This is a genomic window from Streptomyces sp. NPDC023541, assembly GCF_055559995.1.
This window is the reverse complement of sequence record NZ_JBVHJO010000025.1, coordinates 1-57,671: the sequence shown is the minus strand read 5'-3', so window position 1 is coordinate 57,671 and position 57,671 is coordinate 1. Positions and strand designations below refer to the sequence as shown.

Sequence of the window (57,671 nt, the reverse complement as noted above, 5' to 3'; positions counted from 1 at the left end):
CTGGGCGCCGCCTACGGTGAGGAGGCCGCCGAACCCGGCGCCGCGGCGCAGGAGACGGCGGCCGAACTCGTCACCTATGAGGACGCCGTCCGGCGGCAACTCGCCGCCGAGGAACGAGCGGAGACGTCCGCCGCGGCCGCGTACTGGGCGGACCGGCTGCGCACGCTGCACACCCACGCCCCGGCACCCCGCCCCGCACGAGCGCCCGAGGGCGCGCCGCACAGCGGCGCCGCGCACGCCCTGCTGCCCGCACCCGACGGCGGCGGCTCCTTCCCCGGCCTCCTCGACGCCTGCCGTTCCGCGGCCCGCGAGCTGTACGGCCCGGACCGCACGGTCCCGCTCGGCTACCCGTGGGGCGGCCGTCCCGCGGGCGCGGAGCCGGTCATCGGCTGCTTCCTCAACACGCTCGTCTTCCCGGCCGACACCGGCCGCGGACCCGGCTCGCGGGCCACCGCCGACGCGTGGTGGGACGACCTCGACCGGGCCGACGTACCGTTCGACGCGGTCGTGACCGCCGTACGGTCCACCGGCTCGGGCTGGACCGGAGGCCTCGACGGACTCCTCACCGTGGACGACGACAGCCGCCGCCCGCCCCTCACCCTGGCCGGCGTCGAAGGACGGGAGGTCCACGTCGACGGCAGACCCGTCCGAGGTCCCTTCGCCGTCTCCGTCACCCAGGGAGCGGAGCTCCGCCTGCGGATGGTGTGGGACCGGGCGGTGGTCGACGACGAGACCGCGAACCGGGCGTTCGACGCGCTCACCGACGCCCTGCGCCCCTAGGACGTGCCTTCCGGATCTTGCCGGGCCCGCGCGGCCCGGCACCGCGCCCCGCCGCGTTGTCGGGACTCCCCGGTACGTCCGGTACGCGGGAGCGCCTCCGCCCTTGCGAAGCACGGCCCCGGACCACGCGGGCCCGCCGACAAGATCCGAAAGACGCGCCCCAGGTCGTGGCCGCAAAGGAGCGCCGATGCCACCGCGTTCCGCCACGCTGTCCTCGGTCGCCTTGCGATGCTTCCCCTCGGCCCCGCGGGCCCGGGAGGCCCCACGACACCGGCCGCCGCTCCCTCATCCGGCTGATCGGCAAGACATCGCACAGGGGGCCCACACCCCGCCCCGCCGAGCGCCCCGCCGGACGCGGCAACCGCACACCGGCCCTCGCCCGGCCCCGCGCCCCCGCGCTTCCCCCCACAGCATCCCCGCACGTCCGAACGGCACCGCGCGACCCGCGAAGCCGCCCGTACGACCGCCGGACACGACCGTGACCGGCACCGGAAACCGGAAACCGACCCGACAACCTCAGGGATCGCCCATGCTTCCCCTCTCCTCCTCGCAGGAGATCGTCTGGCTGCACGAGCAGATGCAGCCCGGCAGCCGCGCCTACAACTTCACCGCCTCACTCGACCTGTGGGGCACCCTCGACGCCGAAGCCCTGCGCCGCGGGCTCGCCGCCACCCTGGCACGCCATGCCGGCCTGCGGCTCGAACTCGTCGCCCCCAACGGTTCCGTACCGCAGCAGCGGGTCGCGGAGCACTGCTCGCCGAGGCTGCACACCGTCGACCTCAGCACGGCGGACGACCCCGAGGCGGCGTTCGCCCGCCTCCTGCGCACCGAGGCCGAGACACCGCTCGACACCTCCGAGGCACCGCTGATCCGCTGGACGCTCGTCCGGCTGGCCGAGCGCCACCACCGGCTGGTCCACGTCGAGCACCACCTGATCCACGACGGCCACTCCTTCGCGATCCTGCTCGACGACGTCTTCCGCGTCTACCGCGCCCACGTCCTCGGCGAGACCCTGGAGCTCCCGGCCGCCTCCTCGTACGCGGACCACGTCCAGGAACGGGCCCGGGCCGCCTACGCCCCCGAATCGCTCGACTTCTGGCGGGCCGAACTGCGCGACCAGCAGCACGACCTGCCGCTGCCCGGCGTGACGCGCCCCGGCGCCCGCCGCAGGCACCACGGCGGACAGCTGCGCCAGACCATCGGCGCCGACCTCGCCGAACGCCTGCGCGGACACGCCCGTACCCGCGGCCTCACCCCCTTCTCCACGCTCCTCGGGCTCTTCGCGGAGCTCCTGCGCCGGCACAGCGGCCGCTCCCGCATGGTCATCGGCACCGCCGTCGGCAACCGCCCCCTCGGCTACGAGGACGCCGTGGGCATGTTCGTCAACACCATCCCGCTGCCGCTCACCCTGGACGCCGCCGCCCCCGCCCAGGACACCATGGACGAGGTCACCGACACCCTCATCCGTGCCCTTCCGCACCAGGACGTACCGGTCCAGGAACTGACCCGAGCACTCGGCATGCACACCTCCGGCGCCGACAACCCGCTCTTCTCCGTCATGTTCAGCGCCCACGACGCGCCCCTGCCCGAGATCGACGTACCCGGCCTCGACATCACGCTCTTCGAGGGCTTCAACACCGGTACCACCCGCTTCGACCTCGACGTGGTCCTGCTCCCGGACGACCGGCGCGGCGTCACCCCGCGCCACGGCGCGCCCGGCATGACCCTCGTCTGGGACTACGACGCGGACCTCTTCGGCGAGGACGTCGCCCGGCTGCTCTCCGGGCGCTTCCTGGACCTGCTGCGCGCCTACCTCCACAGCCCCGAGACCCCGCTGGCCGATCTCGACCCGGCGGCCACGGAGCCGGCCGCCGAGCCCGTACGCGTCCCGGCCGGCCGCGATCCACTGGATCCCGTGGCCGCACACCACCCGTCGCTGCCGGCCCTGCTGTGCGGCGCCCGCCGTCTGACCTACGGCGAACTCGACGCCCGGGTCGCCTCGCTCGCCGAGCGCCTGAAGGCCGCCGGTGTCACCCCCGGCCGGCCGGTGGCCGTGGTCCTGCCCCGCGGGACCGAATCCGTCGTCGCCCTGCTCGCCTGCCTGCGCACCGGCGCCGTCTACTGCCCGCTGTCCCCGTCCGATCCGCCGGCCCGGCTCGGCCTGCTGCTGGAACGGCTCGCGCCGGCGCTCGTCCTCACCGGCGACGGCACCCCGGCCCTGCCGGACGCACTGCCGACCGCCCGGATCGACGCCCCGGTACTGCCCCCGGCGCGCGACGGCGCCGTACTTGACGGCACCGCGTACGTCATCCACACCTCCGGCTCCACCGGAACCCCCAAGCCGGTCGCCGTCGGCCCCGCCGCCCTGGTGCACCACATGACGGCGGCCGCCGACCGGTTCGGCCTCATCACCTCGGACCGGGTGCTGATGTTCGCCCAGCCGTCCTTCGACGTGGCGCTGGAGGAAGTGCTGCCCACCCTGTACGCAGGCGGCTGCCTGGTCCTGCCCGAGCACGAGGTGCCCACCGGCGCCGAACTCACCGAACTGCTCGCCGCGGCCCGGGTCACCGTCGCCAACCTGCCCACCAGCTACTTCCTCGCCACCCGCGAGGATTTGCGTCCCGCCCTGCGTGACGAGCGCTGGACGCCCCGGCTCCTGGTCCTCGGCGGCGAGCGCCTTCCCGTGGAGGCACTGCGCGGCATCCTCGCCGACACCGACGCCACCGTCCTCAACGCCTACGGCGTCACGGAGGCGGCCATCACCTCGACCGTCCACGAGATCTCCCGCGACGCCCTCGTCGAGGGCGCCGAGATCCCCCTGGGCACCGAGCTCCCGGGCGAGCGGATCCACGTACTCGACGCCCACCACCGCCCGCTGCCGGCCGGCGCGGTCGGCGAACTCGCCGTCGCCGGACCCGGCCTCGCCGAGGGCTACGCGGGCAACGAGGAGGTGACCGCGGCCCGGTTCGTCACTGTCGACGCCCTCGACGGGCAGCGCGTCTACCTCACCGGCGACCTCGGCTACCGCGGTCTGGACGGCCTGCTGTACTTCCTCGGGCGGCGCGACAACCAGATCAAACTGCGCGGTCACCGCATCGAACTGGAGGAAATCGAGGCCGCGGCGTCCGCGGTGCTGGGCGGCCGGTCCTGCGCCGTCGTACTGGACCGGCAAGGCCCCGGCGGCCCGAGGCTCGTCGGCTTCCTCGAAGACGGGGCCGACGGCGAGGACTTCGACGAGAAGGAACTCCACGCCGAGCTGGGCCGCCGCCTGCCCGGCCCCCTCGTGCCCGCCCGCTGGGCCTCGCTCGGGAGCATGCCGACCCTTCCCGGCGGCAAGCCCGACCGTACGGCGCTGTCCCGCCGGGCTGCGGAGCTCGACGCCGGCGATGCGGGTGATGCGGGTGACACCGGCGAGTCCGAGGCCGGAACCGGCTCGGAGGGCTCGCCCGCGGCCACCGCCGCGTCCGACGACCCGATGACGGCGCTGCTCACGCAGGGCTGGAGCAAGGTCCTCGGCCACAGCCGGATAAACGCCCGTTCCCACTTCTTCCACAGCGGAGGCCATTCCCTGCTGGCCGCCGAGCTGGCCGCCTGGCTGGAGCCCCGGCTGGGCGCGCGCCCGCCGCTGCGGGTGCTCTTCCGCAACCCAGTCCTCGCCGACCAGGCCGAAGCCCTCGCCGCCACCGCCCTTTCCACGGAGTCGTGATGACCCAGTCCCCGACCGCTCCTGCCGCACTCCTCGCCACGCCCCCCGACGCCGGCACCGTGCCGAGCGTCGCCCACGGGCCCCGCGCCGAACCGACCGGCGTGCTCGACCGCTTCGACGACTGGGCCCGCCTCGCCCCGCAGGCCCCGGCCGTGATCGACAGCGCCCGCATCTGGACGTACCAGGACCTCGACGAGGCGGCCGAGCAGGTCACCGCCGCCCTGGGCGACCGCGTCCGGCCCGGCGACCTGGTCGGCGTATGCCTCGACCGCTCCGCCGCCCTGGTGGTGACCGCCGTGGCGCTCGCCCGGATCGGCGCCGTCTACCTGCCGCTCGGCCCCCGCCCCGGTGAACGCCGTACCCAGGCCGTCACCGAGGACCTCGACGTCGCCTGCCTCATCGGCGACCCCGGGGTCCTGCCCGAGGGGCACCGCGGCGGGGAGCACCTCCCGCTGCCGCTGCCCACCGCCGGTGTCAACGCCCCCGCCGCCGTCGTCGCGGCCTTCACCCAGTGCGCCCGCGGCACCCGGCGCGCTCCCGAGAACGCCCTGTACGCCGTCCTGACCTCCGGTTCCACCGGCCGCCCCAAGGCGGTCGCCGTTGCCGAGACCTCCCTCTCCGTCGCCCTCGACTGGTACCGGGCCGAGACCGGTCTCGCACCGGGCGACCGCCAGTCCCTCCTGATCGGCGTCGCGTTCGACCCGCACCTGCTGGAACTGTGGGCCGCCCTGACCTCGGGAGCCGCCCTCGTCCCGGCGCCGGACGACACCCGCTGGGACTCGCACGTACTCACCGACTGGTGGCGTGAGCGCGCCCTCACGCACGCCGTCGCGGCCACCCCGACCGTCGAACCGCTCCTGGACCGGCCCTGGCCGCAGGACCTGAAGCTCCGCCACCTCGTCGTCGGCGGCGACCGCATGCGCCGCCGCCCCGGCACCGATGTCACCGCCACGGTCCACAACGCCTACGGCCCCGCGGAAGCCACCGTCGTCACCACCACCCACACCATGCGCAACACCGACCCGGACGCCGGCGAGCAGGCGCCGCCGCCCATCGGCACCGCGCTGCCGGGCGTCACCCTCGTCGTCACGGACGACGACGGGCGCCCCGTCCCCCGTGGTCAGGACGGTGAGCTTCGCGTCGGCGGCCACTGCCTGGCCCTCGGCTACCTCGACCCCGAACTCACCGCGCGCCGGTTCACCGCACCCCCGCAGGAGCCGGAGCTGGCCTCGGTCGACCGCCTCTACCGCACCGGCGACCGGGTACGGATGAACGCCGACGGCAGCCTGGACTTCCTCGGCCGCCTCGACGACCAGGTGAAGATCAGCGGCGTGCGCATCGAACCCGCCGAGGTGGAAGCCGCCTTCGAACACGACCCGCGGGTACGCAGCGCCGTCGTCACCGTGCTGCGCGACAGCTCCGGCCACGGCCGTCTCGTCGCACACCTGCGGCTCGCCGACGGCGCCGAACCGGTCACCGGGGAGCTCCTCGACGCGGTCCGTGCCTGGCTCCCCGAGCAGGCCGTGCCCGGCACCGTACGGATCGTCGACGGCTTCCCGCTCGACGCCAACGGCAAGGTGGACCGGCCCGCCCTGGTGGCCGCCGTACCGGCGCCCGTGGCGCCCGGGACCACCCCCGAGGACGAGCACGCCGACACCGGGGCCACCGCCACCGCCACCGAACGACTCGTGCTGGCGACCGTACGCGACCTCCTGGGCCGCCCCGGCACCGGCCTCGGCGACAACTTCAGCGACGCCGGCGGCACCTCCATCATCGCCGCACGGCTGCTGGCAACCGTCGAACGCGAGACGGGAGTACGCCTGCGCGCTCCCGAGCTGCTGCGCAGCACCGACCTGCGCGCCTTCGCCGCCCTCCTCGACCAGCGCCGGACCCCGCAGCCGGCAGGAGCCTGACATGACACTCACCATCCCGAAGCCCGCCGAGCCGCAGCCTACCGACGCGCAGCCCGCCGGTCCGCAGGCCACCGATCCGGCGAAGGGCACCGCCCTGCCCGCACTCGTCGCACGGCACGCCGCCCGCACCCCCGACGCCCTCGCCGTCGTGGACGGCGACACCACCCTCACCTACGGCCGCCTCCTCCAGGCCGGCCACGCCCTCGCGGCACGACTGCGCCGACACGACGTGACCCGCGGCGACCGGGTGGCGCTGCTGACGGCCCGTTCGTCCCGCACGGTCGTGGCCCAGCTCGGCCTGTGGCTGGCCGGAGCCGTGTGCGTACCGCTCGATCCCGCCCAGCCCCGGCCGCGTACCGAGGCGATGATCGCCGACGCGGAAGTGACGCTCACCGTCGGCGACGCGAAACTGCTGGACGCGGCCGCACTCCCCGGCCGCGTCCTCGTCCTGCCCGAGGAGCCGCTCACGTACGGCCTGCCGGCCGACGAGTCCGACCCGGACGGCCCGGCGTTCATCATGTTCACCTCCGGCTCGACAGGCCGCCCCAAGGGCGTCCTGGTGCCGCACCGTGCCATCGCCGAGCTGGTCACGGCACCCGACTACGTCACCCTCACCGGCCGCGACCGCGTGCTGTTCCACTCGCCCATGACCTTCGACGCCTCGACGTTCGAAGTCTGGGCCGCGCTCGCCAACGGCGCCGCGGTCGTCGTCTGCACCGAGCAGCGGCCCACCCTGGAGGACCTCGCCCGGCACGTCGAGCGGCACGGCGTGACCGTGGCGTTCTTCACCACGGCCCTCTTCCACCAGCTCGCCGCGCGCCGCTCCCGCGTCTTCGCCCAGCTCCGCTCGGTCGTCGTGGGCGGCGAGGCGATGGCCGCCGCGCAGGCCCGCGAGGTCCTCACCGCTTTCCCCTGGCTGGAACTCGTCAACGGCTACGGGCCGACCGAGACGACCACCTTCGCCACCGCCCACCGGGTCACCGAGCAGGACTGCGCGGGGCCGATACCCATCGGCAGGCCCATCTGCGGGGCCACGGCGCACATCTTGGACGCCGACGGCCACCCCGTGGCCGACGGGGACCGGGGCGAGCTGTGGATCGGCGGCAGCAGGCTCGCCCACGGCTACACGGGCCTGCCCGAACTCACCGCCGAACGGTTCGTCGAACACCCCGCCGCCGGCCGGCGGCTCTACCGCACGGGCGACGTCGTCTCCCTGCGCCCCGACGGCGTCCTGCAGTTCCACGGCCGCAACGACGACCAGGTGAAGGTCCGCGGCTTCCGCATCGAACCCGCCGAGGTCGAGCACGTCCTGCGTGAGCAGCCGGACGTCGACGACGCCGCCGTCACCGTCGACGGCGCCGGCACCCCCGAAGCGCGCCTCGTCGCGTTCGTCGTCGCCGCGCCCGGCCCCGTACCTCCCGGCACGGCGCTGCGCGAACGGCTCACCGCGCTCCTGCCCGCCCACCTCGTACCCGACGCGGTCACCGTGCTGGACCGGCTTCCCCTCACCCCGGCCGGCAAGGTCGACCGGCGCGCGCTCACCGCCCGCGCACACGCCGCCGAAAGCCGGCCCACCGGCGAGCCGGCGCCGCGCATGACACCGCTGGAGCAGGCCGTCGCCGAGGTGTGGAGCCGGGCCCTGGGCACCGAGGTGACACACGCCGACGCCGAGTTCCTCCTCATCGGCGGACATTCGCTCCTCGCCCTCGTCGTCACCGAGGACCTGCGCGAGGAACTCGGCGTGGAGATCTCCCTCGCCGACTTCTTCGCCGCGCCGACCGTCGCCGCCCAGGCCGCGCTGGTCGAAAGCGCCCTCCTGGCCGCCCACGCGGACCTCCACCCCGACACCCCGGAGCACAGCGATGCCCACTGACGCCGACTCCGCGTCCCTCGACCGCCGACAGCAACTCCAGCAGGAACTGCTGCGCCGGGCCCGCGCCGGTACCGCCCGTGCCACGACGACCGCCGAACCCGCCACCGGCGCGAGCACCGGCCGGGAAGACCGCGCACCGCAGTCCGAGTGCGTTCCCCTCTCCCGCGCGCAGCGCCGTATGTGGCTGATGGAGCGGCTCGGCGGCACGGGCGACTCGTACCACGTACCGTTCGCCACCCGTGTGCGCGGCCCGTTCGACGTGGCCGCGTTCGCCACCGCCCTCACCTCCCTGGTGGCCCGGCACGCCATCCTGCGCACCCGCTACACCGAGCACGGGGGCGAGCCCTGCCAGGAGGTGCTGCCGACCCCGCGGACGGTCCCCGTGCACGTCGTCGACACCGACGAGGCGCAGGCCCCGGAGCTGCTGCGGCGCGAGACGGCCCGGCCGTTCGACCTCGCGGCCGGCGACGCCGTACGAGCGCTCGTCCTGCGCCACGGACCGACGGACCACACCCTGCTGTTGACGTTCCACCACATCGCCGTTGACGGAGCTTCGTTGGAGACCGTGGCCGCCGAACTCGCCGACCTCTACACGGCGGCCACCGGCGGAACGCCCCGGCACACCCTCACCGCAGCGCCGCAGTACGCCGACCACGCGCGCCGCGAGCACGACGGCCTGTCCGGCTTCGAGGAGGAACTGGAGCGCTGGAGCGAGCTGCTGGCCGACGCCGAACCTCCGCGCCTGCCCCGGCCGGCGGCGCCCGCACCGCACACCACCGGGCGCCCGGCGGCCGTACGCACCGTGCCCCTCACGCCCACCGTGCCCGACGCCCTGCGGACACTGGGCGCACAGCGGCAGGCCACGCTCTTCGCGGTGTCGCTCACCGCGGCCTTCGCCGCCCTGCACCGCCTCACCGGCGACGACGACCTCGTCATCGGCGTGGCGGGCACCCACCGCAGCGGAACGGCCATGCGCGGCCTGGTCGGCCTCTGCGTCAACACCCTGCCCGTACGGGTGGACCTCTCCGGCGCCCCGTCCTTCACCCAGCTGCTGCGCCGCGTGGGCGACGCGCTCCTCGAAGCCCAGCAGCACCGGCACATCCCCTTCGACCTCGTCCTCGAACGCCTCGGCGCCGGGGTCCGCGGCGCCGACGGCACCGCACTGGTCCGCGTCACCTCCGACGTCCTCGGCGAGCCGACGGTGCTGCGGCTGCCGGGTACGTCGGCCGAGTACGTCGACCTCCCCTCCGACGGCGCGAAGTTCAGCCTCTCCTACGGCTTGGACCTGGGCGACCCGGCACAGCCCCGGGCCCTCGTGCAGTACGACGCCCACACCCTGGACGACACCGCGGCGGAGGCGGCCGTACGGGACTACGCGGCCCTGCTCCACGCGGTGGCCGCCGACCCGGAACTCACCCTGGACCCGCTGCCTCCGGCCGGGCCGAACGACACCTCCCCGGCCCAGAGTCCCCCCGCCAGTGACCGTCACCCGGCCGCGGAGGCCCTCCGCGCCCACCCGATGGTCGCCGACGCCACGGTGGTCCAGCCCGAGCAGGGGCCGGCCGTGGCCTACGCCGTCCTGAAGGACAGCGCCGGCCCGTCCGGCCACGAACTCCTCGGTCTGCTGCGCCGCACGCTCGCACCCGAGGCCGTACCCGCGGCGGTCACCCTGCTCGACGCGCTGCCGCGCACGGCCGCCGGGCCGGCGGACCACGCCCGGCTGCCCGGGCGGCCCTCGACGCCCCACGCCCCGTCCGGCGCACGGGCCCAAGCGGTCACGGAGGCGTTCGCCGCAGCGCTCGGCCTCCGCCCGTCGCCGGACGAGGACTTCTTCGCCCTCGGCGGTCACTCCCTCAAGGCCGTACAGCTCGCCGAACGGCTGCGCACGGACCTCGGACTGCCCCTCACGGGCCTCGACGTACTCCAGGCCCGCACCCCGCGGGCGCTGACCGCCCTCCTCGACGAACGGGCGGTACGGCAGAGCGCCGCGAAGACCGCGAGCCGGCCCGCCCCCCGCTCCCGGGACGTCCGCCCCGGCACAGTGCTGGTCACCGGTGCGACGGGCGGCGTCGGCGCGTTCGTGGTGCGTGAACTCGCCGCCCGGGGACGCCCCGTGCTGGCGCTGGCCCGGCCCGAGTCCGCCCACCTGATCGCCACCGACGGCGTCGACGTGATCGAGGGCGACCTCACCGACCTGGCCGGGCTGCGGGACGCCGTCGCGCAGTCGGACGCGGTCGTCCACGCCGCCTGCACCTTCACCCGGCACGACGTGGACCTGGCGGCGATGGAGACGATGGTCGACGCGTGGCGGCGCGGCCCGTTCGTCTTCGTCAGCAGCGTCGACGCCTACGGGCATCCCGCGACGGCCCGGGTCGCCGAGGAGTCGGCGTCCCACGAGCCCGTCAGCCCGTACGGAAAGGCCAAACTCGACTGCGAGGCCATCCTCCTGCGCGCAGCCGGGACCGAAGGGCGCGGCGGCGCCAGCTCCGTACGGTCACCGATCGTCTGGGGCGCCCACGACCGGCTCCGCGAACAGCTGCGCTGGGGCGCCCTCGGCACGCTCTACCAGGCCGCCGAGCAGGGCCGGCCGATCGAACTGCCCCGCCCCGGTACCGGCGGGCACGCCTGGTACGGAGCCGCCTGGGTGCACGCGGCGGCCCTGGCCCGCGCGGTGTCCGAATGCCTGGACCGGCCCGTGCACGGAGTCGCCAACGCGTGCAGCGGCCACGTCTCCTGGCACGACCTCGCCCACGACCTCACGGAACTGCTCGGCACCCGAGCGGACCTCCGCGAGACCGACGCGGTACCGCGGGACCTCGACCACCGCTGGCACTACGACAGCACACGCCTGGCCCGCCCCCTGCGTCCCCGGCCGCACGAGGACCGTCGCACCGTCCTGGCAGAGATGATCACTGCCACGACACCGGCCCACGCCTGACCACCGCCTGCGCCCGGAGCAACCCCAACGCACTCCGGGCGCAGCCGCGGCCGCGGTCGTAAACGGGTGGACGGCTCCCCGGCGGGCCGGGCAGAGTGGCCGCCCGTGACAAGCAGTGAGCTTTGGACCTCCGCGACCGCCGACCGCTACGACGCCGAGGAGAGCGAGATGTCATCGACCGCTGTTCTCGGTCCGACTCTCGCCTTCCTCGCCGAACTTGCCGGAGAAGGCCGGGCATTGGAGTTCGCCATCGGAACCGGAAGAGTGGGCGTCCCGCTCCGGGAACACGGCGTGCCCGTCGTGGGAATCGAACTGTCCGAGCACATGGCAGCGGTCCTACGGCGCAAGACCGACGAGGACGTGCTCCCGGTCGCCATCGGAGACATGGCCACGACCGTCGTCCCCGGCGAGTTCACCCTGGTCTATCTCGTCTACAACACGATCACGAACCTTCTCACGCAGGACGAGCAGGTCGAGTGCTTCCGCAACGCCGCGCGTCACCTGGCGCCCGGCGGCCGGTTCGTCATCGAGCTCGGCGTGCCGCCACTGCGCTTCCTGCCGCCCGGGCAGGTCGCGGTGCCCTTCGACGTCTCCGAAGGGCATCTCGGCTTCGACACCTTCAACCTGGTCGAGCAGATCCTCGTCTCGCACCACCTCACCCGCGACGGCGGCGACGGCCGCTACCGCCGGGACAGCTCCCGGCACCGATACGCATGGCCGGCGGAGCTCGACCTGATGGCGCGGATCGCGGGGCTCGAACTGGAACAGCGCGTCGCGGACTGGGACGGAGCGCCGTTCACCCAGGATTCCGCGAAGCACATCTCCGTGTGGCGCAAGCCGGCCTGAGGCTTCCTCCTGGTCTCCCGCGGGCACGCGAACGGGGCCGGCGGCGCAGCCGTCGGCCCCGTCCCTCAGAGATGGGGATCAGCAGGTGCCGGCCGGGCGTTCCCGGACCACCAGGTCGGTGGAGCCGGTGGTCGCGTCCAGCCAGGCCACCTGGCGGCCCGCGCCGGCCGCCGGGTAGTTCTGCTCACCGCGGTTGCAGGAGACCCGCTCGCGGCGGGAGCCGTCGGTGGTCAGCTGCCACAGCTTCGGCAGCGACTCGTTGCGGTACCGCGTGTCGGGCGTCCGGGCGACCAGGGTCAGCGCGTCCTGCGAGACCGTCAGGTCGGAGGCCATGAAGGCGCCCGGCTTGTGCTCGCTGCTGACGAGGAAGGCGCCGCGGCCGTCCAGGCCGGAACTGACGACCGACACCAGACCGCCGTCGTTCTCGTCGCCGTCCGCCAGCCAGAACACGTTCTTGCCGTTGATGCCGGTCTGGCCCAGGCTCACCGGCTCGTCGAGCTGCTCGGTCATGACCGCCTTGCCGGTGGCCAGGTCGACGACCTCCACGCCCAGCCGGTAGGAGTCGCCCTGCGGGTACAGCTTCGCGTAGGCGATCTTGTCGCCGCTGATGGAGGGGAGGGCGGTCAGGGTGTTCCACTTCTTCCCGTCGGTGAAGACGGGCGCCTTGTCGGTGGGCCGCATGTAGCCGACGTGCCGGCCGCCGAGGATGTCGTACTCCTCGAACACGACCGTGCCCTTCTCCACCCGCAGGCCCGCGACGCCGGTCGTCGAACTGTGGAGCGTCTTGACCGGGCCGCCCGCCACGGGGCGCGACAGGACGTCGACCGAGCTCGGGCCGTACGCCGTCCACACCACGGTCTTTCCGTCCGTCGCCGGGGCGGTGTGGTAGCGGCCGTCGTTGGGGCTGATCACCTTCGGCGCACCCTTGCCGTCCAGCCGGCCGGCGTAGACCGAGTAGGGCTCGGAGCCGTCGTCGTTGGACTTCGAGGCCGTCCACCAGCCGCCGCCCGCGCCGACCCCTGAGTCCGTGGTGTTCAGCGTCCCGATGAGGGTGTCGCTGTCGACGCCGAGGGCCTGCTCCCAGCCAGGGACGATGCCGTGCGCGTTGAACGAGCGCTTGACGGTGTTCTGCTGGCCGGAGGTCGCGCCCAGGGCCTTGGCAGCGGCGAGTACCGCGCCCCGGGCCTCGGTGAACCCGTCGATCGGCGTCATGTACTCGGTGACGGCCTTGTACACGATCTTGTCGGCGAGTTCCCCGCCCAGGTCCTCGCGCATGTCCCACAGCGCGCCGGAGAAGATCGTGGAGTTCAGGTGCACGCCGCCGTTGTCGGTGGCGAACGACACGCCCAGGAAGCTCTTCGAGGTCGTGGCCCCGTCGTTGAGGTCGCGCAGTGCGCAGTCGGCGGCGGCCTTCGTGCGGCACAGGTCCTCGCCGATCAGGCCGGCGGCCGGATCGCTCATCGGGGTGCCGCTCGCGGTGACGTCGATCGCGTTGCCGAAGTAGTCGGCCAGGGCCTCGTTCAGGGCGCCGGACTGGCCCGCGTAGACCAGGTTCGCCGTGTGCTCGATCACCCCGTGGGTCATCTCGTGGCCGACGACGTCGGTGTCGGCCGACATCGGCTTGAACTCCGCGTCGCCGTTGCCGTAGACCATCTTGGTGCCGTCCCAGAACGCGTTGGCGTAGGGCAGGCCGTAATAGGTCACGCCGACCAGGGAGTTGACGGGCCCGCCGGTCCCGTCGAGGCTGTCGCGCCCGAAGTTCTTCTTGTAGAAGTCGTAGACCTGGGCCGCGTTCCAGTGGGCGTCCACGGCTCCTGAGTCCGTCGCCGCGCCGCCGAAGGTGGTGTTGGGGGAGGAGAACATCGTGATGCCGGACGGCCACCTGCCCGACGTCTCCGACACCGACTTGCCCCGGGCGTCCCACGTGGCGAGCAGGCTCTTGGACGAAGTGCGCATCCGGCCCGCGTCCGCGAGGAGGTAGTTCCCGGCCGCCGGGTCGTAGGCGATGTCCAGCGAGGCCGCGGCGCCGCTCAGCCGGGCACCGGACCCGGTCTCCGGGACCAGGTTCGGGGGAGCGGCCGGCGATCCGTCCGCGGTCGCACCCTCTGCGGCCTGACCGGCCGTCCGCGCGGCGGCCGTCGGAGCCGCCAGCGTCTTCAGCGCGCTGTACTGCAGCGCCGGGTAGCCCGACCGGGCGTCCACGTACACCTCGTCCACGACCGGCGCGCCGGTGCCGGGCGCGGTGCCGCGTACCGTGACGCGGTAGGCGAGTACGCCGCCCCCCTTGGGCAGGACGACGAGCCCCTTGGCCTCGCCGGTCATGCCGGTGGCCGCCGGATCGCCCGACTCAGACCGCGGCGCCTGCCCCTTGTCGAGGGCCGCTCCCAGTCGGCGGGCCGTGGCGGCCACCGCGCGGCGGACCGCGACGTCCTCGGCGACCTGCGGGGTGACGTCGGTGCTCAGGGCCGTGAAGTAGTGCCCCGAGGTGCCGGTCACCACGCGCTTGCCGTCCTGCTTCTGCATGCGCACGACGTACTGGCCGCCCAGGACGTCTACTCCCCGGTGCTTCTGCTGCAGCCGGACCGTCTCGTCCTTGGACCCGGTGGCCGTCGCCGAGAGGGGGACGAGGTCGCTGGCCGCCCGCGGGATCCTGTAACGGCTCTTGTTCGCCGCGAGGTGTCCGCGGGCCGCGTCGGCCGGGGCGGCCTTGGCGTCCACGGACTCCCGTATGCCCTCGACGAGCACCGGGGTCGCGGTGTCCTGGCCGGGGAGGACGTTCGAGGGGCCGGGGTCCGCGGCCCATGCCGGCGAGGCCTGCAAGGTCATCGCGACGGCCAGCAGAACCGCGATTCCTCCGGCGGATCGGAGCTCTTTCCGCCATATCCGTCGTGCGGTCGGGGTCGCAGCCGTCGAACCTGCGCTGAACTTGGGCAAGGGGTCTCCTCAACCATGAGTGCCTGATGCGTTGCTGTGAGTCGCCGCCATGCAAGCGCCGCGGGCGGCTCGCGAACAGAGCCGGGGCCCCCTCAGAAGTGGCCATGCACAGTTGTGGGGGCGGTGTGAAGGCGGTCAAAATCCCCGGCATGATCGAAACCGACCCGCACGACCGGACTCCCGCCCGCACGCAGTACGGCAGCGGGGCGGTGATCCTCGCGGCCGCGGACCCGGTCGCGGACCCGGCCGCCGTACTGCGCGTACTCATCCAGCGCCGACAGGCCCTCCTGAACCGGGAATCGGCGGAGCTGCAATCCCTGCGCACCTATGCCGACCTGCTGGCCCACGAGCTACCGCCGCCACCCGCCTTACCCGCCGGACCTCCGGCCGGCATCGAGATCGTCACCGGCGCCGACTCCGTCGGGGCCCGCCTCGACGCCATGCTCGACTCCGCCGAGACGGAAGTGCTCGTGCTCGACCGCGGCGCGCTCAGGACGTGCCGGGCACCCGCGTCACCCGCGGACGAGCACTCCGGGGAAGCGGGGGAGGCGGGGGAGGCAGAGGCGGGGGCGGAGCGCATCCGCCGTCTGCTGGCCCGCGGCGTCACCGTACGGACCGTCACCGACCGGCGCGGTACCGACTTCCCCGAACGGGCCAGAGAACTGATCGCCCTCACCCGACTCGGCCTCCAGGCCCGGATCGGACAGCGCCTGCCCACCGGCCTGGTCATCGTGGACCGGCGCATCTGCCTGCTGCCCCCACCGCCCTCCGACGACGGAGGAGCCGACGGAGCGGCCCTGGTCTTCGGCGACTCCCTGCTGCGCCGCGCCGCACTGCCGCTGTTCGAATCCCTGTGGGCACGGGCCACCCCCGTCGGCAGCCCCGCCAGCCCCCTCACCGAGGACCAGCGGGAACTCCTCGGGCTGCTCGCCTCAGGCCTGAAGGACGAGACCATCGCCCGCCGGCTCGGCGTACACGTACACACCGCCCGCCGCCGGATCACCCGCATGCTGGAGGAACTCGACGCCGACACCCGCTTCCAGGCCGGCGTCCAGGCCGCCATCCGCGGCTGGCTGCAACCGCCGCCCGCCCCGAACGCCGCCACCGATCGGCCGGGATTCCCCCGACCGGCAGGGACGAACTGACGCACGGCCCGGTGGCGTTGACCGGTGACCGGCGACCGGCGACCGGTGACCGGTGACCGGCGACCACTGGCACCCGGTCCGCCAGCGGGGCCGCGCAGCCTACGACGCTCCGCACAGGGCCAGCGCGTCCCGCGCAAGCCCTCGCAACCAGGCGTGGGCGGTGTCGGTGTCATAGCGCTGATGCCACGACAGGTACACCGGCGCCGACGGCAGTTCGAGCGGCATGGGGAGCGCGACCAGTCCGAGACCGGCGGCCATGGAGCGCGTGGTGGCTTCGGGGACGCTGACCACGAGATCGGAGTCGCGCGCAAACGCGAACGCGGCCGCTTCGGTGGGCGCGGTCGCGATCACCTGGCGGCAGAGGCCGAGCCGCGCCAGTGCGTCGTCGACGGCGTTGGCGAGGTTTCCGCGTCGTGAGACGGTGACGTGCTCGGCCGCGGCGTACCGCTGCGCGGTGAGGGGCCCGCCGAGGGTGAGGGGATGCCCCCGCCTCACGACGATGACCAGGCCGGTCTCGCCCACGCTCTCGGCGCGGATGTCCGGTGCGCCGGGGCGGTTGGCGTTCGCCTCCAAATCGACCTCGCCGCGGCGCAACTGCGGTGTGTCGACGCTCGATTCCGCGACGAAGCGCAATCGCACGCCCGGCGCCTGTCCGCGTACGGCCGCGAGCAGCGCGGGCCCGCTCAGGGCCACCAGGGAATCGTGCCAGCGCAGTGTGAAAGTGCGCTCCAAGGTCGCCAGATCGAGCTCGCGGCTCGGTGCCAGTACCCCTTGGACCTGATGCAGCAGCTCGTGCACCTGCGCCCGGACGGCGAGCGCATACGGCGTCGGGGTCATCGTGCGGCCGGTGCGCACCAGGATCTGATCCCCGGTGGTGTGCCGGATCCGGCCCAGGCTCCGACTCATCGCGGGGGCGGTGACGTGCAGGCGCGCTGCCGCCCCGGCCACGCTCCCCTCCTCCAGCAGCGCGTCGAGCGCGGTGAGCAGGTTCAAGTCCAATTGCATGCGAGTAATCCTAGTCGTTCCTGACATGCATTTGAAGTTAACGATGGGGGTCCATACCGTTGAGGCGAAAGCGCACGACGGACCGCGCGGATCGGCCCGGCCGACCGCACCACCCCCTCCTCAGACAGGAGCACCACCATGTCCGAAACGCTGCGGAGCGAGGCCGTCACCACCGCCTCCGACGCCCACCTGCTCGACCAGACTGTGCTCGCCGTGCGTACGGCCGGTTCGGCGCTGCGCGAGCGCTTCGGCAAGGTGGTCCCCTACCGGACCCGCGGAGAGCTGATGGACGCGCTCGCAGCCAACGACGACACGGCCCTCGCGATCCTGCGCCCCCGCCTCACACGCCTCCGCCCGGATGCAGGCTGGGTGGAGGACGAACTCGACGGCGGCGCGCTGCCGCCCGGTGAGTGGTGGGTCGTGGATCCGGCCGAAGGCAACGTCAACCACCTGCACGCCCTGCCTGAGTGGGCGGTCACCGCCACCCTGGTGCGCGACAACCAGCCGGTACTCACCGTGGTCCACGTGCCGTTGACCCAAGAGACCTACACCGCGCTCGCCGGGGCGGGCGCCCACCTCGACGGCCGACCCCTGCGCGTCAGCGAGACCGGGGACCTCGGCCTGAGCATCGTCGCCACCAGCCAGGCCCGGCCGGACGAGGACGAGGAGGTCGTGCGGCGCGTCGGCCGCTCGATCACCGCGATGCTCCTGGACGCCCTCGTCGTGCGCACCGCGGTGCCCGCGACCCTGCACCTGGCGAACGTGGCCGCCGGGAGGGCAGGCGCCTTCTGGCAGTTCGCCGGGGCCCGCGCGGACCTGCTCCCCGGGACCCTGCTCGTCCTGGAGGCCGGCGGACGGATCTCCGACGCCGAGGGCCGCCCCTGGACCCCGCAGAGCAGCGGCTTCCTGGCCGCCGCACCCGGCGTCCACGCCGAGGCCGTTGCGACGCTCTCCCGCTGACCCCTCACGAGAGCCGCAAAGACTCACGAGAACCGCAAAGACCCAAGGGAAACGGATCACCATGAACGACATCGCAGTACTCGGAAACGGCCGCGTCGGCGGCAACCTGGCCGCCGCCCTCACCCGGGCAGGACATCGGGTCACCGTGGCGGACCGCACGCCGGGCGCCGCCGCCGAGGCCGCGCGCACTGCCCGGATCGTCATCAACGCCACACCGGGCGCCGGCTCACTGGAGCGTCTGGCCGCCCTGCGCGAGATATTGCGGGGCAAGATCCTCGTGGACGTCTCCAACGCCACGGCCGACGGCCCGGACGGACTGCCCGCCGACCTGCTCCACCCCGGCTCCAGCCTCGCGGAACAGCTCCAGGAGGCGCTCCCCGGAACCAGCGTCGTCAAGACGCTCAACACCATGCTCTTCTCGGTGATGACCGCGCCGGCCACGCTCGCCCAGGCGCCGACCGCGTTCCTCTCGGGCGAGGACCCGGGGGCCAAGCAGACCGTCTTCGAACTGCTCACCGACCTCGGCTGGCGGAAGGAGTGGATCACCGATCTCGGCGGAATCCGAACCGCCCGCGCCGCAGAGGCCGCGATCCTGTTCGTGCCGCATGTGATCCGTGCCGGCGGACTCGCCCCCTTCGCGGTCTCCATCGCCCGCTGACCCGCCCCCTCGGAGGAGCGCGAGGAGCCGCCCCGAGGTCGCCACGTCGGGGAGGCATGGCGCGGCGGGGCCGGGGGCAGGTGCTAGGGCATACTTCCAGTGATCGGACATGCGTCCCGTAACCGGACATGGAGGACGGTCGTGGCTGCACGTGAACGCAATCCCCTGCAACAGCAGCAGGCCGCCCCACCGTCCGCCGCCGGCCCCGTCCGCTCGCGCGTCACGCTCCGCGTCAACGGCCGCACCCACGTTCTCGACCTGGACAACCGCGTCACCCTCCTCGACGCCCTGCGGGAGCAGCTGGACCTGACCGGTTCCAAGAAGGGCTGCGACCACGGGCAGTGCGGAGCCTGCACCGTCCTCGTCGACGGCCGGCGCGCCAACAGCTGCCTGCTGCTGGCCGTGACCCTGGACGGCTCCGAGATCATCACCGTCGAAGGGCTCGCCGCCCCCGACGGCGCCCTGTCCCCCCTCCAGCAGGCCTTCCTCGACCACGACGCCTTCCAGTGCGGATACTGCACTCCCGGCCAGCTCTGCTCCGCCGTCGGAGTCCTGCGGGAAGCCGCCGCCGGACACCCCTCCCACGTGACCGGTGCGGCCACCGCGGCCGACACCGCCCGCCCCGTCGTCCTGAACGCCGAAGAAATCGGGGAGCGGCTCAGCGGCAACCTCTGCCGCTGCGGCGCCTACAACGGGATCGCCGACGCCGTAGCGGCCTGCGCCGCCGCCGAGACCACCGACCGGACCCCGCCCCCGACCCCGGACGTGATCGCGTGAAGCCCTTCGCCTACGTGCGGGCCACCAGCCTCCAGGAAGCGGCGGCCGCCCACGCCGGCCGCCCCGGCTCCCGCTACATCGCCGGGGGCACCAACCTGGTCGACCTCATGAAGCACGGCGTCGAGACCCCCGACACCCTCATCGACCTCACCCGGCTGCCCCTCCACGACATCCAGGAACTGCCCACGGGCGCGCTCCGGATCGGGGCCGGTGTGTCGAACACCGACCTGGCCGTGCACCCCCTGGTCCGGACCCGCTACCCCGCCCTCTCCCAAGCCCTCCTGGCCGGCGCGTCCGGGCAGCTGCGCAACGTCGCCACCACCGGCGGGAACCTGCTCCAGCGCACCCGCTGCCCGTACTTCCAGGACGTGTCCAAGCCCTGCAACAAGCGGGAACCCGGTACCGGCTGCGCCGCCCGCGACGGAGTGCACCGCGACCACGCCGTCCTCGGCCACTCCGCGCACTGCATCGCCACCCACCCCTCGGACATGGCCGTGGCCCTCACCGCCCTGGACGCCGAGATCGAGCTCTATGGCGGCGAGCACGGCACCCGCCGGGTGGCGGCGGGCGGCTTCCACCGGCTGCCCGGCGAGAACCCCGAACGGGACACCGTCCTGCGCCCGGGCGAGATCGTCACCGCCGTGCTCCTGCCCCCGCCCGCGCCCGGAGCGGTCTCCCTCTACCGCAAGGCCCGCGACCGCGCCTCGTACGCCTTCGCCCTCGCCTCGGTGGCCGCCGTGCTCCAACTCGACGACGACCGCGTACGCCACGTCGCCATCGCCCTCGGCGGTCTCGCCCACCGGCCCTGGCGCGCCACCACCGCCGAGGAACGGCTCACCGGCGCCGTACCCACCGAGGAGGCCGTACGGGAAGCCGTCGACGCGGAGCTGGCCGCGGCCCGGCCCCTGCCCGACAACGCCTTCAAGGTCGACCTCGCCCGCAACCTCGCGCGCGACGCCCTCGCAACGCTGATCCGCTCCGCCTCCGGCGCTCCTCCCGCCCGCCCCCGGCCGTGACCGCTCCCCGAACAGAAAGGGGACCCGCGATGCCCCCCACGCCCGACAGCCCGTCCGCCCTCGGCAGCCCGGCCCGGCGCAGCGAGGGACGCGAGAAGGTCACCGGAGCCGCCCGGTACGCCGCCGAGCACACACCCCCCGACTGTGCCTACGGCTGGCCCGTGCCCGCCACGATCGCCCGCGGCCGTGTCACCTCCGTCGACACGGCGGCCGCCACCGCCGCGCCCGGTGTCCTCGGCGTGCTGACCCCGTACGACGCACCGCGTCTCGGCGCTGCAGAGGACCCCACCCTGCACCTCCTCCAGGACCTGCACGTGCCCCACCGCGGCTGGTACGTGGCCCTGGCCGTCGCCGACACCCTGGAGGGCGCGCGGGCCGCCGCCGCCCTGGTGCGCGTCACCTACGAGACCGACCCCCACGACGTGACCCTCACCGTCGACCACCAGCGCGCCTACACCCCCGAAGAGGCCAACGGAGGCCACCCCGCCCACCGCGAGCAAGGTGACCCGGACGCGGCGCTCGCCGCCGCCCCCGTACGGATCGACTGTGCCTACGGCGTGGGGCCCCTGCACAACCACCCCATGGAACCGCACTCCGCCGTCGCCGACTGGGACGAGGAACGCCACCACCTCACCGTGCACGACTCCAGCCAGGGCGCCGGCCCCGTCCGTGCAGCGCTGGCCGCACTGCTGAAACTGACCGAGGAGGAGATCACCGTCGCCTCCGAGCACGTGGGCGGCGGTTTCGGCTCCAAGGGCACCCCGCGCCCTCACGTGGTCCTGGCGGCGATGGCCTCGCGACGCTACGGCAGGCCCGTCAAACTCGCCCTGCCGCGCGCCCACCTGCCCACCACCGTCGGCCACCGGGCGCCCACCCTGCACCGCATCCGGCTCGGCGCCCGGACCGACGGCACGCTGACCGCCCTGACCCACGAGGTCACCACCCACACCTCCCGCGTCCGCGAGTTCGTCGAACAAGCGGCGGTGCCGGCCCGCGTCATGTACGCCGTGCCCGACATCCGCACCACCCACCGGGTCGTCACCCTCGACGTGCCCACCCCGTCCTGGATGCGCGCCCCCGGCGAGGCGCCGGGCATGTACGCCCTGGAATCGGCGATGGACGAACTCGCGGACACCCTCGGCATCGACCCGATCGAGCTGCGCGTGCGCAACGAACCCCGCACCGAACCCGACAGCGGCCTCCCCTTCAGCAGCCGCCACCTCGTCGAGTGCCTGCGCGAGGGGGCCGAGCGCTTCGGCTGGGCCGACTGCCGCGAGCCCCGCCGGCAGGGCCCGTACCTCACCGGCAGCGGAGTGGCCGCCGCCACCTACCCCGTCCTCGTCGCACCCTCTACCGCCCGGGCGCACGCCCTTCCCGACGGCCGCTACCTCGTCGAAATCAACGCCACCGACATCGGGACGGGCGCCCGCACCGTTCTGGCCCAGGTGGCAGCCGATGCCCTGCGGGTTCCGCTCGACTCCGTGTCCGTCGCCATCGGACACACCGGCCTGCCCCCGGCCTCGCTCGCCGGAGGCTCCTCGGGCATCGGCTCCTGGGGGTGGGCCGTCCACGACGCCTGCACTGCCTTGACCGCGCGCCTTGAGCGCCACCCCGAGCCGTTGCCGGCCGCGGGACTGTCCGCGTCCGCCGACACCACCCAGTCCGCCAAGCAGAAGTCCCCTTACTCACGCCATGCCTTCGGTGCGCACTTCGCCGAGGTGCGGGTCGACACGATCACCGGGGAGGTCCGCGTACGGCGCATGCTCGGCGTCTTCGCCGCCGGCCGCATCCTCAACCCGCTCACCGCACGGTCGCAGTTCAAGGGCGCCATGATCATGGGACTCGGCATGGCGCTGACCGAACACAGCACGATGGACGCGGAGTTCGGCGACTTCACCGAGAGCGACCTCGCCGCCTACCACATCCCGGCGCACGCCGACGTACCCGCCATCGAGGTCCACTGGATCGACGAACACGACAAACACCTCAACCCCATGGGCAGCAAGGGGATCGGCGAGATCGGCATCGTCGGAACGGCGGCCGCGATCGGAAACGCGTTCTGCCACGCCACGGGCCACCGGCTGCGCGAACTCCCCCTGACACCCGACCGCGTACTGACCGCACTCGGCAGCGCCGGCTGAGATGAAACGGCGGGGACGGGGTTGCCCTCCGCGCTTCATCGTGCCCTGATCTCCGCCAGAGCTTGACGTTCCGCCTGCCGTTATCCTTTCGAGACGCGTTCGCAACAACTCCGTCGGCTCCAACTCCCCTTCTCGGACATCACATTCGCAGACACCGTCCGTCCGAATGGGGACACCATGACGTTGCGCACGCCCAGCCGCGACCGCGACCGCAACCACGGCCTTCACCAGCACCGCGGCCTTCGCCAGCACCGCGGCCTTCGCCACCACCGCCGCCCGGCGGGACCGCCCGTGCTCTGCATGCTCGCCGTGCTCGCCGCCGACAGCGGCCACGACCGCAGCAGCGGCACCTCCCAGGAGACCGGCCGGCCGACCCGCGGCGGCAACCCCGCCCCGGCCCCCGCCCAGGGCGCGCCCGGCGCCCTCGACCGGGCCGGCGGCACCTCGTAGCGCGAGCACGACGGCCGCCGCACCGAGGCGCCGCCCGCGGACCACCTCTCCACCTTCGCCCTGGCCGTGGACACCGCGAGCTGGGGATACGCCCGCCGAACCTCGCCGACGGCAGCCTGCCCGACCCCGGGACCGTTCGTCCGGAGGAGCTCGTCAACAGCTTCCGCCAGGACTACCGGCAGCCGGACGGCACGGACTCTCCGTGACCTCGACGGCGCCCGCACCGACGCCGCGGGCTGGTCGCTGATGCGCGTCGGACTCGCCACCCGAGACGGCCTCGGCCACGACCGGCGTCCGCCCGCCGCCCTCACCTTCGTCGTCGACATCTCCGGCTCGATGGCCGAGCCCGGCCGCCTCGACCTGGTCCGCACGTCCCTGGACCTGATGACCGACCGGCTGCGCGGCGACGACTCGGTCGCCGTCGTAGCCTTCAGCGACAAGGCCGAGACCCGGCTCCCCATGACCGCCTGTACGGCAACCGCGAGCGGGTGCACCAGGTCGTCGACCTGCTGCGCCCCACCGACTTCACCAACGTGGAGGCCGGTGTGACCCGGGGCTACGACATCGCCGTCGAGGGCCGCCGGGCGGACGCCACCAACCGCGTCGTGCTGCTGTCCGACGCCCTCGCCAACACCGGCACCACCTCCGCCGACGTTCCGGCGACCGCGTCGTAGATGGCCTTCTCCCAGCGACGCATCTGTGGCGTGTTTGTCGGGTTTTGTGTGATGCAAAACAGATTGTCAAGGGTGTCCCCTGACCCGCCGAGGATTCGCGCAAGGAGATGCCCGCGCGCGTGGTTGTAGTCGTCTCCGTTGAGGAATCCCGGGGGCCTGAGTGACTGGTTGACATGCGTGCCCTCATTGAGCATGTCGCGCGTGATCGTGGCATGCATCTCGTAGGGGCGGCCGTGCTCGTCGCGTACGAAGCGGACACGGCCGCCCCAGGTCGGGTCGGCCGAGCAGCCTGCCAGACCCAGTGGATCCCAGAGGGTGAACGGGTTGGCGACGTAGGTGTAGTGGTTGATGGCCGGCGCGAGGCCGAGGGAGTCGGGGCTGATGTAGCGTCCGGTGGCCGGGTCGTAGTAGCGGTTGAAGTTGTAGTGGAGGCCGGTCTCAGGGTCGAACGACTGACCGGGGTAGCGCAGTGGCGTGTACGCAGTTGCGTCGCGATTCCACTGCGTCGCCCCCCACACGGTGCTGCGCGCACGCCAGGCGATTGACCCGTCGGGGGTGACCAGGGCCGTGGGTGCCCCGGACAGATCGGCGACCGCACTCCGTTCAGCGGCCTCGACCGTCCGGCCATGATGTACGCCCATATCCACACACCGCCCGCACCTCCCTCCAGCCACCGCCCGGATCTGTCACCCCGTCTCGACGCGCTGCTGGCCGAACTCCTTGAGGGCGGCCGGACGTACGAGCGGACCTGGCTGCCGTGCGGGCGGGGTGTCGGCGCGCGGCTGTCGCGATCGGCAAGCGCGTTGCCGTCGGCTTCTGACTCCGGGCTTGTGCCGAGGCCGTCGACCGGGTTCATCGGCGTGCGCGCCAAGTGCCGTAGAGGGCGGCGACGGCGCTGATGACGCCGGCGAAGCCAGCTTCGCCGACGGTGAGGTAGATGCCGGCGCAGGTGGCGAGGAGCGCGACCAGGACCACGGCGTCGGAGACGCGGCGCGGACCGGGGTCCGTGTCGCGGTTGGCCGGGAGCTGGGCGGGCTCGGGATTGGTGTTGGGCGTCTGCGGGGTGTGGCCGGTGCTGGTCATGACTCCAGAAGAGCGCCCCGCGGCCCTGGTTCCCAGTGATCCGTGCGGGCCCGCCCGGACCCGGATGGTCTTGTGTTTCGGCCGTTGGGGACCGGAACGGTTTCGGACGCGGGGACGCGGCCGGGAGTGTTCGGCGCAATCCGCATACGTACGGCCTCACCGCCCTCTAGCGTGGCTTTCCGCACAGGCAGGGGGGTTGATGGCAACCGAAGCACCCGGGGTCGAGCCGCAGGACCGTGAGGCGATCGACGCCTACGAGGCCGCGCTGGCAGCCTTCGCCGAGAAGCTGAACCTCCTCCACATAGCCGGCGGCTCCCCCTCCTACGCCACGGTCGCCGCCGCCTCGGTGCGGCCGCGCCTGACCACGACCGGCCTGAACGAAATGCTCACAGGCAAGCGCCTGCCAACCCTCGACGCGCTCCTGGAATACCTCCTGGTCGTCACCACCCCCGGCGGTCTGGACAAGCCGGCCGCCGCGAAGTTCCGCGCCGACGCCGCCCTCATTCAGGAGTGGCGCGGGCACTGGCAGGACGCCAAGCTGCTCCAGCGCCGGGCCCAGGCCGCGAACAAGCGGGTGCGGGCCACGGTCCGCCAGGTCCACCACGACGCCGTCCGCGACGCCGAGGCCCTGCGTACCGCCGCGCACACCGAAGCCGAACGGATCCGTACGAGCGCGCGCACCGACGCCGACGCCATCCGCGCGCGGGCCCGCCGCGACGCCAGCGAGCTCCTCGACCGGGCCCGCGAGACGACTGGTGCCGCGTCCTCGGACAGACGCGACCCACAGCGCTCCGGGGGTAGAGCCGTCGGTGTCGGGGTGCAGCAGGTGCCCGCACGCCCAGCCCTTCGCGGACCTCGTCGAAGTACTCCGCGTCCTCGGGCTGTCCAGGGTCCGTGTCGGGGAGGCGGCGGGCGAGCGCGGCCAGGAGGCGCGCGGCGTCACCGTGGCCGTGCCGGGCGGCCTCGGCCACCAGGAACCGTGCCTCGTCCGTCCAGTCGGCCCCTATGCGCAGTGTGAGCGCGGCCATGCGGAACATCGCTCCCGGGTGGCCGGCAGAGGCGGACTCGCCTAGCCAGTCCGCTGCCACGGTCAGCTCACCCCGGCGCAGGGCCTTCGAACCGAGCAGGTACAGCGAGTTCGCCCGCTCCCACCCGTCCCGGTCCAGCCGGTACAAGCCGCTCAGCGGACCGAAGTCCCCGTGCGGCCGGTCCCAGAAGTCCTCCGGCCCGGCCAGCTTCGCCAGCAGCTCCACCAGCCCGGCCGACGGCGGAAGGCCGCGGCTGTCGTGGTTCAAACGGGTCACCACCGTCACCTGTCCCTCTCCCTGCGTCCTGATGATTTCCGGTGCGCATCACGGATGAACGCCTGCAGCGCGTGCCGCAGCTCCACAACCGCGTTGTGACGCTCCTGGTGGAGTCGTCGGGCGCGTATGCCGAGGGCGGCAGCGATCTCGACGCCGGTCAGGCCCTGGATCTGCAGCCGCACCACCTGCCGGCGCACCGACGACGACATCGCGTCGATCGCTCCCACCAGCAGGTCCCGCATCGGGTCCAGATCCCCGACCGCCACCTGCTCCGGCGACGGGGCCAGCGACGTGGCGGACGACCCCACCCTGTCCGCGACCAGTTCCTGACGGGCCTTCGCGTTGGATCCCTGGCACATCGGCCGGCCTCCAGGACCGTTTCATGGTGCCGATGCACTCGGCGCCGCACGCGCATGTTTCAGGAGTACCGGCTCCGCGTCGCCACGGCGACCGCCCAAGCGATGCGCCCGGCGGTTGAGCGTAGACAGATCGAGCGCGATGCCTCCGGTCTTGCGACAACCCACGACGTCGCCTGGTCCTTACGGCCTGCGAGTCCTACGCCGGGACAGAAAGGCCGCGATGGGGTCGCGGACTTGCTGCTTCCCCCGGTTTGATCATCTCCGCTTATGACTGTCATATGGAAACCGGCGTTGTTCAATGGGTCGGCGTGGCGGATGGTGGTTCTCGGCATGCCGCCGGTCTGGCATTGACCTTTTCGCAGGCGGCCGGTCCTGTCTGTCGACGGGCTGTCCGTGATGGGTGATCGCCCATTAAGGTAGGGGAACTTGAAGCATCTTATTGTGTCCACTGGACGTGTGGCTGGAATTTTCATCCTGGCGGCTAGTGCATCTGTTCTTTCTGGCGGGACCGCATCTGCGGCAGTCAACTGGAAGCCTTGGGTGCCGGTGCAGGGCGCGATATGCGAGGACACCATCACGCACCCGGTTTACACGAGCGTGGGATTTCAGGGCTGTTATTTGGAGAATGACAATCATGATGCGCAAATGGTACTCATCGTGGGGGGGGGCTCTATGTCCTTCGTCAAGGACATGGTGTCGGGTATCGGGCTGTTTGGGATGGTCATGCGGCGAGGGTGACGGTGGGGGTTCTGGGCTCGTAGAAGGTGCCGTCGCGGAGCATGGCGAACAGGACGCTGATGCGTTGGCGGGCGAGGCGCAGGAGCGCCTGGGTGTGGGTTTTGCCGCGGGCTCTTTGCCGGTCGTAGTAGGTGCGGGAGGCCGGGTCGGCGTTCATGCAGGCGAAGGGGGAGAGGAACATGGCGCGTTTGAGCTGCCGGTTTCCGCCTCGTGGCGCGTGTTCGCCGTGGATCGAGGTACCCGAGGATCTGGTGGTGGGGGCGAGGCCGGCGTAGGCGGCGCTGGGGAAGCTGGTGCCGTCGCCGACGGTGACCAGCAGGATTGCGGCGGTCCTGACTCCGACTCCCGGCATCGAGGTCAGGACCTGGTGAAGAGGGTGAGCCTCCAACAGGGTGCTGATCTGGGCTTCCAGCGCCCGGCGCTGGTCGCGAACCGCCGCGAGCGAGGCGGCCAGGGACGGGATCACGATGTCGAGGGTGCCGGTTCCCGGGACCACGACGGTCTGTTCCTCGAGAGCGTCGAAGACGTCGTCGATCAGCCGGACGGCCATGCGTGGGGCCTTGGGGTGGATCAGTTCGACGAGTCTGCGGCGGCCGGCCTTCCTCAGTGCGGCCGGGGATCCGTAGCGCTCGAGGAGTCAGGTGACCGCAGGGTGGTCCAGCCGCGGTCCCAGGACTCGTTCGAGGCTGGGGTGGGATTGGGTCAGCGGGCCGCGTATCCGGTTCGAAGTGCGGGTGGCCTCGGCGGCGAGGTCCTGGTCGAAGCCGGTCAGCACCGTGAGCTCGGCGGTGATCTCGTCGGTCAGCTCCAGCGACCGCAGGACGTGCGGCAGGGTGCGGGCAGTGTCCGCGATGACCGCCCCGTCCTTCGCGTCGGTTTTCGCCTCGCCCGGATAGAGATCGGCGATCCGCCTCATGGCGAGTCCGGGCAGGTAGGCGACCTCGCAGCTCGCGTCGCGCGCCACGGTCAGCGGCAGAGCCCCGATCAATGCGGGCTGGTCCACGATCACCAGCACCGTGCCGAGCTTCGCGATCAGCTTGTCGAAGACGGCCCGCAGTTTCGGTTCGCTGTTGGGCATCGGCTTGTCGAAGACTTTTTTGCCCGCCGGCGTCAGCCCGTGGCCATGGTGGGCGCTTTTGCCGACGTCCATACCCAGGAAGACGCCCACATCGCCGGTGTTTAACATCGCACCCCTCCTGGGTGGTTGACCTGGCCGGCCTTGGCGTTGGCACCGTGCTCGCGCATCCACGTTATGCAGACCTGCCGCCCACGTCTCTGTCCGGCATTGCGCCGGGCCGGGCGGTGGCCGGGTCTCTCATCAGCGGCTCCGACGGCACCCCACGGACCCGGCGACACCACCCCCCAGGTCATCCGTTCGACAGAGGGGACACAGTCATACCGGGCCCGGAGGCCAGCGGCCCCATTGCAGGACCGCGAAAAAAATAACGGGGGGGGCGCTCGTCCGAGGCGGTTTCGGGTCAGGGCCGTGTCGCTTCCTCGGTCCCGGCATTGACCGGGCATGACCACGATCAAGCGCGCGGCGGTGGCCGTGACGGCGGTGGCGGCGCCGGCCGCCCCCTCCGCCACGGCTGCCCCGGCCTACAAGTGCGCGAGCAGTACGAAGGACATTGACGACAGCAGCTATGACGGGCCGTGGCCGGACAACTGGAAGGTGACGGTGAAGACGTGCGCGGCCCGGTCCGGGGGCACCGTATACGCGTATGCCGAAGCGAAGTGGGACGGGCCCGCGTTCCGCGAGGTGGACGATCCGACGATCTTCGACGGGGCCAAGCTGCGGTTGCAGATCAAGCAGGCCCGCGAGGGCACCGATCCCGTGGTGGTCGAGCGGGACTTCACGGCGATGGAGGGGCGGCTGGAAGACAGCACGTCGAGCGCCAATTGCGACGGTTACTACCGCACGCCGACGATCAGTCATCGGGCCGGCCCCGGCGCCCTGGCCGACTCGGTTCTGTTCCTGGACTGGCACGGCGACGGCCGCGGCTACGGACGCCATGACTACACAGGCTCGCCCACCGTCTGACCAGCGCAGCAGTCAAAGTGGCCAGCTATCCCGCAGCGTCACATGCCGGAACCTCCTCTGAGGTGTCGATGTCGTTGAATCGGCCCACGGGCCCCGGGTGGTGTCATGGCTGACCCCCGGGCCCGTGGCGTGTCCGGACTGGGTTACACCTTCGGGGTCCACACGGGACTGAACAGGTAAGCAGGCCTTTTCGGCAGATGGGTGGACGGTCATGGCATCTGGGTGAACCTTGCCTGGGCTCTGCACGCGGTTGTGCTCGCGCGACCTCACACTCGCCAGCAGGTCCCGTTGATCACCACTGCGCGGCGAAATACGTTCGCCTGGGGCCCGGCCGCGGGGCAGCACGCGGGACACCAGCAGCCCGGAAGTCGGTGTACGCCACGGGCGCCAGTTCCACTCTCCAGGAAGGGTTGGATGATGAAGCGTCAGTCGCTGCGCAGATCCTGGCTCCAGACCGCCACTATGTTTTCGGCGGCGGGGGCTCTTAGCTTGGTCGTCAACTTCGCCTCATCGATGACCGCTGTGGCCGATGCGATCGACAAGTCTGGCGTCGATCACCGTCTCACGTTGCCAGGCCCAAATGGTGCTCTGAGCGACGATTTCGATCCCCACCCCTCGGGCACCACCCATGATGACCGGTACGGCGGCGGGTGTGGTTACGGCAGCGGCAAGCCTGACCACCACCACCATCCGAAGTGCGTGCGAGGACCCCAAGGTCACAGGGGGGACACCGGGCCGCAGGGCCCCCAGGGTGATGCCGGGCCGCAGGGAAACCAGGGTGCTCAGGGTGACGTCGGCCCGCAGGGCCCCCAGGGCTTTCAGGGTGACGTCGGGCCGCAGGGAAACCAGGGTGCTCAGGGTGACGTCGGGCCGCAGGGAAACCAGGGTGCTCAGGGTGACGTCGGGCCGCAGGGCTTCCAGGGTGCTCAGGGTGACGCCGGCCCGCAGGGCTTCCAGGGCGCCCAGGGCTTTCAGGGTGACGTCGGGCCGCAGGGAAACCAGGGTGCTCAGGGTGACGTCGGGCCGCAGGGAAACCAGGGTGCTCAGGGCGACATCGGGCCGCAGGGCTTCCAGGGTGCTCAGGGTGACGCCGGGCCGCAGGGCTTCCAGGGCGCCCAGGGCTTTCAGGGTGACGTCGGGCCGCAGGGAAACCAGGGTGCTCAGGGTGACGTCGGGCCGCAGGGCTTCCAGGGCTTTCAGGGTGACGTCGGGCCGCAGGGAAACCAGGGTGCTCAGGGTGACGTCGGGCCGCAGGGACCTCAGGGCGCCCAGGGCCCGAGCGTCGGGGCCCAGAGCAGAATCGTCACGGCAACCACCACCACAGGCGACGCCGTTGTCATGTGCCCCAGCGGCACCTTTGCCCTCGGCGGCGGCTACCAGACCGACTCGCAAGGCAACCTTGAGATTATCGAGGATCACCCCATCGGGGGGACTCCGACCACTCCGGCGACTGGCTGGCAGGTGACCGCAAGCGATGCGCGCACAATCACCGTCTATGCAGTGTGTGCGCCGTGAAACTCCCGGGCCGCAAGCCACGCTCGGCCGGCCAGCGCTCACGGACAACTGAGAGACGGCCCCCCAGAGGCCCGTTCCGCGATCAATACCCCCCGGCAACGCGGTGTCTGGCTGGGTTCCACTGCTCAAGCGGACCCCACGACCGCGCCCGCTAATGAGTCCTTGCCCACAGAGCCGGCGGGCAAGGACGGCTCGCAGGCCGAGGCACTGCTTTAAGCAGGCATCAGCAGGGTGATGACAGGGATTTCCCAGTGCGCCGAGTAGCTTCAGGCGGCTTCTGGACCCGGATCCCGTCACCAGTCTCGCCTGGGACAACCTCGGCGTCATCGCCCAACGACAACAGGACGGCCGACGCCCACGCGGCTTACGGCATCGGCCTGAAAATCGATCCAGATTTCGAACCAGCGCTGTACTGCCAAGCCTATCTGCACCCTGGAAAGGCCTTGGCGGAGAAGGGCCGTGACAGCGAGGCCGAGGACGCCTTCGGACTCGCTGTCCGCGCCGACCCATCACTCCGGCAGCTCCTCACGGAACAGTTCCACGATTCCGCGAGCCCAGCACCGACAGCCACTCAGACAGGTACCAAAAGATGACTTCTTCCCCGACCCCGAAGTTCTCTGTCTTCACCCCCACCCACCGACCGCGTTTCCTGGATGAATGCCTCACAACCCTGCAAGCACAGACCCGCTCCGACTGGGAGTGGGTCGTGCTCCTCAACAACGGCGCGCGATGGCGTCCGGAACACCCCGACGACCGTGTCCGGGTGGAGATCGCGGACGACATCCAGGGAATTGGAGCGGCCAAGCGCCGAGCCTGCGAATTGGCACGCGGAGAGATCCTCGTCGAGCTCGACCACGACGACCTCCTGGCAAAGGACTGCCTGGCGGAACTGGCGAAGGCTTTCGATGAGAATCCCGACGTCGTCTTCGTCTACAGCCATACCGCTCAGATCACCGAGGACGGGGGCCGTGACGACACGCGGTTCAACGAGGCGCACGGCTGGCAGTACGAGGAGGTGGATGTCGACGGTCGCCGCCTTTTGCAAGCCGTCTCCATGGCGCCGACGCCGCACAATGTGTCGTTCATCTGGTATGCCCCCAACCACGTGCGGGCGTTCCGTAAGAACATCTATGAGGAGGTCGGTGGGTATGACGCCATGCGCGCTGTTCTGGACGACCAGGACCTGATGTGCCGTCTGTTCCAGGCGGGCGACTTCCACCTGATTCCTCGCTGCTTGTACCTGCAGCGGATGCATCCCCACAACACCCAGAACGACACTGAGGTCAACGCGCACATCCAGCGCGAGACGGTAGCCCTGTACGACAAATACATCGAGGCCAACACGCTCGCCTGGACCAAACGGCGCGGGCTGCTTGCACTGGACCTCGGCGCTGCGCACCGCAAGCCGCCGGGCTACCTGGGCGTGGACCAACACCCAAGGGACGGCGTCGACATCGTTGCGACACTGCCCCAGCCCCTGGACCTCCCTGATGACTCGGTCGGCCTGATCCGAGCGGTGGACTTCCTGGAGCACGTGCCCGCAAAGATTCCGCTCATCAACGAGCTGTACCGCCTTCTGGCGCCAGGCGGCATGCTCCTTTCCCAGACTCCCAGCTCCGACGGCCGCGGCGCATACCAAGACCCGACCCATGTTGCCTACTACAACGAAAATTCGTTCTGGTATTACACCGACAACCAATACCGCGCCTTCGTGCCGGAGATCCAGGCCCGGTTCCAGCGTTCACGGTTGGTCACCTACTACCCGACTGACTGGCACTCCAGGAACCACATCTCTTACGTGCAAGCCAATTTGATCGCCATGAAAGACGGCGCCGAACGGTGTGGTGGCCCCATTCTGGTGTGATGCCCTGAGTGGCTTTGTTCACGAGTAGTGAAGGCTGTTGTTCACCGTCTCGGAAGGCGTCCGAATCGGTCCGTGGTCGATGTTCACGAGAACGGGAGGCACTGCGGCCCTTGGCTGTCCAGATCGGGTCAGGGCAACCACGGGGTGGTCGTGGCGGCCAGCCGTGCTTCGGCGCCTGCCCGTACGTCAGGGGTCTCCATCGGGTCGTTGCGCAGCGCCGTGATCCGCTCCAGGGTTTCGGGGTGGTCCGGCGCGTGGGCTATGCCCAGGAGCCGGGCCCGTTCCTCGCAGTCCCAGAGGGACTCGGTGTGGGCGTAGTCCAGCCCGCCAGGGTCGATGGCGGCCAGTGCCTCCAGGTAGGCGGCCCGCTCGTAGGAGTGCGGGGTGCGCAGCCAGAACCTGCGCAGGTCCGCCACCGCCCCGGCGGCCGCTGGCCCGAAGCGGGCCAGCCGCCTCGCCGTGTCGTCGGGGCCGCACCACGCGCGGCTCCGCCACTGGTCGGCGAGTTCGGCCACGAGGACCGGGACCACCTCGGGGCCGAGATGATCGGCGAGGACGTCAGAGCCAAGCCGGGCCAGCCACTCCCGCTCGTCGCCCACCCACCGGCGCGCGGCCGGAACGGCCAGGGCGCCGAGGCGGTCGACGGCCTGCCTGAGCCGGGGAAGGGGATGGCGGCCGTCCGGGGTGACGAGGGAGGGCACGAGCGGGATCAGGCCCTCCACCGGATCCCGGCGGGACAGCTCGCGCAGGGCGTCGACCCTGCTGCCGGCCTCGGCCAGCAGGCCGAGCAGCTCGTCGTCCGTAAGGCCGGTCGGATCGTTAGGGGTCGGACCCGGATCGGGTCGCTGGACCTCGATCCCGAAGCGGGTCCACGGCTCGGTGAACCACGGCGGCTCCGGCTCACCGCTGATCCTCGCCCGCGCGGCCTCACCCAGGTCCTCCCACCACTCCAGGGGCCAGATGCAGGAGACGGACTCCAGCACGGAGACCCAGTGCGCGCCCTCCCGGACGTGGTTGCGCAGGGCCTCGCGCGCCTCGTCGCAATCATCGAGGGCGAGCAGTTCCAGCACCTCGGCAGCCCGCCTGCACTGACCCTCGTCCCCGGCCAGCAGTTCCACAACCGGCGCCGGCGACATTCCCAGGTCCCGGACCAGCCCGGCGAGGTAGCAGGCGCGGTCGTCGAAGCCGTCCCACCGCCAGTCCCGCCGGATCCCGTCGTAGACGATGGGCGCGGCCTCCAGGGGATTCCGCAGCGCGCGTATGGGGCCCAGGCCACGTCCCCGTTGCAGCAGGCCCTCGACCGAATCGAAGCGGGCATAGGGCATCACGTCGTTATCGCTCATCAACGGGCACCCTGCCCGACCGGGGGGAGCGGCCGCCACGCGATATCGGCCCGGCCCCGACCGGGAGCAGGCTGTCTCTGAGGTCAGCCCGGGCCAGCCGTGATAGGCACGACACTTCCGTACATGAACGGCCCGGCGAACCAGGCTCCCTGTCAGACCCAGCCGAAGGCCGCCTGCCTCCGAAACCCGTGAACAATCGGCCCCGGCCTCAAGGACATCCTGCCTCCCGAACCAGGGTCGAAACTCTGCCCATTCGCAGGTTCTGGCTCAACTTCTGTGGAGCTGCGCCGTGCGCGCTCGTGCCGCGTCGAGCCAAAGCACTGACCTGCTGGTCCTCGTTGTTCCGCGTCCCGGAGTACGGAGCGTCGCGTCACCACAGAAGTTGAGCCAGAACCCATTCGCATCCACGAAGCCAGCCCCTGGATGGCGGGCGCCAGCCCTGGTGGCGGAGTTCAGCGCCTATCGGGCCGTTGACCAGGGCGTATTCCGTCACCCGCTCAGGTTCCAGCGGTTGCGCCTGGACGTGGCCGTAGACGAGGTCCGCGGTACGGGAAAGGGTCGGCCGCAACAGCCGGCTGACCGCCGACGGAGCCGCGCGCTGGCGAACGGCTGCAGGCCCCCGCTTTGTGTCCCCCGCAGGAGTGGGCGCCCCACTTCATCGCCTGCGCGGCCCAGGAGCTGCTGACTGCCGCATCGCTGCCCTGTCAAAGGTGATCCTCGTACCGGCCGCAGGTCGGCCGAAGCGGGAACAGCCGCTCACACAACTCCGGTGTGCATGGCGGTGTCAGTGCCGGGGGTCAACCCTCGTCGGCCCGTGTCACACAGGATGCCGAACAGAGAGCTTCTGTTGCGGGGCGATGGCCGGCTGCGGCTATGGTCGGGCCCAGTCCGTGCCGATAGGGGGTGCGCGGGCGAGGCCCGGTGATCCAGAGCGCTCTGGCGGCAGTAGCACCGGGCCGCCCCACCACTCGATGGACCCCGCGCGAGCCCTGCCCGGACCCCCCGGCCTGCCCTCCTCTATGGGTGCACTGGCGAGCGGAACGTGAACCTTGCCTGCGAGTGGACCAGCTGAGACACCCCCGCCCCAGGCAGGAACGGCGGCGGCGGTCACCAGCAGGGTTACGCCTTCTCGGGCTGGACATGGCCGCCTAGAACGAGACGTCGATGTAGTCGATGTCGATGATTCGACTTCGAGTTGGTCGGCGCGGGGGCCGCCGTCCTTGAAGTAGGTGTTCTGGAGGCCTTCGGCGACGATCGCGCGCAGTTCCGGATCGCCCGCTCTCTGTTGCTGTGCTTAGAACAGCCGGTCGGCGTAGGCGGGTGGGAGGTGGACGGTGAGGCGTCGCATGCGGCCGTCGTCGGTGGTCCCGATGGGTGCGGTGTAGCCGAACCGGGCCCTCGTCTCGACGGTGATGCCGGTGCGGGTGGCGGCTTCCTTTCGCCGCCGGTTGCGCACCACCGGCTGCCAGCGGGCACGCACGGCGGTGTCGATCCGGTCGCTGATCGTCGCCGGTGCGGTAGCGCTCGATCGAGCGCTGGCTGACGCCGAGTTCCGCGGCGACGGCCTTGGTGGTCTTCAGCTTGCCCATCAGGAAGTTGATGCGGCCCTTGAGGGTCTTGGGCGGCTCCCGCGTGAAGGTCTCGCGGTCCGCGCGCTCCAAGGCATCGTCGATGTCCCCCACGGCTTCTATTCTCCTTCGTCCGTGACGGCGTCGCCGCCCTTGATGTGCCTGGCGGGGTTCAGGCCCTTCTCCATGAGGTCCACGGCCCACGCCATCTCCTGGACGCCTTCGACCTTGGCGAGGCCCGGGGTGGTGCCGAGGCGGAAGGCTCCGGGGAGGGGCTTGCCGGAGGTGGTGTAGGGCAGGAAGTCGAGCGGGGACGGCCCGGGGCTGGCGTAGACGACGCAGTCGGACAGCACGCCGAGCGGGTACCGGCCGGTGACCTTCGCGGTGTTGGCCATCTTGCGGTGCATGTTGACCCGCGCCTTGGAGATGACGGCGGCCCGGATGTCGGGGCGCCAGGTCGGGCGCTCCAGAGCCGGGGCCTGCTGAAGCGGATCGACGGCGCTCGCGGCGACCACGGCATCACCCTCTTCGGGGTCGGCGTGGGCAGCGACTACAACGACTCGTTCATGGAACGGCTGACGACAAGGGCGACGGGCACACCGTCTACGTATCCGACGAGGAGGAGGCCCGCAGGGTCTTCTGCGACGAGCTGCCCGCACATGTCGAACCGCGCAACGTGGAACGGTTCCGGCTGATCGGATACGACAACCGACGCGTGGCCGACGACTCCGTCCGTGACGACTCCGTGGACGGCGGCGAGGTCGGCCCGGGCCGCACGGCGACCGCCCTGCACGCGGTGCGGCTGCGGCCGGGCGCGTCCAGACACGTGGCCACCGCCACCGTCCGGTGGCTCGACCCCGACGGCCGGGCCCCGCACGAGGAGTCCGGCCGGGTGGAGGCCTCCGCGCTGACCGGCGGCTGGGAGCAGGCCGCATCCCGCTTCCAGGTCACGGCCGCGGCGGCGTACCTGGCATCGTCGCTGCGGCGCAGTATCCGGCTCAGGCTGCGTCGTAGTCCACTCTCGCGAGAACGGCGCGAAGTGTCCGGGCGCGGTCGCTGTCCTCTGGGACCAGCGACAGGCCTTGGCGTAGACGGCGGACCGTCGTCAACTCGACCCGGCCCGGGCCGATGCTGTCGATCACCGCGCCGACCGCGTGGAAGGCCCAGTACTGGTTGAAGTGCATCTCCTCCGAGAGGGAAGCCTCCACCAGAGCGTTGAGGTACTGCTCCTCCGGCTTCGCGTACAGCCGCGCGTATGCGGTCAGGCGCGTCCCGCCGTCGTCAGAGCCGAGCGCTGCAGGCAGGTCCATGCCGGTCAGCTGCGGGGTGAGTCTCACCAGCTCAGCGAAGATCTGCTCCTGACGGTAGGTCCGTGCGGGGCTGGAGGGTTCTGTCCGACGCAGCTCTGTGAACGCGTTGGTGAGCTGTGCCACCTTTTCCGTCGGTGTGCCACCTGCGACGTTCTCGCTTCCCGAGGTCACCAAGGCCACTCGGGCCTGCCGGGCTGCGTCATCGGCTGCCTGCCGGACCTCCTGCGTGCGGTGCTCAGTTGCGTCGATGCGCTCCTGCAGCCTGCGGTATTGAAGCTTGGTGCCGCCGGGAAGTTCAATGCTCTCAAAGAGGTCACCCAGCCACGGCACCACCGCGATGGCGGCGAGCGCCAGGGTGGTGCCGTCGATCTCCAGAGCGGGATTGACGATGTGAACAACCATGATTGCGATTGCCGTGAGCGAGATCACGTAGGCGATCGGCCGCTTCCTCGGAGGGCCTGGGTTCACCGGTTGGGTCATGTCTCAAGGGTGACAGAAATGCGGGTGCCGGCGCCTGACGGAGGCCGCCGGGCGGACAGAAACCCTTCACGGCCGCTCACCTCGCCGTTGCAGTGCGACGCCGCCGCAGCCGGAGAGAGCGCCCCACGCGGTGAACGGCTCGGCCTGGACGTCGATCCTGCTCCCTCGGCCGACGACCCGCCGACGGCCCGGAGGGCCGGTCGGGGGCGGATCTCGACGAGTGGGAAGTCGGTGTACGGGCAGGCCCGGGTGACGGTACCGGGCGCTTTCAGGGCGTAACAGTCCATGAGTCCGGGGATGCCGGCGCCTCGACGTGCAGGACCGTCGGCAGGTGGCGCTCCAGCGGTCGATCCCATCCGGGTTCTCGTCGATGGCCCCCGCACGGCGCTCAGCTCGGTGGGTTCGACGTAGCCTCGGGACGGACGGAACGACCAGCGCGTCCAAGGGCTGAACGTCGCCGCCGGGCTCCGGAGCGCGTTCGGCGAGCAGCCATGGGGAGGTGCCGAAAGCGGCGACGGTACTTTCGGTGCCCATTGCTGCGGCGGAGAGGCGCAGCCTTCGACGCCCGCCGTCCGCAGGGCCGACCCTGTGTAAAAATGGTGCACAACTGCACGGCCTTGGTGCAACCTTGGTGCACAACGGTCCCCAAGGATCCAAGGAAGGTCGTCACCATGGATGAGCAGCGGCTTCCCGCGCACCCCGACAGCGAGCGGTACTCCGTGACCCTGTGCCCCCCGGCGGTCACCATCGTCTCCGAGCTGACCGCCGCGAGCGGCGTCAGCAAGTCCGACGTGATCAACCGGGCGGTGCTCCTGCTCGGCTTCATCGAGAACGAGCGGGCCAAGGGCAACGACCTGATGGTCCGCGACACCGTCGGCGCCCTGGAGCGCATCCACATCATCTGAAGCACGACCCGCAGGCTTCCGGTGCACCGGCGGACGGACGCGGCCGGTGCGCGCGGGAGCTGGTCGCCGGAGGTATTCCCCGGCTGGGGCGGCCGAACGGGGCATCGTCGACCGGGGAGTGGTGCAGGCATCCGAGGTGGCCGGGGTTCCGCTCGGGATGAGGCCAGGGCACCCGTCTCGTACGCTCTGACCAGCAGGAACTCCCTGGACTCCAGGCATGGGACCGGCATATCTTCTCCGGGGCCCCCGCCCGCCGGGCCGGGGCCCTTCCGTATGTCATCCGTTCCCGTGGGGGTCCACCGTCATGTCCTTCAGCGCGCCCGGCTCGCCGCCGCCTCCGCAGCCGTTCCCGCAGCCGGGCCCGGGCCCGGCCCCGTACCCGGTCCCCCAGCAGGGCCACCCCTACCCCGGGGGGCCGGTGCACATGGCTCCGCCGGCGCCCCAGGGCGAGTTGCGCTCCCCGAACGGCCTCGCGACGGCCCTGACCTGGCTGCTCGGCGCCGCGACCGCGGTGCACCTCTTCTCCGCCGGAGCCGGCGCGTACGAGCAGTCGTGGATGCAGGGGTTCGCGGGGTACACCCACTTCGACGACCTCGAACTCGGTCTGTCCCCCGCGCTCACCATCCTCGCCGGGCTGCTCCAAGTCCTCACGGTGCTGCCCACGGTCGTCGTCTTCATCATCTGGTTCCACCGTGTGCGCAGCAACGGCGGCATCTTCCGCCCCGATGCCTTCACCCTCGGCCGCGGCTGGGCCATCGGCGCCTGGTTCATCCCCGTGGGACACCTGTTCCTGCCCTACCGGATCGCCCGGCAGACCTGGCGGGCCAGCACCCAGCGAGGCCCCGAAGGCTCCGACCGCACGGCGCCCGCCGCCCTGCTGACGTCCTGGTGGGTGGTCTGGGTCCTCGCGGCGATCGTGGGCCGCGTCTTCAGCCGGCTCTACATGGAGGCCGAGACCGTGGACGAGCTGCTCGCTGTGGGAAAGCTCGGGATCGTCGCGGACCTGGCCACCACGATCGCCGGCGTGCTCGCCGTCCTCTTCGTCCGCAGGCTGACGGCGATGCAGAACACGATGGCGACCGAGGGCCCGTACGCGCGGGCCTGACGGACCCGGTTGCCCGTCACACCGGGCCGGCCGCGGCGGTGTCGACCGCGCATACGCACCACGCGCACTGGCCGCCGCCCGGCGGCTGGGCGGCATGGGGACTCTCTGGCGAGCCCACGACGAGCAACTCGGCCGGGAGGTCGCCCTCAACGAACTCCGGCTTCCCGACGACCTCGAAGCGCCCGGGCGCGAGGCCGATGGACCTCGTCCACGGCCGGTCCCGGGACGACCTGGTCCAAGAGGGAGGCCCGCTTGCCCCGCCCATGCGGCCGGCTCAACGAGGAGTGACGCGCTCGCCCGTCATCCGCAGGGGCGATGCCGCCGCTCACGTCACCAGGCGCAAGGACGTTTCCGCGATGCCCAGCCGTACGCTCTGGCCCCAGGTCAGTTCCAGGGCGTCGGCCTCCATTCCGTCGCCGAAGACCACGAGCCGGTCCGACTCCACGGTCAGCCGCAGGCCCTGTCCCCGCCCGAGCTCACCGGCGACCCTCGATGTTCCGGTCGCGGGCGAGGGCCAGGCCTCGCGCACGAACCACAGGAGCCGCTCCTCGCACGGCGCGGGCAGCCCAGTGGTGCTGCCGCGCTCCAGCCACAGGGAGCGCAGCCAGCCGGTGGCGCCCGTACCGGTGCCCACCAGCACCCCGGACGACGCCTGGGCCTCGCCCGGGCCGTTCTCGCCGTCGGGGCCCAGGCGGTAACGGGCCGTCTGGTGGCCGGGCGGGCCCAGGTAGATCTCGTTCAGCGCGAGGAGGCGCTGGGCGTCGTCGGCCACGGCCTCGACCATGGTCAGCTCCTCCGCCCGGCCCCCGGCGGCGGCCGCGGCACGCAGCAGGGGGCCCGTGTCGGCCCAGCGGTGACGGACCAGGACCCCCGGGTTGCGCCCCGGATCGGTGTCGATGCCCACCACCGGCTGTCCGCGAAGGTACTTCGCGGTGTTGGCGACCAGGCCGTCCTGGCCGACCACGACCACCACGTCCTCCGGGGCGAACAGGAAGCGGTCCAGGTCGGCCCGCTCCACCCGGGAGCTGCGCCAGGTCAGCGGCACCGCCGCTGCCACCTCCCGCAGCGCCTGCCTCGTACGGTCGTGGCGGCCGACCACCTCGTCGATCGAACGGCCCCGGCTGGAGAGGAAGAACGCCGCCTGCCCGTGCGTCCCGTGCCGGGCGAGCAGCTCCTCGTACTCGGTCCTGCGGTGGACGAGTACGGCCCGCGGGGCCAGGCTCACGCGCCCGCCCCGCTTTCAGGACGCCCGAGTTTGGTGAGGAGCCCGGTCAGGACATCGGGGGAGAGGGTGATGCTCTCGATCCGCGGCAGGTTCTCCGCCAGCCGGGTGGCGGCCAGGGCGTGCAGCGTGCCCGCGTCGGCTTCGCCGTGCACCCGTAGCCAGGCGGCCTGGGACTCGGCGCGTGCCGCGCCGACCTCGCGGGCCGCCTCGGCGTCCGCGCGGGCCAGGCGGACCTTGCGGGCGGCCTCGGCCTCGGTCCGTACGCTGTCCGCCGCCGCCTGTTCCTCGGCCTCGCGGCGGGTGTTGATGCCGCGCTGATCGACCAACTGTTCCTCACGCCGGGCCAGTTCGATCTGACTGGCCAGCTCATTCTCGGCGATGGCACGCTCACGCTCGACGGCGACGGCCCGACGCTCGTAGGTGGCCCGGTCCGCCTCCTGCTGGATCTGCTCGCGGGCCGGAGTGCGCAGGGCGCGCTCCACCTCTGCCTCGGGGCGGATCGCGACGACCCGTACGGTCACCACGTCGATGCCGGTGGCCGGGAGCCGGGGCTCGGCGGCGAGACCGTCGGCGACCCGCTGCCGTACGGAGGCGACGCCGTCCACCAGGGCGTCCGCCAGTGGGATGCGGGCCAGTACGTCCAGTGTGTGCTGCTGCGCGGTCTCGGTGAGGAGAGTGGCGATCTGCTCCAAGGGCGATCCGCGCCAGCTCCCGGTGTCCGGGTCGACGGAGAAGTCCAGCCGTTCGGCCGCCAGGGCCGGGTCGCTGATCCGGTAGGTGACGGTGGCCTGCACGGTGACGTCCTGGAAGTCGGCCGTACGGGCGTGGAACGCCATGGCCAGCTCCCGGTCGTCGACCGGTACTTCGGACAGCGCCGCCGACAGCGACCGGTACCAGAAACTGAGCCCCCGGCCGTCGTGGACGAGCCGGCCGCGCCGGTGGTGGCGGATGTGGGCGGTGGGCGCGGAGCGCAGATGACGCCAGCCAAGGCGCCGGGTGATGTCGGCCATGGCGAACCCCCTTCATTTCGTCACTGCGACGATAACGGCGGCCAGGCGATATCGTCAAGTGGACGACAAGGGTCCGGCCGCCTGGCTGCAAGCGGGCAAGGGCGGGGAGTTCCAGGGTGCACGGAGGTCAGGGGGGTACCTTGGGCCGCGGGGTGCCGCGCGGTGCCGCCGATTGCTCAGTGGGCGTACCGAGGAGAAACCGTGCTGCTGGCCGGGAAGACGGCGATCGTCCATGGCGGTTCCGGAGCGGTGGGGGCCGCTGTTGCTCACGCCTTCGCGCGCGAAGGCGCCGCTGTCCACGTCACCGGACGCACGGTGGCGACCCTCGAAGACATCGCGCGGCGCATCGAAGGCGAGGGCGGGGTCGCCCGCGTCGCGCAGTTGGATGCCACCGACCGCGACGCCGTCGACCGCCACGCCGATGCGGTGGCCGCCGCGGGCGACGGGATCGACATCTGCTTCAACGCCACGTCCAACGACGACCTTCAGGGCGCCCCGCTCCTGGAGATGGCCGTCGCCGACGTGACCCGCCCGGTCGTCAAGGCCGTGACGACAACGGTCATCACGGCCACTGCGGCAGCCCGCCACATGATCCACCGGGGGAGCGGCGTCATCCTCGTCATGGCCGGCGGCCGCGAGACCATTCCCGACCTGGGCGGATCGCACATCGCATGGTCCGCCCTCGCGGGCGTCTGCCGGCAACTCGCGGCAGAACTCGGCCCGCACGGTGTCCGGGTCGCCTGGCTGCTCTCACCCGGCTCTCCCGCACCCGGCGACGTGAACCGGGCCGACGAGGGGGCCCTCCTGGCCGAGCGACCCCGATACGAGGACGTGGCCAACGCCGCGGTCTTCGCGGCATCCGACTGGGCCCGCACGATGACCGCCACCGAACTCAACCTCACGGGCGGGCTCGTGTCGGACTGAAATCGCCCCGACGTCGGGGCGCCCGCGAGGGGCTCGGCGCTCCGCACGAGAAAGCCCGCCCCCACCCCGGTTGAGTGACATGCTGTCAGCATGCGTGTGCTGATCGTCACGGCGGGGAGTTGGGGTGATGTCGCCCCCTACACCGGTCTCGGGGTGCGGCTGCGCGCGGCGGGTCACGAGGTGGCGCTGGCCACCCATGAGCGCTTCGAGAAGACGGTGGAGGCCTTCGGGCTGGAGTTTCGGCCCCTGCCCGTCGATCCGAGGCAGGAGCTGGCCTCCGCGGCCGGGCAGGGGCTGGCGCGGGCCACGAGCCCGGCTGTGGCGATGGCGCGGCTGACGCGCATGGCGCGGGCCTTCATGCCACGGCTGGCCGCCGGTGTCGCGGACGCGGTGCGGCAGGGCGCCGATGTGCTGCTGAGCTCGACGACCACCGACCCGGTGTGCGCGACTTTCGGCGAAGCGATGAGCGTGCCGGCGCTCGGCGTCTACCTCCAGCCGATCCGGCCGACAGCGGCCTTCCCTCCTCTGGTCACGCGCGTACGCTCGCTGGGCCCCTACGGCAACCGGCTGGCCGGCGGCGCCCTCTGGCTCGGCACGGAACGCCTCTTCGCCCCGACCCTCGCCCGGTTGCGCCGCGAACTGGCCCTTCCGAAGCAGAGGTTCGCCGGCCCGCTAAGCCTGTCGCGCAGCCGTACGGTCCTGCACGGATTCAGCCCGCGGATCGTTCCCCGCCCCCACGACTGGCCGTCCGGCCATCAGGTCTGTGGCTACTGGTGGCCCGCCACCCCACCCGCATGGCAGCCCGACTCACGCCTGAGCGACTTCCTGGCCGCGGGACCGCCCCCGGTCTTCGCCGGCTTCGGCAGTTTCGTCGCGGCCGACGCCGAACGCCTGAGCACCCTGCTCGCCTCAGCCCTGCGCCGGGCGCGAGTGCGGGGGATCATCCAGTCGGGCTGGAGCGGCCTGCACGCAGAAGACGACGACCTGATCACCGTCCAAGAGGTGCCGCACGCCTGGTTGTTCCCGCGAACAGCCGCCGTCGTCCACCACGCCGGTGCGGGCACCACCGCAGCGGGCCTGCGCGCCGGCACCCCCGCCGTCGCCGTCCCCGTCCAGCTCGACCAGCACTTCTGGGCGCAGCGTCTGCACAGGCTGGAAGTCTCCCCGCCCCCGCTGCGCTATCAAAGCCTGACGGCTCCGCAGCTGAGCGAAGCGATCGTGAGGGCAACGCGGGATCCTGCTCTGCGTACCCGCTCCCGCCGTGTCGCGGCGGCCCTTGCCGACGAGGACGGCGCCCAGCACGTCCTCGACGTCCTGGAGCGCCTCACCTAGCCTCCGGAGTCGAACCGCAGGGCCGGCCGACGGGCCGCCAGCGGTCCGCTCCAGGGGGCCGGGCAACGCGCAGCCCGTTGGCTTCACGTCCGAGAAACCTTGCGCCGCAGACGAGCGCCGCGATGAACGACACCATCGCGGCAAGCGCTGAAGAACCGCGAGGGATGGCGCGCCGTGCGCGGCGGCGAGGACTGGGAGGACTGACCGGTACGGAGGGACCCGCGGCCGAGGACAGGACCGGGGGAGCGGTTCACTGCTGGCAGCGGCCGAAGGTCACGACGTAGGTCCCGGCCTGACTCGCACCGGCACCGGCTCGGTCGGCCGCGCCTGGCTGGGCCCAGGCGCCGATCTCCCGCATCGACGGGTCGAGGATGATCTGCCGGTGGCCCCACGTGCTGACGTTCATCCACCAGTTGACCGCGGCATTGGGAGTACCCGAGCCGCCCCAGCCGGTGTAGGTGATTTCAGCGACGGCCCATGACCTGGGGTTCGGGCAGTAACCCGCCGCCTTGATGCGGCTCTGCGGGGTCGAGCCGGTCTGCGGGTTGCGGTGGGAATCCTTGCCCGGTCCCCACCACTTCAGCTGCACGGCGGCGGCGGAGTGCTGCTGGGCCGCCGTGGTCAGGGCCTGGTTCGTGGTGAGGGCGGGCAGCCCCCGCTGCGTGCGCTGGGCGTTGATGAGACAGATCAGCGCATTGCGTGAGGCGGCGTCGTTACTGCCGCTCGGGGCTCGGGCAGCGGCCGCGGCGTCGCACGTGACGGCCGTCGCCGGCACCGCCGAAACCGGTATCAACGCAGCCGACATGACTCCGGCGACAGCGAGATTCCGTGCGGTCGTGATGAATGAAGCGTGCCTGCTCAAGGAGGACCACCTCCCGCGAACACGAACTGCGGTTTCCGTCGGCGCAGGTGTGCCACGTCGCGCAAGGGGCGGCCATGGCACGGCCCGCCGTTACGGCTTCACATCCAGGCTGCCAGCCGACGCGCCGACCCGCCATCCGGGCCCCTGCACCTCGGCCAAAGGGCCGCCCCGTGCGGAGGACCCGAACCGCGCGACGCCGACTGCGTGCTGCCGGCTCCTGCTGGCAGCCTCAGGGGTATGACCAACCCACTGCAGGACCCGAGCTTCTTCCAGGACCCCTACCCGACGTTCGCCGAGCTGCGTGGCGCCGCCCCCGTCCAGAAGGTGCCGACCGGCTCCGACGGGCACTACAGCTACGTCGTCACCGGTTACGCCGAAGCGCGGGAGGCGTTCACCGATCCCCGGCTTTCGAAGGACACCGGCCGATTCTTCGCGGGCCGGCCTCCGGGGCGCAACCTGCACCCGGCGGTCTCTCGGAGCATGCTGGCCACCGACCCTCCGCAGCACACCCGAGTGCGGAAGGCCGTGGGGCCCGCCTTCACCGCAGGGCCTGTGGCCCGGCTGCGCCCCTACATCACCGACGTGGTCGACGAGCTGCTGTCCGACTGGGAACCGGGCGGGCAGGCCGATCTGGTGGCGAGCCTCGCCGTCCCGCTGCCCGTCACGGTGATCTGCGAACTCCTCGGAGTTCCCGGCGGCGACCGGAGCATGGTCGCCCAGTGGTCGAACGACCTGTTCGCCGCCGGCCGGCCCGATCGGATCGACTCCGCTTCGCATTCCCTCGCCGGCTACATGGCCGAACTCGTGGCATCGAAGCGCAGCACCCCCGACGGGCGACTCCTCCACGACCTGCTCGTCCGCAGCGGCGAAGGCCAGGTCACCGAAGCCGAAGTGGTGTCACTCGCCGTGCTGTTGCTCGTCGCCGGGCACGAGACGACGACCGACTTCATCGGCAACGCCCTCCTCGCGCTGATGCAGCATCCTGATGCGCTCGCACGGTTGCGGGAAGCGCCCGAACTCATCCCGACCGCCCTCGACGAACTGCTTCGCTTCGACTCTCCCGTCTCCATCGCCACCTTCCGCCACAGCACGGAAGCCCTCACCCTCGGCGGTACCGACATCCCCGCGGGCGTGCCCGTTCTCATCGCGCCAGGAGCGGCGAACCGCGACCCCGCCGCGTTCGCCCGCCCCGACAGGCTCGACCTCGCCCGTGAAGCCACCGCGCACCTGGCCTTCGGGCACGGAATCCACCGCTGTCTCGGCGCCCCGCTGGCCCGGGCCGAGGGCGAGATCGCACTGCGCGCGCTGCTCACCCGCTTCCCCGCGATACGGCTCGCCGTGCCCGGCGAGGATCTGCGATGGCGGCAGACTCGGCTGATGCGCGGCCTGGAGGCGCTGCCGGTCCTCCTGTAGGGAGAAGGAACGAGCAGATCCCGGTCGCGTGCCGGACGAGGGCCTCGGGCTCGACTCAGCCCGGCAACCGGGCCGTAGAGCGCAGGTGCCAGCGGCGTTCGGCATAGGCCAGGTCGTCGCGCCACAGCCGGGCAGCCGCGGCGCGCATCACCGGGCGCAGCAGCGGGGCGGCCCGCCGTACGAACGCGAAGCCCGGGCGGTCGGAGGCGGCCACGACGGCTTCGATCACCGCCGTGCGCGGACGGCCTCGATCGTCCGGACCGAGCGGGGTCGCGTGGGTCTCCACGGTCGAGCCCGCGCCCTCTCCCTCGGTGATCCGCATGACGACGGTCCGGGGCCCGGGCGCGGCGAATGTCGCCCGCACCGGCACCACGATCCGGCCGGCGACCTTGAAGGAGACCTCGACCTCCAAGTAGTCCGGGCCGCCGTCCGCGCCGGGTGAGCCGACCACCGTCAGGTCCACGAATGAATAGGGGTGGAGCCAGGCCCCGTGCCAGGGATCCAGACGGTTGGCGACGACGTCTTCGGGTTCGCAGACCCCGGTGCCCTCGTACACGGCCGTCAGCCCGTGGGCGGGGGCCGGGCGGCCCGGTACGACGGGTGCGTCCAGCGGCACCTCCCCGCCGACCTCGTCCAGGCGGACCCAGAGGAGGACGCCGTCGTCGAACGCGGGCAGCGGCTCCCACCCGGCGAACGCAGAACCGTCGAGGGCGAGTCCGTGCCAGTGGCACACCAGCGTCCCGCACCGGACGGGGCTCTCCGCGAGGGGCGCTCCGAGGTGCGGGCAGACACCGGGTCCCGCGTGGAGCCGCCCGTCGGCGCCGCGCCAGACGACCACCTCGTGGTCGGCCACCGTGCGGGCCAGGGGCCGGTCCCGGCTCAGGTCGGCGGTCGCCCCCACGACGTACCAGTTCCCCGACGGGCGGGCCTGCGCCCGCTTCAACGCCTCGGCGATGAGGCTCGGCCTCGCGTCGCGCCACGTCGGGCGTTGCCGCTCCCAGGCAACGGGCTCGCGGCGCAGCGAGAGGGGGAGCCGGTGCCTGCGTGCGGACGGTTGGGGATTCACGCGATCTCCTTCGAGACCGGTCGGGCCGGGTCGGCAGGGGGAGCCGGCGGCACGGGAGCCGGGGGCAGGGGCCTGCGCGCCGCAGCCGGCCGCCGGCGGTGGCGCAGCCTGGCAGCGGCCAGCCGGACCAGGCCGTCGGCCGCGACCGCTGCGCGTCTGCGGCGCGGGACGACGGCGCGGCGGTGGAGCACGGCGTAGCCGTCCCGGGCGACTGCGTCGAGGATGCTCCCGTACAGGACGTACGCGGTGCGGATGCAGGGCCGGGAAACGGGGGCGAGCATGGCGAGGCCGGGTCGCGCGTCGTCGTAGACGCGGCGGGTGAGTGCCTCGAACTCCCTCAGGACGGCCAGTATGCGGCGGTCTTGACGGCCCGTGTCCCGGCAGCGGTGCAGCAGCTCCCGGTCGGCCCCGTGCGCGGCGAGCAGGTCGGCCGGCAGGTAGACGCGCCCGCGGTCGAGGTCCTCGCCGACGTCGCGGAGGAAGTTGGTGAGCTGGAAGGCCACGCCGAGGGCAGCGGCGTGCGGCTCGGCCTCCTCGGGCGGCACCACCGTGCCCAGCACCGGCAGCATCTGCAGGCCGATCACCGCGGCCGAGCCGTGCATGTAGGCCTGCAGGTCGGCGTAGGTGGGGTAGTCCGCCACCGTCAGGTCGGAGCGCATCGCGGTCATGAAGTCGTGGAAGTGGCGGTGATCGATGGCGTATCGGCGGGCGGTGTCGGCGAGGGCCAATACCACGGGTTCGTCGCTGCTCTGCCGGCGCAATCCGCTGTGCAGACGCTGCTGGAGCGCTGCCAGCCGGGCCCCCCGCAGCCCGGCGGCGGTGCCGGGGTGGGTGCCGGCATCGGTCGAGTCGACGATGTCGTCGGCCCACCGGGCGAAGCCGTACAGGGCGTGCACGGCGGGCCGGTGTTCGGCGGGGAGCAGCCGGGTGGCCAGGAAATAGGTCTTTCCGTGCGCCGCGTTGAGTTCCCGGCACCGGTGGTACGCGGCGCGGAGTACCGGGTCGGTGATGCCCGCGGCGTCCAGTTCTCGTGCGGTCAACGGGTCGCCCCCTTGGTGTGCGTGGAGGGACGCCGGGATGTGCCGGTGATCCGCGCTGCCGCCAGCTTTCCCGACACGAGTACGGTGGGCACGCCCACGCCGGGAGTGGTGCCGCAGCCGGCGAGGACGGCGTTCTGGGTGCCCCGGACCAGGTTGCGCGGCCGGAACGGCCCCGTCTGCAGGAAGGTGTGGGCCACGGAGAAGGGAGTGCCGGCGGCATGGCCTTGGCCCAGCCAATGCGCCGGGGTGACCAGGGCCTCGTCCTCGATGGCCGCCTCGATGCCGTCGAGGCCGCGCCGTTCCAGCTCGCTCAGGAGCTCGGCCCGGTAGCGCGGACCGAGTTCGCCCCAGGCGGCGCCGCCGGGCCCGATCCGGGTGTTGGGGCAGGGCGCGAGGATGTAGTGCAGATGACGGCCCGGCGGGGCGAGCGTGGGGTCGGTCGCCGTCGGCCGGGTGATGAGCAGGGACGGGTCGCTCATCAGCCGCCCGTGCCGGGTCAGTTCGTCGAAGGTGCTGCGCCAGGCGGCGCCGAACGAGATCGTGTGGTGGGCCAGGAGCGGCCACGTGCGGCGCGTGCCCGCATGGAGTACGACCGCGGAAGGGGAGTGCCGCAGCCGCACCGGCCGGGCGGGACGGCGGCCGAGGAGCCGGTAGGCGACCGGTAGGTCGGGGGTGAGGACGACCGCGTCGCACGGGATGCGGTCCCTCGCGGTGACGACGGCGGTGATCCGTTCGCCGGAGCGTTCCAGCCGGGTCACCGGCTCGCCGAACCTCAGCTCGGCGCCCGCGTCGGCGGCGGCGTCCGCCATCGCCTGCGGCAGGGCGTGCATGCCGCCGCGCGGGAAGTACACCCCGGCCACCGTGTCCATGTACGCGATGACGGCGTACGCGGCGAGGGCCCGGGCCGGCGGCACGCCCGCGTAGAGGGCCTGGAAGGTGAAGACCCGCCGCAGCCGCTCGTCGTTCAGGAAGCCGCCGATGCGCCGGTCCATCCGGCCGAAGCCGCCGAGCGCGGCCAGCCGGGCGAGGTCACCGGTGAGCAGGTCGAGGGGGGAGTCGAAGTTCGCGTCGATGAAGCGGCGCATCTGGGCCCGGTGGATCCGCTCCAGCCAGGCGCGCAGCCGCAGATAGCCCGCCGCCTCACCCGCACCGGCGAACCGCTCGACCTCCGCGGCCATCGCCTCGCCGTCGGTGTGCACCTCCAGGGTGCTGCCGTCCGCGAACGACGCCCGGTAGGCCGGGTGCAGTGGGACCAGGTCCACCCGCCGGTACAGGCTGTCGCCGACCGCCGCGAAGGCTTCGTCGGCGAGGTCGGGCATGGTCAGGACGGTGGGGCCGGTGTCGATGCGGTAGCCGTTCAGATCGAGGCGTCCGGCCCGCCCGCCGGGCAGATCGCCCCCTTCCACGACGGTCACCCGGCGACCGGCGCCCAGCAGGTGGAGGGCAGCCGACAGGCCGGCGAGACCGGCTCCGACGACCACCACGTGGTCGGTGCGGCCGCGCACGGTGCGCGTCACCGCCGGGTCTCCGGCGCGGTGGAGGCATCTGCGGGCACGGCGGGTGCGGCGGGTGCGGGACGTGCGCGGTCGGGCGGCGGGCCGTCCGCGGCTCGGGAGGCGGTCGCGGCGGTCAGCAGCCCTCGGAGGCGGGCCTTGGCACCGGTGTCGGGGAGGGCGCCGTCGAAGTGGCGCAGGCCCCGGGCCGACAGGCGGGCGATCTTCGTCTCGACCGCCTGTCGGGCGCCGGTCCGTACCAGGACGTCGCGGACCTCGTCGAGGCCGGCGGGCGTGAGGTCCGCGTTGCCGAGCGCCCGTTCGAGTACCGTCATGGCCGGTCGGTCGGCCGTGGCCTCGGCGCGTGCCAGCGCCAGCGCGGCCAGATAGGTCGGCTTTCCGTTGCGGATGTCGTCTCCGCAGCTCTTGCCGGTCCGGTAGGGGTCGCCGAAAATGTCGTCGAGGTCGTCGCGCAACTGGAAGGCCATGCCGACGCACCGCCCTGCCGAGCACAGCGCCCGCGTGGTGCGTCCGTCAGCGCCCGCCATGGCCGCCCCCAATGCGAGGGGCCGCTGGACCGAGTACAGGGCGCTCTTGAGGTGGGCGGCGCGCAGTGCCTGTGGCTGGGAGCGTGATCCGGTCAGCTGGCCTTGGAGGTCGAGGAACTGGCCCGCCACCATCTCGGTGCGCATGTCGCTCCACACCTCGCGCACCATGGTCGCCGTGGCCGGATCGAGTGCCGTCTCCGCCACGACGTCGTCCGCCCAGGCGAGCGCCAGGTCTCCGGCGAGGACCGCGGACGCCTCCCCGAAGCGGGCGGCGCGGTCCGCCGGCGCGGCAGTGGCGTAGTGGTCGCGCAGATCTGCGTGCAAGGTCGGCCGCCCGCGGCGCAGGGCTGATCCGTCCATCAGGTCGTCGTGGACCAGGGCGCAGGTCTGGAGCAGTTCGAGCGCCACCCCGATGCGCAGGGTCGCGGCGACGGCCTGCCGGTCCCTTCCGCCGCAGGCGCGCATCGACCACCACAGGAGCTGCGAGCGGGTGCGCTTGCCGCCCTCCCGCGTGAAGCGTGCGACGCGTCCGGCCAGTTCGGCGGCGAAGAGGGCGTCCAGCACCCCGGCCCGCGCGAGCCGGCCGGCCAGGACGTGCTCCAGCGCGCGTCCGACGGCGCCGGGGACGTCCGCGTCGACGGCGTCGGCCGCCGGGACGCCGCCGCCGGTCGGGGACTGCGTGGCGTACGCCGTGCGGGCGTCCGCCGTGTCGGCCGCGTCCGCCGCGTCGGGCCAGTCGGGCCGGTCCGGCCGGTCCGGCCGCGGCGAGGATTCCGAGGGAGCCGTCAGGCGGGGGACGGGCGACGGCGCGGCCGCAGAGGGCTCCTTCGCCTGAATCGGGCGCATCCCGGTTCCTTTCGTCGTGGCTGCGATCGCTGTCTCGGGTCTTCGGTCCCTTCCCGTGATACGGATGCGGTTCGGCGCAGATGCCCGATTCATGCATGAATGCCATCATGCGGACGCGGCTGACCAGGTGACGCGCGGGCCATGACCGCATCCGATCCGGCGCCGGGGCAGGAATCACCACGTGGTGCGTGCCCGCGGAACCGGATGGAGGGAGCAGCCGTGCTGAAGGCGGACGTGGCGGTGATCGGAGCGGGAGCCGCCGGGTTGTCGCTGGCCCACCGGCTGAGCGGACACCTGCCCGCGGTGCCCGGGAGCCTCACCCCGTCGGTGGTCCTCATCGACGCTCCGCCCGGCCCGCTGCGCCCGAGGCCGCGCACGTGGTGCTTCTGGGAGTCCGGCCCCGGCCGCTTCGATGCCGCGGTGCGCTCACAATGGCGCCACCTGCGGGTACGACCGCCCGTCGGCCCAGCCGTCGAGGCGGACATCGCACCGCTGCGGTACAAGATGATCCGCTCCGACGACTTCGAGTCCCTGGTGTCGCGGGACCTCGCCCGCAGCCCCAACGTCCGCCGCCTGGAAGCGACCGTGGACACCGTCGAGGAGATCCCCGCCGGGGCCGGGGCCCGCGTGCTGACGACCCCGCCCGGCGGCCCGGCCGGCGCCCTCGCCCTGGAGGCGCGCTGGGTGTTCGACTCGCGCCCCCTCGGGAGCCACCCGGCCGCCCGCACCACCCTCCTGCAGCACTTCCACGGCTGGTTCGTCCGCACCGCCCACCCCGCGTTCGACCCCGGGACCGCGGAACTGATGGACTTCCGGACGCCCCAGCCCGCCTCCGGACTCTCCTTCGGCTACGTCCTGCCCACCAGCCCGCGGGAAGCCCTCGTGGAGTACACGGAGTTCTCCCCGCGCGTCCTGACGGCGAGCGGCTACGAGGCGGCTCTGCGGCACTACACCGCAGACGTCCTGTCCCTCTCCCTCGGCGACATCGAGATCGTCGCGGCCGAAACCGGTGTGATCCCCATGACGGACGCTCCCATGCCGCGACGGGTCGGCACGTCGGTGTTCCGGCTCGGCGCCGCCGGCGGCGCGACCCGCCCGTCCACCGGCTACACCTTCGCCGGACTCCAGCGCCAGACACGGGCCGTCGCCGCCGCGCTGCGTCAAGGCCGCAGCCCCGTACCCCCGGCCGCGCATTCCGTGCGGGCCCGCGCCATGGACTCCGTACTCCTGCGCGCCCTGGACAGCGGCCGCGTCGACGGCCCCGAACTGTTCTGCCGACTGTTCACCCGCGTACCAGCGGTCCGGCTGCTGCGCTTCCTCGACGGGCGCACGAGCCTGTTGGAGGACCTGGCCGTCGGCCGGCACGCCCCGGTCGGACCCATGCTGCGCACCGCCGTCGAGCTGCCCGGACTGCCCCGCCGTGCCTTCCCCTGACCTCCTTTCCGCCCCGCCCGACCCTCTTCGCCCCCCGCCCACCAGTTTTGGAGACCGCATGACAGTGCTGCGCGACGAGGACCTCGCCGCCGCGTTCGACCACGCGTCCCGCAGTTACGACGCCCTGGTGGCCGCGAATCCCGGCTACCACGCGCACCTGCGCCGCTCGGTGCGCCGCCTCGGCCTGCCCGGCCGTGGGGAGGGGCTGCGCGTACTGGACCTCGGCTGCGGCACCGGAGCCTCGACGGCCGCGATCCGCAGGGTCCTCCCGGCCGCCGCCATCACGGCCGTGGACGCCTCGGCCGGCATGCTGGCCCGGGCCACGGCCAAGCCCTGGGCGGACGGCGTCCGCTTCGTCCACACACCGGCCGAGCACCTCGCGGCCGCGGGCGTGGACGGGCCGTTCGACGCGGTGTTCGCCGCCTACCTCTTCCGCAACGTCTCCGATCCCGACGCCGTCCTGCGCACCGTCCGCACCGTGCTGCGACCGCGCGGACGGCTCGGGGTCCACGAGTACAGCCTCAGCGGCCGCCGCGCCGACCGGGCGGTGTGGACGCTCGTGTGCCGCGGCGTCGTCCAGCCCGCCGCGACCCTGCTGGGCGACGGGCCGCTGTACCGTCACCTGTGGCACAGCGTCGTCCGGTTCGACCAGGCCGACCGATTCGCGGGCCGCATCGCAGAGGCAGGCTTCGACCGGGTGCGCGCCCTGCCCCTGCCGGGCTGGCAGACGGGCATCACCCACACCTTCGTGGCCTCACGCGGGCAGGACCCCCGATGACCCGCCCCGCACACCACCCGTCCGCGGCGCGCCGCGGACGGGACCGGCGAGCCCGCGTCCTGCCGGCGCACCGGGGAACCCCTCACGCCACCGGCCGGCACACGGTCGCCGTGGTCGGCGGGGGCATCGCCGGCCTCGCCGCCGCGACCGCCCTCGCCGAGCGCGGGGTGGCGGTGACCCTGTACGAGCGCGAGCCCTACCTCGGAGGACGGGCGGGCGGGTGGCCGACCCGACTGCGCGACGGCACCACCGTGACGATGAGCCGCGGCTTCCACGCGTTCTTCCGGCAGTACTACAACCTGCGGGGCCTGCTGCGGCGAACCGACCCCGCCCTGGCACGCCTCACCGGACTCCCCGACTACCCCCTCCTGCACGCCGACGGGCTGCGCGACAGCTTCCGGCGCGTACCGCGCACCCCGCCGTGGAGTGCCCTCGGCTTCGCAGCGCTCAGCCCCTCCTTCCGGATGCGGGACCTGCCCGCCATGGACCCGGTCCGCGCGCTGGCGCTGCTCGACGTCCGCGTCCCCGACGTGTACCACCGCCTCGACGACATCAGCGCCTACGACTTCCTGGAGGCCATCCGCTTCCCGGCACAGGCCCGGCACCTGGCGTTCGAGGTGTTCTCCCGGAGCTTCTTCGCCGACCCGCGACAGCTGTCGGCGGCCGAGATGGCACTGATGTTCCACATCTACTTCCTCGGTTCCGCCGAGGGCCTGCTCTTCGACGTGCCGCGCTCGGCCTATCCGGCGGCGCTGTGGGAGCCCCTGGCCGGATACCTGGACCGACACGACGCCGAGGTGCGGACGAGCAGTCCCGTCGAGCACGTCACACCGGCCGGCGGCGGCGGGTTCGATGTCGCGGGAGGCAGCGACGAGCACCGGTACGACGCCGTGGTGCTCGCCCTGGACGCCCCCGGCCTGCGATCCCTGGCCGCCCGCTCGAAACGGCTGGGCGACCCCGCCTGGCGGCAGCGCGTGGCGCGCCTGCGATCCGCCCCGCCCTTCCTGGTCACCCGGCTGTGGTTGGACCGGCCTGTCGCCCCCGACCGTCCCGGATTCCTGGGAACCAGCGGATTCGGCGGCCTCGACAACATCAGCGTGCTGGAGCGCTGGGAGGACGAGGCGGCCCGCTGGGCGGCGCGCACCGGGGGATCCGTCGTGGAACTCCACGCCTACGCGGTGGACCCGCGCGCTGCGCGCACCGCCGAGCAGCGGCACCTTGTCGAGCAACTCCACCGCGTGTACCCGGAGACCCGCGCCGCCACGGTCGTCGACGCCCGGCACGAATGGCGTGAGGACTGCCCGCTGTTCCCCGTGGGCGGCTACGCCGACCGCCCCACCGTCCACACATCCGACCCCGGCCTGATGGTGGCCGGCGACTGTGTCCGCACCGGCCTCCCGGTCGCACTGATGGAACGGGCGGCCACGACCGGCTTCCTGGCCGCGAACGCCCTCCTGAAGCGCTGGGGCATCCGAGGTCAAGCCCTGTGGACCGTACCGGACCGGGGTCGTGGCGCCGTACTGCGGAAGGCAGCCGAGTGGGCGAGACGCTGACCGGCCGAGCAGGCGGTACCGCCGACCCGGCACAGGATTCCGGACGTATATCCGATCGCACTTGAACGGAGCCGGCGCCGGTGCCTCGAAAAGGGTTCGTCCGCGGAGAACGACGTCTCTACTCTTGGCCGCAGCGGGAGCGCGCGCGTTCCCGCAGGCTGCGGTGCTGTGGCAGAGCGGTCCAATGCGATCGCCGTGGGCGAGGTCCCTCCCACGGCGACTGATGGGGAAGGGGCGGACCTGCCCCCAGCCGTCTCGCGGGTTCAAATCCCGTCGGCATTGCAGCCGGAGGACACCGGAAGAGGGCGTGGACGGCTGTCCGCGCTCCCTTCCTCCCTCACAACACCTTGGAGAGGAATGCCTTCGTCCGGTCGTGCTGGGCGTTGCCTTGCCCAGTACGTTGCGCGGGTGGCCCGGCAAGGTCGCGCACGACGTCAAGGACGTCCAGGGCGTCACCGGCCAACTCCGGGTCGAGGGCGGGGTGCGCTCGTCGAAGAGCCTCAGCTTCGGCTCCATGGCCGGCAGCGCGGACCGCGCGGCGCCACGCCAACTGGGACCAGGCAGCGCAGCGGCGCGCCGTACAGGGCCTTGCCGCGTTACTCGGTGAGTGGCCCTGACGGGCGTCCGCTGCGACACCCTGGACGGTGTGCTGGCGTTGCCCCACACAGCCCTGATGGCACACGGCCACGCCTGAGTCCCTGGCCCCCTGCCCGCCCCGAACGCCAGAACGAGTCGGCGGCCTCTACGGATCGGCAGACGCACTTCTGTCGATCGCAAACCGCACAGTCGGTAAAGCGTTGGCCCCTATGGAGTGAATCGTGCCAGAACCCCGCGACCCTTGGCCGGAACCTTCCATACGGTGGCCCCTCTTCGCTCATCACCACAACTGGGGGGCCGGTGCGCAACCACCGACTCGTAATGACCGCTGCCCTCGTGGCGGCCGGTCTCGGCATCATCCCGGGCATCGCGCAGGCAGCGGATCCCGTACCTGTCGCGGCCGGCGTGGCCGAGGCGATCGCCGAGGCGTCCACGTCCGAGGGCTTCCACAGCCCCGCTGACCGCACGATCCGTACCACCCTGCCCACCGCCACCGACGGGAAGGCCGAGGCGAACGCCAAAACCGCCGCACCACAGAAGGCACAGACTGCGCAGGCCGCACCGACCGAGCACGCCGCACTCGACGCGGGGGCCAACCCGGCCCTCGCGGTCGACGTCAGCGGCACCAGCTACACCGCGCACGGGATCGAGCTCACCGCCCTGATCACGAGCGCCGACTTCGCGCTCGACATCGTCATCGACTGGGGCGACGGGAAGACCGACACGCTCACCGCCCAGGGCACTTACGAACTGCACCGCTCGCACACCTACGACAAGTCCGGCGAGTACCAGGTGCAGGTCAAGGTGACCGACACGGCCAATGCCGTCGAGGCGGCCAACGGCGGGGCGTTCCTCACCCCCGGCGCCGACTTCACCCCGCACACCCCGACCCGCCTCCTCGACACCCGCAACGGCACCGGCGCCGCGGTCGGCAAGGTCCCCGGGCAGGGCTCCGCCCGCGTCAAGGTGGCCGGCAACGCCTCCGTCCCGGCGGGCGTCACCGCCGTCGCCCTCAACGTCACCGCCACGGAGACCGTCGACAGCGGCCACGTGACCGTGTGGCCCGGAGCCGGCTACGACCGCCCGAACACCTCCAACCTGAACTACACGGCGGGCCGGTCCGTCCCGAACATGGTGATCGTGCCCGTCGGTGAGGACGGGTACGTCGAGCTCTTCAACGGCGGCTGGCAGCCGGTCGACCTGATCGCCGACGTCACCGGCTACTTCACCCGGGCCTCGGCGAGCGGCTACACCTCGATGACGCCCGCCCGGTTCGTCGACACCCGTGAGGGCGTCGGCACGGCCCCCGGAAAGCTCGCCGCCCGCAGCGCGTTCACCACCGGGATCGGCGGACTGCAGGGCGTTCCCCAGAACATCAAGGCCGTGGCTCTGAACGTCACGGTGACAGAACCCGAAGGGCCCGGCCACATGACCGCCTCCTCCGGCACCGGGCCGGTCCCGACGGCGTCGAACCTGAACTTCGTGCCCGGACAGACCGTTGCCAACGCGGTGATCGTGCCGGTGGCGGAGGACGGCACGATCAAGATCTTCAACGGGGCCTGGTCCCCGACCCACGTGGTGGTCGACGTCGTCGGCTACTACAGCCCGGACAGCAAGGCCGCCTTCCTGCCCTTCACCCCCTTCCGTACGCTCGACACCCGCGAGGAGGCGTACGGCTGGCCCGGCGGCCGGTTCCGGGCCCGGGAGCACATCACGCAGGGGTTCACACCCGAGGCGGCGACGGGTGTCGAGGCCTACGTGCTGAACGCCACCGTCACCGAGACCCGCGGCACCGGATTCCTCTCGGTCGCCCCGAGCCCCTACGCGCTGCCTGCGGCGGGCGAGCCCGCCGCACCCGCCGGACCGCGCCCCGTCTCCTCCACCCTCAACTGGACGACGGGCGACACCGTCCCGAACCTGGTCCAGGCGAGCGACGGCGACCACGGCGTCATGACCTTCTGGAACCAGGGCCACGAGGACGCCGACCTGGTGCTGGACGTCTTCGGCGTCTACCAGACGAAGTGACCCCCGGGGTGGGGGGGCCCGGGGCGCCCCCCCCCCCCCCCCCCCGGCCACCCCCCCCCCCCCCCGCGCGGGGTGGGGGGCGGAGTGGTTGGAA

The 57,671-nt window shown here is 72.3% G+C and carries 42 protein-coding genes, 1 tRNA gene and 4 pseudogenes (1 of these 47 running past the window's edge); 29 read left to right on the top strand and 18 right to left on the bottom strand.

Features of this window, described 5'->3' with window-relative positions:
- The 6 genes from ACZ3X1_RS34855 to ACZ3X1_RS34830 all read left to right on the top strand — a co-directional run.
- Positions 1-780, top strand: the 3' portion of a protein-coding gene (locus tag ACZ3X1_RS34855) for a condensation domain-containing protein (protein WP_467283233.1). Its footprint begins 501 nt before the window's first position; only the last 780 of its 1,281 coding nucleotides appear in the window; its start codon lies beyond the left edge, outside the window; it ends in the stop codon at positions 778-780.
- Between the two features lie 529 nt (positions 781-1,309).
- Entirely contained in the window at positions 1,310-4,486 is a 3,177-nt protein-coding gene (locus ACZ3X1_RS34850; RefSeq protein WP_467283231.1) for a non-ribosomal peptide synthetase, read from the top strand.
- Positions 4,486-6,399 carry a non-ribosomal peptide synthetase gene (locus tag ACZ3X1_RS34845; protein WP_467283228.1) on the top strand — a complete coding sequence of 638 codons (1,914 nt, stop codon included), beginning with the start codon at positions 4,486-4,488 and terminating at the stop codon, positions 6,397-6,399. Before ACZ3X1_RS34850 ends, ACZ3X1_RS34845 begins: the two co-directional genes overlap by 1 nt.
- 1 nt (position 6,400) lies before the next feature.
- The gene (locus ACZ3X1_RS34840; protein ID WP_467283226.1) at positions 6,401-8,272 is read left to right on the top strand and encodes a non-ribosomal peptide synthetase; all 1,872 of its coding nucleotides are present in this window, start codon (positions 6,401-6,403) and stop codon (positions 8,270-8,272) included.
- Positions 8,262-11,210, top strand: coding sequence for a condensation domain-containing protein (locus ACZ3X1_RS34835; protein ID WP_467283224.1), 2,949 nt, complete (start codon positions 8,262-8,264; stop codon positions 11,208-11,210). Before ACZ3X1_RS34840 ends, ACZ3X1_RS34835 begins: the two co-directional genes overlap by 11 nt.
- Positions 11,211-11,315: 105 nt before the next feature.
- A complete protein-coding gene (locus ACZ3X1_RS34830) occupies positions 11,316-12,056 on the top strand; it encodes a class I SAM-dependent DNA methyltransferase (protein ID WP_467283222.1) in 741 nt (246 codons plus the stop codon).
- 78 nt (positions 12,057-12,134) lie between these two features.
- Here ACZ3X1_RS34830 and ACZ3X1_RS34825 read toward each other — a convergent pair whose 3' ends face one another.
- Positions 12,135-14,882, bottom strand: a complete 2,748-nt coding sequence (locus ACZ3X1_RS34825; protein ID WP_467283220.1) for a M4 family metallopeptidase — start codon at positions 14,880-14,882, stop codon at positions 12,135-12,137.
- Between the two features lie 257 nt (positions 14,883-15,139).
- Here ACZ3X1_RS34825 and ACZ3X1_RS34820 point away from each other — a divergent pair, with 257 nt between their 5' ends.
- On the top strand, positions 15,140-16,135 hold the full coding sequence (locus ACZ3X1_RS34820) for a helix-turn-helix transcriptional regulator (RefSeq protein ID WP_467283218.1): 996 nt from the start codon (positions 15,140-15,142) through the stop codon (positions 16,133-16,135).
- Positions 16,136-16,234: 99 nt separating this feature from the next.
- Here the strand turns inward: ACZ3X1_RS34820 and ACZ3X1_RS34815 are convergent, their stop codons facing one another.
- Positions 16,235-17,140: a LysR family transcriptional regulator gene (locus tag ACZ3X1_RS34815; protein WP_467283273.1), complete on the bottom strand. Its 906-nt coding sequence runs from the start codon at positions 17,138-17,140 to the stop codon at positions 16,235-16,237.
- Between the two features lie 138 nt (positions 17,141-17,278).
- On the opposite strand from ACZ3X1_RS34815, the gene ACZ3X1_RS34810 reads away from it, so the two are divergent.
- The 7 genes from ACZ3X1_RS34810 (at position 17,279) to ACZ3X1_RS34780 (ending at position 23,691) form a co-directional block, all read left to right on the top strand.
- Positions 17,279-18,100 (top strand): inositol monophosphatase family protein, encoded by an 822-nt coding sequence (locus ACZ3X1_RS34810; RefSeq protein WP_467283216.1) that lies wholly within the window; start codon positions 17,279-17,281, stop codon positions 18,098-18,100.
- Between the two features lie 61 nt (positions 18,101-18,161).
- Entirely contained in the window at positions 18,162-18,758 is a 597-nt protein-coding gene (locus tag ACZ3X1_RS34805; protein ID WP_467283212.1) for an NADPH-dependent F420 reductase, read from the top strand.
- Positions 18,759-18,923: 165 nt separating this feature from the next.
- On the top strand, positions 18,924-19,535 hold the full coding sequence (locus tag ACZ3X1_RS34800) for a 2Fe-2S iron-sulfur cluster-binding protein (RefSeq protein ID WP_390077694.1): 612 nt from the start codon (positions 18,924-18,926) through the stop codon (positions 19,533-19,535).
- The gene (locus ACZ3X1_RS34795) at positions 19,532-20,551 is read left to right on the top strand and encodes an FAD binding domain-containing protein (protein WP_390077632.1); all 1,020 of its coding nucleotides are present in this window, start codon (positions 19,532-19,534) and stop codon (positions 20,549-20,551) included. The genes ACZ3X1_RS34800 and ACZ3X1_RS34795 overlap by 4 nt, the downstream gene beginning before the upstream one ends.
- A gap of 29 nt (positions 20,552-20,580) precedes the next feature.
- The gene (locus ACZ3X1_RS34790) at positions 20,581-22,692 is read left to right on the top strand and encodes a xanthine dehydrogenase family protein molybdopterin-binding subunit (protein WP_467283206.1); all 2,112 of its coding nucleotides are present in this window, start codon (positions 20,581-20,583) and stop codon (positions 22,690-22,692) included.
- A 177-nt stretch (positions 22,693-22,869) separates the two neighbouring features.
- Complete coding sequence (locus tag ACZ3X1_RS34785) at positions 22,870-23,142, top strand: hypothetical protein (protein ID WP_467283202.1); 273 nt, start codon at positions 22,870-22,872, stop codon at positions 23,140-23,142.
- Between the two features lie 246 nt (positions 23,143-23,388).
- Positions 23,389-23,691 (top strand): VWA domain-containing protein, encoded by a 303-nt coding sequence (locus tag ACZ3X1_RS34780; RefSeq protein ID WP_467283198.1) that lies wholly within the window; start codon positions 23,389-23,391, stop codon positions 23,689-23,691.
- 7 nt (positions 23,692-23,698) lie between these two features.
- On the opposite strand, the gene ACZ3X1_RS34775 is transcribed toward ACZ3X1_RS34780, so the two are convergent.
- The gene (locus ACZ3X1_RS34775) at positions 23,699-24,457 is read right to left on the bottom strand and encodes an RHS repeat-associated core domain-containing protein (RefSeq protein WP_467283269.1); all 759 of its coding nucleotides are present in this window, start codon (positions 24,455-24,457) and stop codon (positions 23,699-23,701) included.
- Positions 24,458-24,668: 211 nt separating this feature from the next.
- Positions 24,669-24,899 carry a hypothetical protein gene (locus ACZ3X1_RS34770; protein WP_467283195.1) on the bottom strand — a complete coding sequence of 77 codons (231 nt, stop codon included), beginning with the start codon at positions 24,897-24,899 and terminating at the stop codon, positions 24,669-24,671.
- Positions 24,900-25,098: 199 nt separating this feature from the next.
- On the opposite strand from ACZ3X1_RS34770, the gene ACZ3X1_RS34765 reads away from it, so the two are divergent.
- Positions 25,099-25,917, top strand: coding sequence for a hypothetical protein (locus ACZ3X1_RS34765; RefSeq protein ID WP_467283191.1), 819 nt, complete (start codon positions 25,099-25,101; stop codon positions 25,915-25,917).
- Between the two features lie 291 nt (positions 25,918-26,208).
- Here the strand turns inward: ACZ3X1_RS34765 and ACZ3X1_RS34760 are convergent, their stop codons facing one another.
- Positions 26,209-26,562, bottom strand: coding sequence for a hypothetical protein (locus tag ACZ3X1_RS34760; RefSeq protein ID WP_467283188.1), 354 nt, complete (start codon positions 26,560-26,562; stop codon positions 26,209-26,211).
- Positions 26,563-27,018: 456 nt separating this feature from the next.
- Here ACZ3X1_RS34760 and ACZ3X1_RS34755 point away from each other — a divergent pair, with 456 nt between their 5' ends.
- The gene (locus ACZ3X1_RS34755) at positions 27,019-27,300 is read left to right on the top strand and encodes a hypothetical protein (protein WP_467283185.1); all 282 of its coding nucleotides are present in this window, start codon (positions 27,019-27,021) and stop codon (positions 27,298-27,300) included.
- On the opposite strand, the pseudogene ACZ3X1_RS34750 reads toward ACZ3X1_RS34755, so the two are convergent.
- Positions 27,284-28,486 (bottom strand): annotated as a pseudogene (locus ACZ3X1_RS34750) (IS110 family RNA-guided transposase). The gene ACZ3X1_RS34755 and the pseudogene ACZ3X1_RS34750 sit on opposite strands and share 17 nt — an antisense overlap.
- Positions 28,487-28,819: 333 nt before the next feature.
- On the opposite strand from ACZ3X1_RS34750, the gene ACZ3X1_RS34745 reads away from it, so the two are divergent.
- On the top strand, positions 28,820-29,341 hold the full coding sequence (locus ACZ3X1_RS34745; protein WP_467283181.1) for a hypothetical protein: 522 nt from the start codon (positions 28,820-28,822) through the stop codon (positions 29,339-29,341).
- Between the two features lie 507 nt (positions 29,342-29,848).
- Here the strand turns inward: ACZ3X1_RS34745 and ACZ3X1_RS34740 are convergent.
- A complete protein-coding gene (locus ACZ3X1_RS34740) occupies positions 29,849-30,760 on the bottom strand; it encodes a hypothetical protein (protein WP_467283178.1) in 912 nt (303 codons plus the stop codon).
- A 685-nt stretch (positions 30,761-31,445) separates the two neighbouring features.
- Between ACZ3X1_RS34740 and ACZ3X1_RS34735 the strand changes: the two genes are divergently transcribed.
- Positions 31,446-32,720, top strand: coding sequence for a glycosyltransferase (locus tag ACZ3X1_RS34735; protein ID WP_467283174.1), 1,275 nt, complete (start codon positions 31,446-31,448; stop codon positions 32,718-32,720).
- Between the two features lie 128 nt (positions 32,721-32,848).
- On the opposite strand, the gene ACZ3X1_RS34730 is transcribed toward ACZ3X1_RS34735, so the two are convergent.
- From ACZ3X1_RS34730 to ACZ3X1_RS34720, 3 genes and pseudogenes are all read right to left on the bottom strand, one after another.
- Positions 32,849-34,063, bottom strand: a complete 1,215-nt coding sequence (locus tag ACZ3X1_RS34730; protein ID WP_467283171.1) for a hypothetical protein — start codon at positions 34,061-34,063, stop codon at positions 32,849-32,851.
- Between the two features lie 1,148 nt (positions 34,064-35,211).
- Positions 35,212-35,745 (bottom strand): annotated as a pseudogene (tpg, locus tag ACZ3X1_RS34725) (telomere-protecting terminal protein Tpg).
- A gap of 5 nt (positions 35,746-35,750) precedes the next feature.
- Positions 35,751-36,107: pseudogene (locus ACZ3X1_RS34720) on the bottom strand (telomere-associated protein Tap); the annotation flags it as partial.
- Positions 36,108-36,307: 200 nt separating this feature from the next.
- Here ACZ3X1_RS34720 and ACZ3X1_RS34715 point away from each other — a divergent pair.
- Positions 36,308-36,370 (top strand): annotated as a pseudogene (locus ACZ3X1_RS34715) (hypothetical protein); the annotation flags it as partial.
- 259 nt (positions 36,371-36,629) lie between these two features.
- Here the strand turns inward: ACZ3X1_RS34715 and ACZ3X1_RS34710 are convergent.
- The gene (locus ACZ3X1_RS34710) at positions 36,630-37,421 is read right to left on the bottom strand and encodes a hypothetical protein (protein WP_390077628.1); all 792 of its coding nucleotides are present in this window, start codon (positions 37,419-37,421) and stop codon (positions 36,630-36,632) included.
- A 671-nt stretch (positions 37,422-38,092) separates the two neighbouring features.
- On the opposite strand from ACZ3X1_RS34710, the gene ACZ3X1_RS34705 reads away from it, so the two are divergent.
- Positions 38,093-38,326, top strand: coding sequence for a hypothetical protein (locus ACZ3X1_RS34705; RefSeq protein WP_467283169.1), 234 nt, complete (start codon positions 38,093-38,095; stop codon positions 38,324-38,326).
- Positions 38,327-38,630: 304 nt separating this feature from the next.
- Positions 38,631-39,431: a DUF4328 domain-containing protein gene (locus ACZ3X1_RS34700; protein WP_390077624.1), complete on the top strand. Its 801-nt coding sequence runs from the start codon at positions 38,631-38,633 to the stop codon at positions 39,429-39,431.
- A gap of 325 nt (positions 39,432-39,756) precedes the next feature.
- On the opposite strand, the gene ACZ3X1_RS34695 is transcribed toward ACZ3X1_RS34700, so the two are convergent.
- Both ACZ3X1_RS34695 and ACZ3X1_RS34690 read right to left on the bottom strand, forming a co-directional pair.
- Positions 39,757-40,656 (bottom strand): hypothetical protein, encoded by a 900-nt coding sequence (locus ACZ3X1_RS34695; RefSeq protein WP_390077623.1) that lies wholly within the window; start codon positions 40,654-40,656, stop codon positions 39,757-39,759.
- A complete protein-coding gene (locus ACZ3X1_RS34690) occupies positions 40,653-41,666 on the bottom strand; it encodes an SPFH domain-containing protein (protein WP_467283165.1) in 1,014 nt (337 codons plus the stop codon). The genes ACZ3X1_RS34695 and ACZ3X1_RS34690 overlap by 4 nt, the downstream gene beginning before the upstream one ends.
- A 201-nt stretch (positions 41,667-41,867) precedes the next feature.
- Between ACZ3X1_RS34690 and ACZ3X1_RS34685 the strand changes: the two genes are divergently transcribed.
- On the top strand, positions 41,868-42,590 hold the full coding sequence (locus ACZ3X1_RS34685; protein ID WP_362634442.1) for an SDR family NAD(P)-dependent oxidoreductase: 723 nt from the start codon (positions 41,868-41,870) through the stop codon (positions 42,588-42,590).
- 90 nt (positions 42,591-42,680) lie between these two features.
- Positions 42,681-43,922: a glycosyltransferase gene (locus ACZ3X1_RS34680; protein ID WP_467283161.1), complete on the top strand. Its 1,242-nt coding sequence runs from the start codon at positions 42,681-42,683 to the stop codon at positions 43,920-43,922.
- A 250-nt stretch (positions 43,923-44,172) separates the two neighbouring features.
- On the opposite strand, the gene ACZ3X1_RS34675 is transcribed toward ACZ3X1_RS34680, so the two are convergent.
- Entirely contained in the window at positions 44,173-44,727 is a 555-nt protein-coding gene (locus ACZ3X1_RS34675; RefSeq protein WP_362634447.1) for a CAP domain-containing protein, read from the bottom strand.
- 294 nt (positions 44,728-45,021) lie between these two features.
- Between ACZ3X1_RS34675 and ACZ3X1_RS34670 the strand changes: the two genes are divergently transcribed.
- Entirely contained in the window at positions 45,022-46,197 is a 1,176-nt protein-coding gene (locus ACZ3X1_RS34670; RefSeq protein ID WP_467283158.1) for a cytochrome P450 family protein, read from the top strand.
- A gap of 55 nt (positions 46,198-46,252) precedes the next feature.
- On the opposite strand, the gene ACZ3X1_RS34665 is transcribed toward ACZ3X1_RS34670, so the two are convergent.
- The 4 genes from ACZ3X1_RS34665 to ACZ3X1_RS34650 are packed head-to-tail and all read right to left on the bottom strand — an operon-like array spanning position 46,253 to position 51,190.
- On the bottom strand, positions 46,253-47,263 hold the full coding sequence (locus ACZ3X1_RS34665) for a DUF5914 domain-containing protein (protein WP_467283154.1): 1,011 nt from the start codon (positions 47,261-47,263) through the stop codon (positions 46,253-46,255).
- A complete protein-coding gene (locus ACZ3X1_RS34660; protein ID WP_467283150.1) occupies positions 47,260-48,303 on the bottom strand; it encodes a phytoene/squalene synthase family protein in 1,044 nt (347 codons plus the stop codon). The genes ACZ3X1_RS34665 and ACZ3X1_RS34660 overlap by 4 nt, the downstream gene beginning before the upstream one ends.
- Positions 48,300-49,820, bottom strand: a complete 1,521-nt coding sequence (gene crtI / locus ACZ3X1_RS34655; RefSeq protein ID WP_362634456.1) for a phytoene desaturase family protein — start codon at positions 49,818-49,820, stop codon at positions 48,300-48,302. The genes ACZ3X1_RS34660 and crtI overlap by 4 nt, the downstream gene beginning before the upstream one ends.
- Positions 49,817-51,190, bottom strand: coding sequence for a polyprenyl synthetase family protein (locus ACZ3X1_RS34650; RefSeq protein ID WP_467283143.1), 1,374 nt, complete (start codon positions 51,188-51,190; stop codon positions 49,817-49,819). Before ACZ3X1_RS34650 ends, crtI begins: the two co-directional genes overlap by 4 nt.
- A 219-nt stretch (positions 51,191-51,409) precedes the next feature.
- On the opposite strand from ACZ3X1_RS34650, the gene ACZ3X1_RS34645 reads away from it, so the two are divergent.
- The 5 genes from ACZ3X1_RS34645 to ACZ3X1_RS34625 all read left to right on the top strand — a co-directional run bounded on the left by ACZ3X1_RS34645 (position 51,410) and on the right by ACZ3X1_RS34625 (position 57,577).
- A complete protein-coding gene (locus ACZ3X1_RS34645) occupies positions 51,410-52,624 on the top strand; it encodes a lycopene cyclase family protein (RefSeq protein WP_467283140.1) in 1,215 nt (404 codons plus the stop codon).
- Positions 52,625-52,682: 58 nt separating this feature from the next.
- The gene (locus tag ACZ3X1_RS34640; protein WP_467283137.1) at positions 52,683-53,402 is read left to right on the top strand and encodes a class I SAM-dependent methyltransferase; all 720 of its coding nucleotides are present in this window, start codon (positions 52,683-52,685) and stop codon (positions 53,400-53,402) included.
- Entirely contained in the window at positions 53,399-54,955 is a 1,557-nt protein-coding gene (locus ACZ3X1_RS34635; protein WP_467283135.1) for an FAD-dependent oxidoreductase, read from the top strand. The genes ACZ3X1_RS34640 and ACZ3X1_RS34635 overlap by 4 nt, the downstream gene beginning before the upstream one ends.
- 162 nt (positions 54,956-55,117) lie before the next feature.
- Positions 55,118-55,237, top strand: a tRNA-Gly gene (locus ACZ3X1_RS34630).
- A 636-nt stretch (positions 55,238-55,873) separates the two neighbouring features.
- Positions 55,874-57,577, top strand: coding sequence for a PKD domain-containing protein (locus ACZ3X1_RS34625; RefSeq protein WP_467283133.1), 1,704 nt, complete (start codon positions 55,874-55,876; stop codon positions 57,575-57,577).
- The last annotated feature ends 94 nt before the right edge of the window (positions 57,578-57,671 follow it).

Coding starts and splice junctions, on each gene's coding strand:
- ACZ3X1_RS34640 (WP_467283137.1), top strand. CDS start 52,683: ATGACAGTGCTGCGCGACGAGGACCTCGCCGCCGCGTTCGACCACGCG.
- ACZ3X1_RS34670 (WP_467283158.1), top strand. CDS start 45,022: ATGACCAACCCACTGCAGGACCCGAGCTTCTTCCAGGACCCCTACCCG.
- ACZ3X1_RS34810 (WP_467283216.1), top strand. CDS start 17,279: ATGTCCGAAACGCTGCGGAGCGAGGCCGTCACCACCGCCTCCGACGCC.
- ACZ3X1_RS34840 (WP_467283226.1), top strand. CDS start 6,401: ATGACACTCACCATCCCGAAGCCCGCCGAGCCGCAGCCTACCGACGCG.
- ACZ3X1_RS34805 (WP_467283212.1), top strand. CDS start 18,162: ATGAACGACATCGCAGTACTCGGAAACGGCCGCGTCGGCGGCAACCTG.
- ACZ3X1_RS34775 (WP_467283269.1), bottom strand. CDS start 24,457: ATGGGCGTACATCATGGCCGGACGGTCGAGGCCGCTGAACGGAGTGCG.
- ACZ3X1_RS34735 (WP_467283174.1), top strand. CDS start 31,446: ATGACTTCTTCCCCGACCCCGAAGTTCTCTGTCTTCACCCCCACCCAC.
- ACZ3X1_RS34705 (WP_467283169.1), top strand. CDS start 38,093: ATGGATGAGCAGCGGCTTCCCGCGCACCCCGACAGCGAGCGGTACTCC.
- ACZ3X1_RS34770 (WP_467283195.1), bottom strand. CDS start 24,899: ATGACCAGCACCGGCCACACCCCGCAGACGCCCAACACCAATCCCGAG.
- ACZ3X1_RS34765 (WP_467283191.1), top strand. CDS start 25,099: ATGGCAACCGAAGCACCCGGGGTCGAGCCGCAGGACCGTGAGGCGATC.
- ACZ3X1_RS34850 (WP_467283231.1), top strand. CDS start 1,310: ATGCTTCCCCTCTCCTCCTCGCAGGAGATCGTCTGGCTGCACGAGCAG.
- ACZ3X1_RS34635 (WP_467283135.1), top strand. CDS start 53,399: ATGACCCGCCCCGCACACCACCCGTCCGCGGCGCGCCGCGGACGGGAC.
- ACZ3X1_RS34785 (WP_467283202.1), top strand. CDS start 22,870: ATGACGTTGCGCACGCCCAGCCGCGACCGCGACCGCAACCACGGCCTT.
- ACZ3X1_RS34790 (WP_467283206.1), top strand. CDS start 20,581: ATGCCCCCCACGCCCGACAGCCCGTCCGCCCTCGGCAGCCCGGCCCGG.
- ACZ3X1_RS34745 (WP_467283181.1), top strand. CDS start 28,820: ATGACCACGATCAAGCGCGCGGCGGTGGCCGTGACGGCGGTGGCGGCG.
- ACZ3X1_RS34675 (WP_362634447.1), bottom strand. CDS start 44,727: ATGTCGGCTGCGTTGATACCGGTTTCGGCGGTGCCGGCGACGGCCGTC.
- ACZ3X1_RS34690 (WP_467283165.1), bottom strand. CDS start 41,666: ATGGCCGACATCACCCGGCGCCTTGGCTGGCGTCATCTGCGCTCCGCG.
- ACZ3X1_RS34730 (WP_467283171.1), bottom strand. CDS start 34,063: ATGAGCGATAACGACGTGATGCCCTATGCCCGCTTCGATTCGGTCGAG.
- ACZ3X1_RS34680 (WP_467283161.1), top strand. CDS start 42,681: ATGCGTGTGCTGATCGTCACGGCGGGGAGTTGGGGTGATGTCGCCCCC.
- ACZ3X1_RS34780 (WP_467283198.1), top strand. CDS start 23,389: ATGCGCGTCGGACTCGCCACCCGAGACGGCCTCGGCCACGACCGGCGT.
- ACZ3X1_RS34710 (WP_390077628.1), bottom strand. CDS start 37,421: ATGACCCAACCGGTGAACCCAGGCCCTCCGAGGAAGCGGCCGATCGCC.
- ACZ3X1_RS34650 (WP_467283143.1), bottom strand. CDS start 51,190: ATGCGCCCGATTCAGGCGAAGGAGCCCTCTGCGGCCGCGCCGTCGCCC.
- ACZ3X1_RS34700 (WP_390077624.1), top strand. CDS start 38,631: ATGTCCTTCAGCGCGCCCGGCTCGCCGCCGCCTCCGCAGCCGTTCCCG.
- ACZ3X1_RS34815 (WP_467283273.1), bottom strand. CDS start 17,140: ATGCAATTGGACTTGAACCTGCTCACCGCGCTCGACGCGCTGCTGGAG.
- ACZ3X1_RS34835 (WP_467283224.1), top strand. CDS start 8,262: ATGCCCACTGACGCCGACTCCGCGTCCCTCGACCGCCGACAGCAACTC.
- ACZ3X1_RS34625 (WP_467283133.1), top strand. CDS start 55,874: ATGACCGCTGCCCTCGTGGCGGCCGGTCTCGGCATCATCCCGGGCATC.
- ACZ3X1_RS34825 (WP_467283220.1), bottom strand. CDS start 14,882: ATGACCTTGCAGGCCTCGCCGGCATGGGCCGCGGACCCCGGCCCCTCG.
- ACZ3X1_RS34820 (WP_467283218.1), top strand. CDS start 15,140: ATGATCGAAACCGACCCGCACGACCGGACTCCCGCCCGCACGCAGTAC.
- ACZ3X1_RS34760 (WP_467283188.1), bottom strand. CDS start 26,562: ATGTGCCAGGGATCCAACGCGAAGGCCCGTCAGGAACTGGTCGCGGAC.
- ACZ3X1_RS34845 (WP_467283228.1), top strand. CDS start 4,486: ATGACCCAGTCCCCGACCGCTCCTGCCGCACTCCTCGCCACGCCCCCC.